This is a genomic window from Paraburkholderia piptadeniae (genome assembly GCF_900007165.1).
In the GTDB taxonomy this organism is placed as follows: domain Bacteria; phylum Pseudomonadota; class Gammaproteobacteria; order Burkholderiales; family Burkholderiaceae; genus Paraburkholderia; species Paraburkholderia piptadeniae.
Genome location: NZ_CYGY02000070.1, coordinates 1 through 57671 on the forward strand (window position 1 = coordinate 1; position 57671 = coordinate 57671).

Sequence of the window (57671 nt, forward strand, 5' to 3'; positions counted from 1 at the left end):
TCTGCTACTGGAACTTCGGTCTAATAGAAAGCGGGGCGCTGCGGCGCCCCGTTTTTATTTGCGGGCGAGGCGCTCTGCATTAATAGATGGTTCAGATGTAAGGCAGGTTTACGATCGCTTTTACTGCATCGGCATGAGCGATTCGGCTGAGGGAAGAGCAAGCCTGCTTTGGCCCGCGAGGACTGTGCCGTCGTATGGCGCTGCGGCTCGCCTGTCGGCATCGGCGGGTCCGACGTTGGAAAAGCGTTCGCGGCGCGCATTGCACGCTTTCACTTCGTAACAACCTGTCGCAGTCCCGCCCACCGACGACGCGTAGATTGAACCTGTACGGCAAACACGCCGCTTTCACAGGAGAAGCAACATGAAGCGCATCGTCACTCACATGCTCGTCGCAGCTGGCCTCGCCGCTGGCGCATGCGGTGTCGCACAGGCGCACACGAATCTGAGCGTCGGTCTGTCGCTCGGCGCCCCTGCTCCGGCTTACGTCGCGCCAGCGCCAGTGTACGCGGCTCCGCAACCCGTCTATTACGGCAACCGGTACTGGGGCGACCATCGCTACGACGGCTATCGACACGACCGCGACTGGAACCGCGGCCGCGGCTGGGATCACGACAACCGTTGGAACGAGAACGGCCGCGGTTGGGGGTATCACGACTAAGGCATCGACGAGGCCGTGATCGAGGGATCGATGCAGTTGAGATAGCCTGCCTTGGGTCGTGTCTCGGCGACAGCCCGGGCGCACTCAAACGCCGGATCCTCGAAGCCTTGCATGGCGCGCGTCCCGTTATGGGTAGCGCGCCGTGTGAATCGGATGCGTTGCGAGCTTACGCAGTCAGTTCGTCATCGAGCGCGAAGAGCTTGCGCAGATGGTGCGCGACGCCCGCTTCGAAATTGTTGCCGATGCGCGGCACGTTCGGCAGACGCGCAATCAGATCGGGATTCGCGTTGTTCATCATGAACGGATGGCCGGCCGTTTCGAGCATGTCGATGTCGTTCATGTTGTCGCCGAACGCGACACACTTCGCCGCCGGCACATTCAAACGATCGAGCACGAACTGCAATGCGCGCCCCTTCGACACATTCGCCGTCATCACTTCGAGACAATCCGGCAGCGAGTAAGTGACATACAGCGCGTCGCCGAACGTACGCTGAAGATTCGCCGACACCACGGCGAGATCGCTGGGGTCGCCGATGTAAAGCGCCTTCGCGATGTCGGCGCCGTCGTGCTGCTGAAGGTCGATCACGTTATACGTGAAGCCCGAGTCCTGGTGATAGCGCAGCAGGTGCGGCGCATCGCGGTCGATCAGCCATTGCCGGTCGGCGAACAGGTTGACGATCACGCGCCCATGCTCCCCCGCGATCTCCGGCTTGACCAGTTGCTGGACGACGTTCGGATGAAGATCGTCGGCGAAGATCATTTCATCGTCGGGCGCATGAACGCGCGCGCCGTTCGATGTGACCAGATACGGCCGGATGCCCAGCACATCACGAATGCCAGCGACGTCGCAATAGTGGCGCCCGGTAGCGATCACGATGGGCACGCCCTGCGACTCGAGCGCGCGCATTGTGCTGATCGTGAAAGGATCGACCTGATGGTTGCTGTTCAGCAGCGTTCCATCGAGATCACTGGCGATGACTTTGTACATGGGAAGGCGGGCAGGCGGCGTCGGAAAGCATCTATTTTATCGCCTCCTGGCGCGCGCCCTTCCGTTCACGGCTCTCGATCGAGGCGCTTGTCTGACTGTGAAGCGCTTACCCCGCGCCGATTCGCGTGGCCTCGCGCTGCGCGAGTTGCAGCGCGCCGTGCGCCGAGTCCGAAATCGGCGCGCGCAGATGCTCGCGAAATGGCGCCGGCACATACTCGCTCAACGGCTTGCCAAGCCCGCCGCACAGCGCGACAGGCAACTCGCCCGACGGGTCCAGCGCGGCAATCATCTTGGCGATCTCCTCGCCCGCTAGCTGGAGCAGATGCGCCGCGAACGGGTGCTCGCGATACGCGACGACTACGGGCGCAAGACTCGCATAGGCCGTCTGATTCGCGTCGCACAACCATACGACGAGTCCGTCGCGATCGGTTGCGCCGACATGCTCGACCAGCGCTTTCGAGAATTCGTCGGCGGGAACGCGGCCGTCGAGCGCCTGCTGCGCGTGCACGATCGCACGCAAGCCGAGCCACGCGCCACTGGCTTCGTCGGCAGACGGATAGCCGTAGCCGCTCACCATCCGGCTCGCACCGCCGCGATCGAGCACGGCTGCCACACTACCCGTCCCCAGCGCGACGATCACGCCCGGCTCGCCGCCGTGCGCGCCGAGCAGCGTCGTGTAGGCATCGCTTTCGATCGCGAGTCCGGCCAGCGCGGGCGCCTTCGCAAAAAACGCGGCCAGCCAGTCCCGGTTGTTGACGCCCGCAAGGCCGCAGCCGAGCACGCAACGCGACCAGTCTGCAACCAGGCCGGCGCGCTCGAACGCCTGCGCGCTCGCGGCGAGGATGGCTTCCCAGGCGCGCTCGACGCCCAAACCGAGCCCCGACGGTCCGGCCGTGCCTTGCGCGAGTTCGTGACCTGCGGCGTTCGCCAGCACGACGCGCGTGCCGGTACCGCCACCGTCCACGCCGATCAGATAGAGGTTTTGATTCATCGATATGCTCAGTGATGTGTTACGGCATAGCGTGGCAGGTCTACTCGTTCGCGACAATTAGCCGAATGGCCAGGTTGCGGCCCCATTCCGTTCCGCTATGCTGGCGTGGCCCTATCGACGGGCGATCAACCAACCATGCAGGAGCCTGAACGTGGCTGAGCAGCGATGCAACTGGGCGACGAGCGAAGCGCTCGCACGCTATCACGACGCCGAGTGGGGCGTCCCTTCGCGGGATGACCAGCATCTGTTTGAGATGCTGGTGCTCGAAGGCGCACAGGCCGGGCTATCGTGGTCGACGATATTGAACAAGCGCGACGGATACCGGCGTGCTTTTTCCAACTTCGAGATCGACAAGGTCGCCCGCTTCTCGCAGCAAAAGCTCGACGCGCTCGTGCTGGATGAAAGCATCGTGCGCCATCGCGGCAAGATCGAGTCGGTGGTGACGAACGCCAAGGCCGTCAAGCAGATCCAGGCGGAGCATGGTTCATTCGCGGACTTCGTGTGGTCGTTCGTCGACAACACGCCGATCCAGAATACGTGGACCAGCTATAAGCACGCGCCCGCGTCGACGGACGTGTCGGATGCGCTCAGCAAGGCGCTCAAACGCTACGGCTGCAAATTTGTCGGCACAACCATCTGCTACGCGTTCATGCAGGCGGTAGGCATGGTTAACGACCATCAGATCGACTGCGCCTGCCATATGCGATGCGCGACACTCGGCAAGAAGGGACGCAAGAAAAATTTGAAGTGATGTGTCCGGCGCCGATCTCGCGAAGGCCAGAGCGCCCTTTCGTGTCGCGTCGTTGCAACACACGAGCACGAGGTGATCGGTGCGCGCCGCGGCAGACCATCCGATCCACGCGCCTTCTCTTCCGATAACCCAAACACTGATACACCATAAAAAAACGGCGGTGCGGCTTCTTTCGAAGCTCGCACCGCCGTTTGGCGTGCTTTCGCGTGCCGGAAGCGTGCTTAGTGCAGCTTCTTCGGCAGCATCTGGCTGCGCAGGCGCTTGTGCAGGCGCTTCACTGCAGCTGCCTTCTTGCGCTTACGTGCCGTCGTCGGCTTTTCGTATGCCTGGCGCTCACGCAGTTCTGCGATCAGGCCATTTTTTTCGATTGCGCGGCGGAAGCGGCGGATTGCCACTTCGAACGGCTCATTTTCTTTCAGAAGAATCGTCGTCATGTAATTCCTAAATACGCTTAATACGGTTAATGGCGTGGCGGTTAGCCCACTCACGCGCCGGCCCTCCGGTCGTTTCAGACTCTGGCGAAGCACAACTGAAACGAGAGGCAAAGCGGCCACGGAGGCCGGAAAAGAGAGGTGGGAGTTCACCGCGAAACGCGGGCAGCGCACGTTGCAGCGCCGCGCCTAGCTAGCGTTTCGCCACCAGCAACCCATGACGAAACGAGCAAAGATCTCAATTCACTCCTGATCATATCAGGAAATGCTCCGGCCGGCCAGCGTTTCTTGATCCTGGTCAGGCACTTGGCGCGCCCGGACTGGAGCGTCCGTGACGTCCGTGATTGATCGCCCTGTAAGAAAAAAGTGGGACAGACCACAGGTCTAACGGCTGTTCCACCGGGTCGAGCGTCGCACAGTGGACCTCAGCCGTCCGATCGTCCATTGCGCATTCGTCCGCGCCGCAAATCGAGCTGGCAATCAGATCCATTATCTCAAAGTTGAGGCCCCACGGCCGTGCAGCACAGACCTACGAAGACGTCGCCTAAAGTTTGCCAGCGCCGCGCCGTCAACCATGGGAAGGCAGTCGACGCGGCGCGAAACCTCGCAACAGCGCGACGCTGAAGGAGTCCAGCCTCCAACCGGAACCGACATGACGATCGAAGCGCTCACCCGTGTCGTGCAGTTGACACACGAAATTCACGACGCAGTTCGCCAGCGCGACTGGCTGCGCGCAGAGATGCTCGTCTCAGAACGCTCACCCCTGCTGATGTCGCTCACGCGGGAACAGTCACCGCACGCGCTCGTGATGATTCGCGAGATCCAGACTCTGGATGAGCAAATCAGCGAAGCTGCCCGCGTCGGCCTCGACACGCTGACGCAGGAAAACGCGAAGGCGCGGCAACGCATTCAGTCGGTCCGCCAATATCACGCCGTCGGCATGCTATAGGTGCATGTTCGCGAGAAGCGATCGCCTTGAGACGCGGTGCGGATGCGCTCGTCTACAGAACGTCGGCCGTCGTCGAAAATTGGCCGGCCGACATCAATATCGCGCGCGACGCATTGCGTAATCGCATCGAATGCGAATAGCACGCGCGTACCGCCCGCCCCTCGGAAGTGCATCGAGCCCGGCGTCTGTCGCCGCAGCCTGCACCATAGCGCGGCAATCTGGTCATTCCGGCCTCAGGCGCTTGCGAAAAGAAAATAGCCAACGCGACGAAACCGTTCTCCGACATCGGCGGCGGACCGATGTTTGGCGCCCCTGCTGCGTGTGAAGCCGAGGCAATTGTCCGACACCCGAAATCACGGTTCGCAAGCCGCTCTGCAAAAGCAACCGAAGCCACGCAACAGTCATCGCGAAACGGCCGGTCACAGGCTCACCGACCGGCAAACTTCGCCTTGCATCTCTTTCCTGGCGGCCCTCAAGGAAGGCGGCACAGCGGCAGATCGCTCATTCTCAGCCCGGCACTTTTCACGGCCCGCGACAGCTCCCGGCAGGGCTTGATCGGCCATTCTCCCAGCGCTTGTTCATGCATACGCGTTGATGGCTCCCTAAAGTTTTTTTCTGCACCGCCGTCAACCAGGACAGGCAGCCAGCGCCATTCGCACAAAGCAGCGCGACGCCGGTAGCCAAAACCAGTCATCTCCTGGCGCTTAGCATACGAGGACGCAAAAAATGCTGAACATCAACACCAACATCATGTCGCTGACCGCGCAGCAGAACCTGTCGGGTTCGCAAAGCGCGCTGTCGCAAGCCATCAACCGCCTGTCGTCGGGCAAGCGCATCAACACGGCAGCTGACGATGCTGCAGGCAACGCAATCGCTACGTCGCAAACGGCATCGATCAACGCGCTGAACCAGGGCGTTGCGAACGCGAACGACGCGATCTCGATGGTCCAGACCGCCAACGGCGCGCTGGGCTCGACGATCGACAACCTGCAACGTATCCGCCAGCTGGCAGTGGAAGCAGGCAACGGCTCGCTCGACTCGGGCGCAATGAGCGACCTGCAGGCGGAAGTCTCGACGCGTCTGCAGGAAATCAACCGCATCGCCGGTCAGACGACGTTCAACGGCCTGCACATCCTGTCGAGCGCAGGCACGGTCAACTTCCAGGTCGGCGCGTTCTCGGGCCAGACGGTTGGCATCAACTTCGGCGCTTCGGTGTTCGACAGCTCGGGCCTGAGCGTCAGCGGCGTCAACATCAGCACGAGCGCCGGCGCGCAATCGGCACTGTCGCAGATCGACGCGGCACTCGGAGCGATCAACACCTATCAGGCAGCACTCGGCGCACAGCAGAACACGCTGGCGGCTACGGTGACGAGCACGCAAACGGTATCGACCAACATGAGCGCCGCACGCTCGCAGATCACCGACGCTGACTTCGCGCAGGAAACGGCGAACCTGAGCAAGGCGCAAGTGCTGCAGCAAGCTGGTATCTCGGTGCTGTCGCAAGCGAACTCGCTGCCGCAGCAGATCCTGAAGCTCCTGCAGTAATCGCGTGAGCTGCGCGCGTGCCGCATCGCACCGCGCAGCCTGATTCAACGCATCGACATCGACAGGAAGGCTCGCCTTCCTGTCGGTGTTTCAGCCGATACCGTCCTGCCCGACACAGCCGAGCGGAGCTACCAACATGACCACCACCACCACGAGCACGACTTCCACGACGACAACCGATCTGTCTTCCCAATTGGCGGCAGCGGCGCAGTCGATCATCAGCGGGGCGACCAACTCGACGATGGACGTCAATTCGCTCGTCCAAACCCTCGTGGCGGCGAAGACGGTCGGTCAAAGCACGATCATCACCAACAAGCAGACCTCGGACAACACCGAGCTGTCGGCAGTTGGTCAGATCAAGTCGGCACTGTCTGCTCTCGACACCGCGCTGGCGGGTTTCCTGAACAGCACTGCGCTCGCGCAGATGCAAGCGGCCGTGACGGGCACTGGCGTGACGGCGACCACCGGCACCGGCGCCGTCGCGGGCACCTATTCGGTCGCCGTCACGAACGTGGCGACGTCCAGCACCGCGCGCCTGAATCCGATCGCAACGGGAACCACCTTCAACGCCGACACGCTCAGCATTCAGGTTGGCTCGGGCGCCGCAACCAGCGTCACGATCAAGGCCGGCGCGTCGCTGACCGATGTGGCCAGCGCGATCAACAAAGCCAACGCCGGTGTGTCCGCAGCCGTCATCACCTCCACCGACGCGGCGGGCAACGTCAATCAGTACCTCACGCTCACCTCGACGCAGACCGGCTCGAACACCGCGATTTCCATTACCGATTCGGGCGGCGCCAATGCCGCACTCGCGTCCGTCCAGTCGAGCACGACCGGCGTGAACGCGAACGTCAGCATCAACGGCATTGCGACGACCAGCGCCAGCAACACCCTGACCAACGTACTGAGCGGCGTCACGCTGGATATTTCGGGCGCATCGGCAAATAGCACGCAAACGCTCACCGTATCGGCCAACACGTCGGCATCGGCCAACGCAATCCAGAGCTTCGTCACAGCGTACAACAACTATGTGACGACCGCGGGGAAGCTTTCGTCGTACGACTCGAGCACTTCGACTGCCGGTCCGCTGCTCGGCGACTCGATGACGAACGGCATCACGAACGGTCTGGCCTCGCTGATCAGCGCGGGTGTCAAGAGCGGCACCACCACCTACAGTCTGGCGTCGATCGGCCTGAACCTGCAGCCGGACGGAACGCTGTCGGTGGACAGCACCGCGCTGCAAACCGCGCTGACGTCGAAGCCCACTGCCGTGAACGCGATCTTCAACAGCGCGACCGGGATCGGTGCGAAGCTGGACACGTTCATGTCGTCGTATATCCAGACGAGCGGCATCATCGATCAGCGCACAAACGCGCTGAACCAGGACCTGAGCAAACTGAAGGACCAGGCGACGCAGCTGACCGATTATTCGAACCAGCTGACCGCGCAATACACCGCGCAGTTCAGCGCGCTGAACACGCTGATGGCGCAGATGCAGAACAACACGAACTATCTGACGCAGTTGTTCGGTGGCAAGAGCAGCGCCGGCGCGCTCGCGACCAACAAGTAATTGGGCGGCCGCACAACAGCGCGGGCATGAAGCTGCAAAAAACTGCGGCCAGCCGGTCAAACCGGCTGGCCGCAGTATCTATCCGGCGTCACGGCTCAGACAGCGGACTGAGCATTCAGATGCAGTTCCCACATCCGATGGAACGCATCAACGAGGTTGTTCGCAAAGCGCGGCGCATCGCACATCGGCGATAGCCTCGTCTGCTCGCGCAGCCCCGCACGCAAGGTTGCCAGCCGGCCCGGGTCGGACGCAAACGCAACCGCCTTCTCGACATACGCGTCCTTGTCCGCCGCCACCCATTCGGCGAGCCCGGCCGCATGAAGCAGGCTTTCGCAGATATGCGTGAGAAAGCGATCGCCCTTCAAGCCTAGCACCGGCGCGCCCATCCATAGCCCCTCGGCCGTCGTCGTGCCGCCCGGGTAAGGGAACGGGCTCAGCGAGATATCGACGCGATTGTATGCATCCAGATATTCGACGCGCGACGACTCGCCTTCGAGAATCAGCCGGCTCGCGTCGATGCCGTGGCGCGCGAAACGCTCGATCGTCTTGATCTGCAGATAGTCGGCCCCCAGGCCGATTGCCTTCAGGAACAGCTTCGAGCCCGGCACCCGATGCAGCACGCGAGCCCACAGCGCCGCGACATCGTCCGTCACTTTGATGAGCTTGCCGAAATACCCGAAGGTGACAAAACCGTTCCGTTCCATTGGCAGCGGCCCGACATCCGGCGCATTGTCGGGCGGGGTGAAGCACAGGTAGCTGTCCGGCAGCCGCCACGCCTTTTCGACGAAGTGATGTTCTTCGCTTGGCGGCAACGTATGCGGATCGCCGACGAAGTAATCGATGAACTCGCAGCCGGTCGTCGCGAAAAAACCCAGCCAGCTGGCCTGCAGTGGCGCCGGACGCCAGGCGAAAACCGGCAGCGCGGTGAACGCCGTATGGCCGGACAGATCGACGAGGATATCGAGGTTGTCGTCGCGAATCTTCTCGGCCGCCTCCTGTGTCGACAGCTTTTCGATCGAATGCCACGCGGAGAAATGCGGCTTCAGGCGCTCCGTGATCGCGTCGTTCTTCTTGTTGAACGTCACATACGCGATCGGATCGATACGCGTGCGGTCCAGATGCCCCATGATGCTTTCGAGGAAGATGCCGACGGGATGGCCGCGCAAGTCGCCGGACACGAAACCGATCCGCAGCGGCCGCTTGCCGTCGTACGAAGAAGGCTCGTGCGCGAACGGTTTGGCCGCGGCGGCTGCCAGCTGGCCGTAACGCACCGCGTGCTCGCGCATGTCGAGCGCGGAATAACGCGGCGAGCCCGGCATCGTAAACAGCAGGCGCGCATACGTCTCGATCGGATCGCATCCGAGTTCCAGCGCCTTCACGTGCATCTCGAGGCCTTCTTCGATCGCCCCGCGAGCCTGCAGGATGTCGCCGAGCGACAGATACTTCGCAGCGCTTTTCTCGCCGATCGACAGCGACTTGTTGACCGCCTCCAGCGCTTCGTCGAGCTGACGGTCCTCGCGCAGCGCATTCGCGAGCATCAGCCACGCATGATCGTCCCGGGGTGTCAGTTCGAGCGCGTGACGAAGACTGAGAATCGCGGCCGGCTGCCTCTCGAGGTGGTAATAGATCAGGCCCAGCCCACGATAGGACGGCTGATGCTCCGGGTCGAGTTCGATCGCCCGCTCACAGGACTTCAGTGCATCCTCGTATCGTCCAAGACCGCACAGCACCCCGGCCAACGTGCAGTGTGCGTCCGCGAAGTCCGGATTGATCAAGAGCACTTCGCGGCACTCGCTCTCCGCCCCCTCCAGATCGCCGGTGTCGCGCAGCACGCAGGCGAGCGTGTTGCGCGCCTCGACATCCTCGGGGCTCAGCGCCTGCCGAAGGCTCGCGAGTGCATCGGCCAGTTCGCCGCGCTCTCGCAGCAGCAAACAGAGGCTGTGATGCGCGGCCCACAGGTTAGGCTGCAACGCCACGGCCTTGCGGAAAAGGTCGATCGCCAGTTCCGGTTGGTCCTGCTCGCGCAAAACGTTGCCGACGTTGTTGTACGCAACCGCATATTCCGGATTCAGCTCGATCGCCTTGCAATAGCTGGCCACCGCTTCGTCCAGTTCACCCATGTCATGCAGCGCGTTGCCGAGGTTGTTGTACGCCTCCGCATACCCGGGTTGCAGTCGAATGGCTTCCGCGCAGGCGCGCATCGAAGCATCCGGCTGCTTCGCCTGACGCAGCGCATTGCCGAGATTGTTGTGCGCTTCCGGATAGTTGAATCTCAGACCCAGCGCATTCTTGTAGCTGACGATCGCCTCGTCGAACCGGCCGAGATCCGCCAGCACGTTGCCGAAATTGTTGTAGTAGATCGCGTCGGGCCGTACCGCGAGCGACTGCTCGATCAGCTTCACGCCGACGTCGGTCTTGTGCAGCTGGCACGCGAGCAATCCGAGAAAATGCAGCGCATCCGGCTGCTGCGAATCCGTCCGCAGCACGTCCTCGTACAGTGAGCGCGCGGCATCGAACCGGCCAGCGCGATGATGGCCGAGCGCCTGCTCGATCGACGCCGGGATGTCCGCAATGCGTTCAGCCTCGCTCATGCTCACGCCTCCTGTTTCGTCTGCAGCCGCTGCGCGAGGTTTTCATCCCACATAGCATGCAGCGCGTCTTCCAGGTGGCGCGCGAAGCGCGGCGCATCGCACAGCGGCGACGCGAGCACCTGCGCACGCAGCCCGGCGCGCAAGCCGCTCAATGCCTGAGCATCGGCGGCGAACGCAACGGCTCGCTCGATGTAGTCGTCGCGGGACCGCGCGATCCACGTGTCGGCGAGCCCCGCCGCATGCACGATGCTCTCGACTATGTGCGAGACGAAACGATCGCCGTGCATGCCGAGCACGGGTACGCCCATCCACAGGCTCTCGGCCGCCGTCGTGCCGGACGGGTACGGGAACGGGCTCAGCGCGATATCGACACGGTTGTACGCATCCAGATAGTCGCCGCGCGCCGAGAACCCTTCGAGCAGCAGTTGCTCCGCGCCGACCCCATGCATCGAGAAGCGCCTGAGCGTCGTCTCGCGGATATCGTCGAAGTCGAGCTGCGCGGCCTTCAGCAGCAGGCGGGAGCCCGGCACGCGACGCAGGATCGCCGCCCACGTCGCAACGACGACATCGGTCATTTTGGTCAGCCGGCCGAAATAGCCGAACGTGACGAAGCCGTTTTTCAGCGCGGGCAGCGGGCCGACAGCCGGCGCGCGCTCCGGCGGCGTGAAGCAGAGGAAGCTGTCCGGCATCCGCCACGGCTTCTCGACGAAGTGATGTTCTTCGCCCTGCGGCAGCACGTGACGGTCACCGAGCAGGTAGTCGATCGCCTTGAGTCCCGTGCTCGCGAAATAACCCGGCCAGCTGACCTGAACGGGCGCGGGCTTCCATCCAAACAACGCCAGACGGTTGTACGTCGTATGCCCGGACGCATCGATTAGTACATCGATCTTGTCGTTGCGGATCTGCTGGGCAGCGGCAAAGTCGCGAATGCCGGCGATCGACTCCCAGCTATGGAAATACGGCTTGAGGCGGACGGTCAATTCGTCTTCCTCCCGGGATGTCTGGTAAGCGACCAGTTCAACGCGGGCCGGATCGAGACTTTTCACCACGCTCTCGAGAAAATACCCAACGGGATGACGCCGCAGATCGCCCGACACGATCCCTACCCGCAACGGCCGTTCGGTGCGCGGCGCCATGCCGACGAGCCAGCTTCGGAACGGCTGGGCCGCCTCTTCCACCACTTGGGCAAACTTGCGCGCCTCGTCCAGATACTGCTCGGGCGTCGTGCCCGTGGCGTAGTTCAGCGCAGTCAGCCGGTTGCTGCGCGGCTCCAGCTCGGACGGAGCCTGCTCCGTCGCGATCTGCCATGCCTCCAGCGCCGCCGGCAGCTCGTCCAGCGAAAGCAGCACATTGGCGAGGTTGTTGTACGCGCGGCCATTGCCGGGCTGCAGCTCCAGCACCTTGCAGAACGACTGCACCGCATCGTGATACTGCTTCAGCCCGCGCTGCGCGATGCCGAGGTTGTTGTAGGCGTCGGCATGCTCCGGCTGCATCTGCGTGACCAGCCGGAAACATTCGGCAGCGGCAGCCACCCGGCGATGCGCCGCCATCACGTTGCCGAGCGCGAAGTAGTAGTCCGGCCTGGCATCCCGGCTGATCGCCTCCATGATCAGGTCCGCCGCCCGCGCGTGCTCGCCCCTGCGATACGCGACCATGCCGCGCAGATGCAGCGCGCCGGCGTGCGCCGGATCGATGGCGAGCACCTCGCGGCATAGTTCGTCCGCTTCGTCGAGCCGGTCGCTACGGCACAGTGCATCGGCGCGCGACAGCAACTCGTCCGTCGTCTCGCCACCCAGGTCGGCAAACTTGAATTCGCTCATGAATAGATGCTTCCGTCGAAAAACAATGCGGGAAACAGCAGGTTTCGCCGGAAAATGACCGAACTGAAAAACCCTGCTGCCAAATCGTGCACACAGCACGCCATACTTAGATTCTGGCAACGGCCGGCCTACGATGATCCGCGGATTAAACCCGGTAAATGACCGCAATTCGCCGGCTTATGACGACGCCCGCGACCAGCGCCCGCTCACTGCGGGTCGGCCATCGCCCGCTGGAACAGCTCGCCCTGGCGTTGACGGAACACGGCAAGATACTCAGGCAAGCCCGTCTGACGAGACGCGAACTTCAGGCCATCGAGCATCAGCAGTTCGGCCCCGAGAAGTCGAATCGGGCTCGCCGAGGTCGGCATGGTCAGTGGGTTATAGCTTCTGACCCGCCACTGCGGTTGGGTGCACAAGAGTAGCGACGCCATCCGCTCGATCAGGAAGACCTTTGCCGGCGCGGAGTCCTGCTCGTAGCTCACGGAGGCATTCAGCCCCTCGGCCAGTTCGCCCACGCCGGATTCCGCAATGGCGAACAGCTGGTCGCACAACCCGATCCATTCGGCCCAGAAAGCCGGCTTGGCGATCAGGTAATTGCAGAACACCGTCTCCTTCGACGTCATCACCAGCGTGTTGATGTCGACCGACGGCATGATCTGCTTCAGCGCCGCCACCAGCGTCGGCGCAATACCCGAGTGCGCGACGCAGGCGTGCTCGAACACATTCAGAAAAAACGCGGCCACGTCGTAGAACATCGGAAACGTAACGACATCGACATCGTCCGGCGTTTCGGCCAGAAACTGGAACACAGTGTCGGAATGCAGCCCGATCTTCTTGCCGAACTTCGGCGAAAGGAACCCATACCCCTCGTTCGGGTTAAGCGGGTTATTCAGCAGGAACCGGCGGATGGGCCAGTATTCGTACCAATCCGGGCGCCCGCCCGTGTTGTCGAGCGGAATGAACCCGGCATCGAGAGACGCGCGCGTCTCGCCGGAATAGAAAATCTGATAGACGTTCGCTTTCATTCGATCACTCATCTACGCGCCGCAACTGGCTGCCCGGCGAGGCCGACTTCCGGCACCTGCGCTCACCGCGCATCACGCCTGCGCCGGCACCGCCTTGATCACGTATTGCAACGGCAGCGCATCGCGCACAGCCGCCTCACCATCGCCGCCCGCCGCGGCGGCCATCGCCTTGATGACGGGCAGGAACGTTTCGCGCTGCGGCTCGTGGAAGATGCGGCGCGCGCCGTCCTCGACCTGGTAGCCGGTCTGCGCGAACATCTCGATCATCGTTTGCAGCGTGAACCAGCGCAGATGCGTGCGATCGAGGAGTCCCATATCCGCGTAGCGCAGATCGCCATAGCTCAGGCGGGCCTGAATGCTCCAGTGCTGCATGTTCGGAATGCAGGCCACCACGTAGCCGCCGTTGTTCGCGGTCAGCGCGGCGTGGATCTTTCGCAGGACATCCCACGGATCGCGCAGATGCTCCAGCACGTCGGCAAATACATAGCAATCCGCTGCCAGATCGGACCTGAAACGCGCCTCGTCGACCGTCTCGATGTCCAGCACGGTCACCTCGTCGCAATGCGCGCGGGCCAGTTCCGCATATTCGGGTACCACCTCGATACCGACGTAATGCACGTCGGGGTTGAGCTTCCGGTATTCCCTCGCCAGCGCCCCCGAGCTGCATCCCACCTCGACAACCCTGCGGACGTGGGTCGGCATCAGTTTCAGCAGTTCGTCGTTGTGAATGTGATGAACCGGAGTCTGTTTCATGGCGAAGAAAGAGAAGATGGAGACGGGTGGCCAGGAGTATAGGCAGCCACCGTCGTGTTCAATCCGCTAATCAACGCGGACTATTGCACCTTTTTCTCCTGACAGACGGCCTGCGCCCGCCCACCCGCGCTCCTCGTTTTTTCGCCCGGTCCTTCGCCGATCCACACCCCTTGCCGTGGCCGGCGAGGTATCGCATCATCGCCGGATTGATATGCGCTAGTCCGACTCAGGCGGAAACAACAACAGTGAAACCCATCAGGCTTGTCTGTGCGACCCGATCGCCACGAGAAACGTTTTTGACGCACACCGCGCTCGGACTTTCGCTCAGTCTGTATCGCTTTCCTCAGGCCCCCGAGTTGCTGCTGTTCGATAACAATACGCGTGGACTACCGCTTATCTATAACGTCGCAATCGATGCGGCGAAGAAAGATCCGGCAATTCTCGTATTCGTCCACGACGATATCTGGCTCAACGATTTCTACTGGCTGGAACGCATTCGCGAAGCCGTGCAGCACTTCGATATTGCGGGGGTCGCGGGCAACCGGCGTCGCGTCGCGCAGCAAGCGGCGTGGGCTTTCGTGAAGGCGAATCCCGATGTGGACGGATCGCAACCCTCGCATTTCAATTGGGATGAGCCGCAATATCTGAGCGGAGCGGTGGGGCACGGCAAGATGTTTCCGTGCGAAGTCTCCCGCTATGGTCCTTCGGGCGTCGAATGCAAATTGCTCGATGGCCTGTTGCTGATTGCCGATAGCGAAAAACTGGCTGCACACGACCTGCGCTTCGACGAGCGCTTCGACTTCCATTTCTACGACCTGGATTTTTGCCGCCAGGCTGAACTGCGCAACATGAAAATGGGCACCTGGCCGATCAGCGTCGTGCATGAAAGCGCGGGCGCATTCGCGACCCCGCGGTGGCATGCCGGCTACAAAAAGTATCTGGAAAAATACGGCGAGTGATGGTCGGCGTTGAAGCGCATGCCTGCGTCAGATTCCTAGCGCACGGGTGGCATGCGCTGATACCGCGCACTCGCATGCACTCGGCGAAAATCCGTCATCGGCTGCCGCCGATCCCACGCCAAGCCACTGTGACGGGCAATCCGCTCTCCGCAATATCGCCGCCACCGAATTCGCGATCGTGGTCGGCGTGGGCAGCAGATGGGATCAAACGCGACCTGAATCAGGCCCGTTTCTCGTGACGACAGGAACGGTGGCTGTGGCCGTGAGCCACCCCTGTCGGTTCGGCGGACGGAAATGGAACACGCTGAGGGGAGAGAAGCCTGAATTCACCGTGAGCGGATGGCCGCGCATCTCCGGAGGGAACCGGAGCGAGAAAATGCATGCTGCGAAACCACGGGAAGGCTATATCGCAGATGGCGCGCCCGGCTGGGATCGAACCAGCAACCCCTGCCTTCGGAGGGCAGTACTCTATCCATTGAGCTACGGGCGCATTCGGCGGAAACGCTCGGCGAAAAAGCGCTGCAAAATCACGAGGTTGATGCGACATGCGGCGCCAGAGCGAGACCGAGAGGATACCCGTTTTCAGGCGGTCCGTCCACTGCGGGCCCGCTGGCGCAACCCGCCAAGCCGTCGAAGGCAATGTCCAATCAATCACAAAACCGCGCCAGAACCCAAAAATGTCCGCGTAAACGCCTACTGAACACGCTTGAGGCCCGCGCACCGGCGCCGAAACCTTCCGTCTATAATCGTCCGTGGCTTATCAAGAACAAAGTCGTTGCCGTCGCGCTGTACCGCTCACAATACCCATGGGAGACGAGACAAGCATGAGCGAAGCACCACACGGAGCCCCGATCAAGACCCCCGGACAGCTGATCGCCGCAGTCATCGCCGGCTTTGCTGTCCCCATCGTCATCATCGTTCTGCTCGCCTACTACGTCGACAACTCGACTCGCACGGGCGCGGGCACCGATGGTCTGTCCGACGCCGTCGTCGACTCGCGCGTCGCCCCCATCGCCAAAGTCGACATTCGCGACGCCAACGCGCCGCGCGTCTACAAGACGGGCGAGGAAGTGTACAAGGCCGTCTGCTCGGCCTGTCACGCGGCGGGCGCGGCGGGCGCGCCGAAATTCACCAACACCGGCGACTGGGCGCCGCGCATCGCCCAAGGCTTCGACACGCTCTGGCACACCGCGCTGACCGGCAAGGGCGCGATGCCCCCGCGCGGCGGCACGAGCCCGGATGACTACAGCGACTACGAAATCGGCCTCGCCGTCGCTTACATGGCGAACAACGCGGGCGCGAAATTCGCCGATCCGCCGAAGCCCGTGCCGGGCCAGCCGGCTGCGGGTCCCGCGGGCGCATCCGGTGCTGCGGCCGCTTCGGGCTCCGAAGCGGCATCAGGCGCAGCAGCAGGCGCGTCCGACACTGCCAGCGCACAGGCCGCCGCCGCGATGGCCGCGATGAAGAACGTGCCGCAAAGTGCCGCGCCGGCATCGGGCGCGACGCAAAGCGCGGACGCATCGCAGGCGGGCAAGGCGCTGTATCAGCAGGTCTGCCAGGCCTGTCACGCGGCGGGCGTGCTGAACGCGCCGAAATTCGGCGACAAGGAAGCCTGGGCGCCGCGCCTGAAAGACCCGATCGATACGATCTACAACTACGCGCTGCACGGCAAGGGCACGATGCCGCCGAAGGGTGGCTCGAACGCATCGGATGCGGATGTGAAAGCCGCCGTCGATTACATGATCAGCGCGGCGAAATAAGCAGCGCGCATCTCAGCCCCAACGAAAAATCCCCGCCTCGTCCGGGGATTTCTTATTTATGCGGCACGCGCTTCACGCCTTCTGCAACAACGCCTTCAAACTTGCAAGCCGGTCTTTCGGTGTCATCGGCGCTTCTTCCGGCGTCGGCGGCGGCGCTTCGTCGAGGCCCATTTCGGGGATGAAGCGCGACGGCTCGCACACCACCGTCTCGCGCGCCCGCTTGCGCTTCTTGCACCAGTTCAGATGCAGGCTGCGCTGCGCGCGCGTGATCGCGACATACATCAGACGGCGCTCTTCCTCGATGCGCGCATCGTCGATCGGGCCATCGTCCTCGGTGCCGCCGCGATGCGGCATGATGCCTTCCTCGACGCCCACCAGAAACACGTGCGGATATTCGAGCCCCTTCGACGCATGCACCGTCGACAGACGCACGGCATCCGGGTCTTCGTCCTTGCCTTCGAGCATCGACATCAGCGCGACCGTCTGAATCAGACCGAGCAGATTCTTGCCGGTATCGGTGAGTCCGTCGGCGGTGTCGTAGCCGGTCTGCTCCACGCCCGCTTCGGGTTCAGGCTTCGTGCCCTTGCGCTTGAGCCACTCGAGAAACTCCAGCACGTTCTGCCATTTCGCCTGGGCCTGGCGTTCGTCGAATGCGTCGTACAGATACGCTTCGTAGTGGATCGCCTCCATCATGTCGTCGAGCACGGACGTCGCCGCATCTTTCTCGGCGCGGTCTCGCAGACGCTGCATGAAATCGCAGAACACGCGCAGCGGCTCGACCTGCCGCGCCGACAGCCGCGCCTCGATGCCGCCCATGTACACCGCTTCGAACAGCGACACCTTCGCCTGGCCCGCGAACGCGCCCAGCGCTTCGAGCGTCGTGTTGCCGACGCCCCGGCGCGGCGTCGTGATCGCGCGGATGAACGCGGGATCGTCGTCGGCGTTCGCGATCAGCCGCAGATACGCGCAAATGTCCTTGATCTCGGCCTTGTCGAAGAACGACTGGCCGCCCGACAGCACATACGGGATGCGCTCGCGGCGCAGCACCTGTTCGAAGATGCGCGCCTGAAAATTGCCTCGATACAGGATCGCGTAATCGCGAAACTGCGCGCGGCGCTCGAACTTGTGCGCCGACAGTCGGAACACGACGGACTCGGCTTCGTGCTCTTCGTCGTTGCACCCCGTAACGGTGATCGTGTCGCCCATGCCGTGCTCGGACCACAGCTTCTTCTCGAACAGCTTTGGATTGTTCGCGATCACGTTGTTCGCCGCCGTCAGGATGCGAACCGTCGAGCGATAGTTCTGCTCGAGCTTGATCACGTGCAGCTTCGGGAAGTCCTTGCCGAGCTGCGCGAGGTTTTCGAGCGTCGCGCCGCGCCAGCCGTAGATGGCCTGATCGTCGTCGCCGACGGCCGTGAACGCGGCGCGCGGGCCCGCCAGCAGCTTCACCAGTTCGTACTGGCACGCGTTGGTGTCCTGATACTCGTCGATCAGCAGATAGCGCAGCTTGTTCTGCCAACGGTCGCGCACCTGCTCGTTCTTCTTGAAGAGCTCGGCGGGCAGCCGGATCAGATCGTCGAAATCGACGGCCTGATAGGCGTGCAGCGTCGCGACGTGGTTGCGATAGACGATCGCGGCCTGATGCTCGTCCTCGTTCGACGCAATCGCCATCGCCTCTTCCGGCATGATGAGGCCGTTCTTCCACAGCGAGATGATCGTCTGGATCTTGCGGATGAAGCCCTTGTCCGTCGAGCCGACCTGTTCCTGGATCATGCCGAAGCAGTCGTCGGAATCCATGATCGAGAACTGCGGCTTCAGGCCGACGTGCTCCGCCTCCTGGCGCAAGATCTGCACGCCGAGCGAGTGGAACGTGCAGACCGTCAGCTGGTTGACGGGCACCTTGCGGCCTTCCTTGCCGGGCGCCGTCAACGTCTTGCCTTCGAGCAGCTTGCCGACGCGCTCGCGCATTTCAGCAGCGGCCTTGTTCGTAAAGGTGACGGCAGCGATATGGCGCGGCTCGAAGCCTTTGTTTTCGATCAGGTGCGCGATCTTCTGCGTGATCACGCGCGTCTTGCCGCTGCCCGCGCCTGCGAGCACGAGACACGGACCGTCGAGATAGCGCACCGCTTCGCTTTGAGCGGCATTCAGGCCTGCGGACATCGTGTGTGGATTAGAAATGAATTGAGGGCGCTGCTTGACGAACGAGCGGCCCGGGAACATGCAGCGAGACGGCTCGAATGGCGCATCGTGCTGGACGGGTGCAGAGACGGATGCATCGCGCTTGCAACGATCCGCCGCGCATCTGTCTCGCATCTATCTCTTGCGCCACGCACTTGATTCCATGCGCTTTTTGCCGTTCGCGTGAGAACCGCGATGTTAACACGAATGCTCCTGCGAATGCCTCGGCACATGCCCTCAGGACAGCAAGCGACGCGGCGCGCGCCGAAGCCGCGCGACGCGAGCGGAAGCGCGTCCGTGCCACAATTGCGCCGTTGTGCGCCGCCCCCGCGGCGCGCCGCTTTTGCAGGGAACACGCATGTCTTCATCGCTGAAAATTGGCTTGATGGGCTACGGCTTTGCCGGCGCCACCTTTCACGCGCCGGTGATCGAACACTGCGGACGCGCGAGCGTCGCCGCAATCGCCACGGGGCAGCCCGACAAGGCGCGCGCCGACTATCCGAACGCGCGCATCGTCGCGGACATCGACGCGCTGCTCGCGCTGGCGGACATCGAATGCGTCGTGATCGCGACGCCGAACGACACGCACTTCGACCTCGCGCGCCGCGCGCTGGAAGCGGGCAAGCACGTCGTCGTCGACAAGCCCGTCACGCTCACGGCCGCCGATGCGCGCACGCTCGCCGATCTCGCGCAGAGCAAGGGCCTGCTGTTCGCCCCGTTCCACAACCGCCGCTGGGACGGCGATTTCCTGACCGTGCGCGAGCTGATCGCAAGCGGAGAGCTGGGCCGCATCACGCATTTCGAATCGCACTTCGACCGCTTCCGTCCGGGCATCCGGCAGCGCTGGCGCGAAGAGGCATCGCGCGGCGGCGGTTTGCTGCTCGACCTCGGGCCACATCTGATCGATCAGGCGCTGACACTCTTCGGCGCGCCTGAAACGGTCTATGCGTCGGTGAAGGCGTATCGCGACAACGCGAGCGCGCCGGATTACGCGCATCTGCTGCTTGGCTACGCAAACCACGAAGTCGTGTTGCATGCGAGCGCGCTGACGGCTATCGTCGCGCCGCGCTTCACGATCCACGGCACGCGCGGCAGCTACGTGAAGCACGGTCTCGACACGCAGGAGGATCAACTGAAGGCAGGCCTGCGCCCCGGCGATGCCGGCTTCGGCAGCGGCAACCAGGCGGGCACGCTGCGCGTGCTCGAAGGCGAGCAGGAGGTGGAGCGCGATCTGCCGACGCGCGACGGCGTCTATGTCGAGTTCTATCGCGCGCTGGCGGCTTCGATTCGCGACGGCGCACCGTTCCCGGTCAGCGCGCAGGATGCCGTCGACGTGATGACGATCATTGAACTCGCGGCTCGCAGCGACACGGAAGGCGTGCGGTTGCCGTTCCGGCGCGGGGCGTGAGAGCCGGATAACGCGCCGCCCGCGTTTTGCCTTAGTCCCGATTTCGCTCAGGCCTTTATTGCGCCTTCAAGGGTTCCGCCTGGTGCGGAACCGCGCAACCCGTCCCGCCGCCGGCCTCGCCGGCAACCGACGGTAACGAAACTACGACGGCGCCGCGTCATCGCGTGTCGTCCGTCGTCCGTTGCTTGCGTTATCGGATCGACACCCATCGCATCGACACCCTTCAACAGGAGAACCTATGCAACGTATCGTTCGCGCGCTTGGCTGCTGCGCACTGGTTGCGGCGCTCACCGCGTGCGTCACCACGCGCCAGCAGACCGCCCAGCCGCATCCCGCGCCGAATCCGCACGAAATGGCCGTGCACCGCTTCGAGCAGGTGAACGGCCGCCTTGACAACATGGGCCGCCACATCGACACCCGCGTCAACGAGGGCCACTATCCGCCACCCGAGGGTGGCGCGCTGCACCGGCGTCTCGACACGATCCGCCAGGAAGCGCACGACATGGCGGCGCAGCACGGCGGCGGCCTCACGGGCGACGAACAGCGCGTGCTGAATCAGGAACTCGATACGGCGGAGGCGGCGATCAACCGCTAAGTCCGCGAAGCGAAAGCGCGGCGTCCTACGAGCGGCCGCGTTTTTTAGCGCGTTTTTCAGGCAAATCGACTACGGGGAACGCGGTTTCTCCAATCGATTTTTGACGCTCGACGCGCCGCCGCGATCCCGCGACGCGCGCCGTACATAGAGTCGAAACCTTTATTTGACAAGCCTTCCACCCTCGCGTACATTCGCCGCACGCGTCGGGAGAGCGCGCCGCCTGCTGTCGTCTTGAGTACACAGCAGCCAGCGCCGCCGAAGGGGCACACCCGCAAACTCTCAGGCAAAAGGACCGAACGCGTCGAAAAATCCGCTCGTCATCCGGTCATAACGACCTCATTCGAATGAGCGCGCGTTTTTCGCACTCTGGAGAGCGGCAGTAGCGCCGATGCACACATGCTGCACGCGCAAGCTGCCCACCGAAGGGGCGCGCGCCACGCCGGCCAGCACTCGCTGACGGCGGCGCAATCTCTCAGGTATCGAGGACAGAGGGGGCATGCAGTAATCGCTCGTTGGCCCAAGGTGGGATCAGGCCGCGAGGGGTTTCGCCGCATGGCCTTTCCTGTTTAGCGACGCCCGAGGCCCCGATGACCGAACTCAAACACACCCCGCTCCACGCCACGCACCGCGCGCTGAATGCCCGCATGGTCGACTTCGGCGGTTGGGACATGCCGGTAAACTATGGCTCGCAGATCGAAGAGCATCGCGCCGTGCGCACCGATGCGGGCATGTTCGACGTGTCCCACATGTGCGTCGTCGATTTCACCGGTCAACGCGTACGCGCTTTTTTCGAGCGCACGCTGGCCAACAACGTCGGCAAGCTGAAGACGCCGGGCAAGGCGCTCTACTCCTGTCTGTTGAATCCGCAAGGCGGCGTGATTGACGATCTGATCGTCTACTACTTCTCCGAAGACCATTTCCGCGTCGTCGTGAATGCCGGCACGGCCGAGAAAGACGTTGCGTGGTTCAACAAGCTCAACGACTCGGAAGGCTTCGGCCTCACGATTCAGCCGCGCCGCGACTACGCGATCGTCGCCGTGCAAGGCCCGAACGCGCGCGAAAAAGTCTGGGCTACGGCGCCCGCCACCCGCGCCGCCAGCGAAGGCCTCAAGCCGTTCAACGCGGCGCGCGTCGCCGATACGCCGTTCGGCGAGCTGACCGTCGCGCGCACCGGCTACACGGGCGAAGACGGCTTCGAAATCATCGTCCCCGCCACTCACGTCGAAGCGCTGTGGAACGCGCTGCAGGCACAAGGCGTGCGTCCCGCGGGCCTCGGCGCGCGCGATACGCTGCGCCTCGAAGCAGGCATGAACCTGTACGGCCAGGACATGGACGACAACGTGTCGCCGCTCGACGCCGGTCTCGCATGGACCGTCGATCTGTCCGCGCCGCGCGATTTCATCGGCCGCGTAAAGCTCGAAGCGGACGGCTCGAAATCGTCGTTCGTCGGCCTGATCCTGCACAAGGACAACGGCAAGGCGGCGGGCGTGCTGCGCGCGCATCAAAAGGTCGTCACGCCGCACGGCGAGGGCGAAATCACGAGCGGCACGTTCTCGCCGACCATGCAGGAATCGATCGCCTTCGCGCGCGTGCCGACAGGCGTGCAGCCGGGCGACGTCGTGCACGTGCAGATACGTGACAAGGCACTTCCCGCCAGCGTGGTTAAACTGCCATTCGTGCGCAACGGCAAAGTGCTCGTGAGCTGATCGTTACCGAGCTCGCGATGAGCGTCACGAGACAGTCACCAGACAGACACTAAAGCGTCGCGTGCGTCCCATCCATCAAGTCAACCGAATCAAACCGTTTTAGGAGCATCCGATGAGCATCCCGGCCGATCTGAAATACACCGAATCGCACGAATGGGTCCGCACCGAAGCGGACGGCACGCTGACGGTCGGCATCACCGACCACGCGCAGGAAGCGCTCGGCGACATCGTCTTCTTCGAAGTGCAGCAACTGGGCCAAACCGTCTCGGCAGGCGATACGGTCGCCGTCATCGAATCGGTGAAGGCGGCTTCCGATATCTACGCGCCCGTCTCGGGCGAGATCATCGAAGCGAACCCGAACGTCGCCGATACGCCCGACGCCGTGAACGGCGCGCCGTACGACAACTGGCTGTTCAAGATCAAGCCGGCTGCGGGCGCATCGCAGGATAACCTGATGGACGCCGCGGCATACGGCAAATCGATCGGCGAATAAGTCATCTACCCACGACAGGCGCGGCGTTCACGACTGGCGAACGCCGCGCCGGCAGGAACAATCAATGAAGCTCGAACACCCGGATCATCTGATGAACCGCACTCCCCTCTCGCTCGCCGCGCTCGAAGTGCACGATGCCTTCGCTGAACGGCATATCGGCCCGGATGCGGCCGATCAGCAGTCGATGCTCGAAGCCCTCGGCTTTGCATCGCGCGCCGCGTTGATGGACGCGGTGATTCCGAAGACGATCCGCCGCCAGGACGCACTGCCGCTCGGCCCCTTCGCCCAGCCGAAGAGCGAAGCCGAAGCGCTCGCCGCGCTGCGCGAACTCGCGGACAAGAACCAGGTGTTCCGCTCGTACATCGGCCAGGGCTATTACAACGCACACACGCCCGCCGTCATCCTGCGCAACGTGCTCGAAAATCCGGCGTGGTACACGGCCTATACGCCGTATCAGCCGGAAATCTCGCAGGGCCGTCTCGAAGCGCTGCTGAACTTCCAGCAGATGATCATCGACCTGACGGGTCTCACGATCTCGAACGCTTCGCTGCTCGACGAAGCGACGGCCGCCGCCGAAGCGATGACGCTGCTGCAACGCGTCGGCAAGCCGAAGTCGAACATTTTCTATGTGGCAGACGACGTGCTGCCGCAAACCATCGAAGTCTTGAAGACGCGCGCGAAGCCGGTCGGCATCGAAGTGAAGGTCGGCCCGGCCGCCGATGCCGCTAACGCCAATGCGTTCGGCGTGCTGCTGCAATACCCGGGCGTCGACGGCGACGTGCGCGACTACCGCACGCTCGCCGACGCGATCCACGCAGCGGGCGGCCACGTGGTCGCCGCCGCCGATCTGCTCGCGTTGACGATGCTCACGCCGCCGGGCGAGTGGGGCGCGGACGTTGCAGTGGGCAACTCGCAGCGCTTCGGCGTGCCCGTCGGCTTCGGCGGTCCGCATGCTGCGTACCTCGCCGTGCGCGACGAGTTCAAGCGTCAGATGCCGGGCCGTCTGGTCGGCGTCACCGTCGACGCGCAGGGTAACCCCGCGCTGCGTCTCGCGCTGCAAACGCGCGAACAGCACATCCGCCGCGAAAAGGCGACGTCGAACGTGTGTACCGCGCAGGCGCTGCTCGCGATCATGGCGAGCATGTACGCCGTTTATCACGGCCCGCGCGGTCTGAAGACGATCGCGCAGCGCGTGAACCGCATCGCCGCGCTGCTCGCCGAAGGCGCGAAGCAACTCGGCTACACGCTCGTCAACGAAACATTCTTCGACACGCTCACGTTCGAAACGGGCGCGCGCACGCAGGCGCTGCACGACGCGGCGACGGCCAAGCGCATCAATCTGCGCCACGTGAGCGATACGCGTGTCGGCATTTCGATCGACGAAACCACGACGCGCGCCGATCTCGCCGATCTGCTCGCTGCATTCGCGCAAGCCGCGTTCGTCAGCGACGTGCCGCAAATCGATGAACTCGATGCGAAACTCGGCCAATCGAATACGTTCCCCGCGACGCTCGAACGCGAAAGCGCGTATCTCACGCATCACGTGTTCAACCGTCATCATTCGGAAACGGAAATGCTGCGCTATCTGCGCAGCCTCGCGGACAAGGACCTCGCGCTCGACCGCTCGATGATTCCGCTCGGCTCGTGCACGATGAAGCTCAACGCCACGTCGGAAATGCTGCCCGTCACGTGGCCCGAGTTCGGTCAGATCCATCCGTTCGCGCCCGCACAGCAAACGGTCGGCTACCGCGAAATGATCGATCAGCTCGAACAGATGCTGGTCGCGGCCACCGGCTACGCGGCCGTGTCGCTGCAACCGAATGCGGGCTCGCAAGGTGAGTACGCGGGCCTGCTCATCATCCACGCGTATCACGAGTCGCGCGGCGAAGGTCATCGCAACGTCTGTCTGATTCCCGCTTCGGCGCACGGCACGAACCCGGCGTCCGCGCATATGGCGGGCATGCAGGTCGTCGTCGTCGCGTGCGATGCTCAGGGCAACGTCGATATCGAAGACCTGAAGAAGAAGGCCGGGCAACACGCCGACAAACTCGCGGCGATCATGATCACGTATCCGTCGACGCATGGCGTGTTCGAGCAGAACGTCCGCGAAATCTGCGAGATCGTGCATGCGCACGGCGGCCAGGTGTACGTCGATGGCGCGAACATGAACGCGATGGTCGGCCTCACCGCGCCGGGCCAGTTCGGCGGCGACGTCTCGCACCTGAACCTGCACAAGACGTTCTGCATTCCGCACGGCGGCGGCGGACCGGGCGTCGGTCCTGTTGCTGTCGGCGCGCATCTGGCGAAGTTCCTGCCGAACCAGACGTCGACGGGCTACGAGCGCGACGCGAACGGCATCGGCGCTGTCTCCGCTGCGCCGTATGGCTCGGCGTCGATCCTGCCGATCTCGTGGATGTACATCGCGATGATGGGCGCGAAGAACCTGACGGCCGCGACGGAAGCCGCGATCCTCAACGCGAACTACGTCGCGAAGAAGCTCGCGCCGCATTACCCGGTGCTGTACTCGGGCCCCGGCGGACTGGTCGCGCACGAGTGCATTCTCGATCTGCGTCCCATCAAGGAAACGAGCGGCATCAGCGTCGACGACGTCGCGAAGCGTCTGATGGACTACGGCTTCCACGCGCCGACGATGAGCTTCCCGGTGCCGGGTACGCTGATGGTCGAGCCGACCGAATCGGAATCGAAAGAAGAGCTGGACCGCTTCATCGAGGCGATGATTGCGATTCGCAATGAAATCCGCGCTGTCGAGGAAGGCCGCAGCGATCGCGAAGACAATCCGCTGAAGCATGCGCCGCACACGGCAGCTGTCGTCGTCGCGAACGAATGGGCACATGGTTATGCACGCGAGACGGCGGCCTATCCGCTGCCTTCGCTGGTCGCGAAGAAGTACTGGCCGCCCGTCGGCCGCGCCGACAACGCGTATGGCGACCGCAATCTGTTCTGCTCGTGCGTGCCGATGGCGGACTACGAATAAGGCCGCATTCAGCGCATCGATATGTTGAAGTAATGTGAACCGCGCGTCACGTCGAAGCGTGTCGCGCGGTTCTGTCCATTGTTCTGTCGCTTGGCGCGTCAAACCGTTACCATCACACACCGACTCAGCCCAACGAAGGAGTTTCGCATGGTGCGACAGGTGCGAATGATGCATTCCCGGACACATCGTACGCGTGCGCCGCAACAACGTTTTTCCCCCTCGCCGCTTGCGGCGCTGTTGATGATGGTCGCCGCGTTCTGCGCGCAAAGCGCACACGCCGCGATGAACCTCTGCGCCGCGCCTGCGCTGCAAACCAGCGAGCGCACCAACGCCGATCCGGGCGTCAAGGCACTGGTAAGCAATGTTCAGGCGCACCTGACCGAGCCTGCGCACGCGGTGCGTCAATTGCATACGGAAGGCACGCTGCCGCACGAAGACATCTACGATCAGAGCAAGGACGCGGAGAAAGACCTCGATCTGCTGCGCGATGCCGCGCTCGCGTGGCGCGCAACCAGCGACGACCGCTATCTGAAGCTCGTCGACCGCCTGCTGTATGCATGGGCGACGACCTACGAGCCGTCGTTCAATCCCATCGACGAAACGCCGTTCGAGGGGCTGATCCTCGCGTACGACATGACGGCGAGCGCGCTGCCCGTCAAGACACGCAATGCGACGATGGCTTTCCTCACGAAACTCGCCAACGGCTACATCGCGCAAATCGATACACAAAAGCGGCCGTTGACGGGCACATTCCGAAACAACTGGCAGAGTCATCGGGTCAAACTGATAGCGATGGCGGCGTTCACGCTCGACAACCGCAAGATGATCGATGCGGCGCAGCGTCTGTACGTCGAGCACGTCAACGACAACATCGCACCCGACGGCACGACCGTCGATTTCGGCGAACGCGATGCGCTGCACTACGTGACCTACGATCTTCAGCCGCTCGTGACGGCCGCGCTCGCAGCGCGCCGCCACAACCGCAACTGGCTCAACGAGCGCGCGCCGAACGGCGCGACGCTCGCCGCCGCGCTGAACTGGCTCACGCCATACGCAAGCGGCTCGAAGACACATGCGGAATTCGTGCATTCGAGCGTGCCGTTCGATGCAAAGCGCCGCGAAGCGGGCATGCCCGGCTACAGCGGACAGTGGGACCCGAAGAATGCGGCCGAGCTGTATCACCTCGCCGCGCGGCTCGACGGACGCTACACGCCCGTCGCGCTGAAACTGGCACCGACGCCGCCCGCGTGGCTCGCCGTGTGTCTGCCTTTGCCGGCGCGTTGATCACGCGTCGCGCATTGGTCGCCGTATTCGGCACATTCTGCTGCCGCGTTACCCACGCAGTGCAGCACAAACGAAATTCTTGTTAGCAGGAGCAGTCATGGCAGTCAGCGTATTCGATCTCTTCAAAATCGGCATCGGTCCGTCGAGTTCGCACACGGTCGGTCCCATGCGTGCAGCGCTGATGTTCGCACAAGGGCTCGAGCGCGATGGGCTGCTCGACAACACGGCATCGGTGAAAGTGGACTTGTACGGCTCGCTCGGCGCAACGGGCAAAGGCCACGGCACCGATCGCGGCGTGATGCTCGGCCTGCTCGGCGATGCACCCGATACCGTCGATCCCGATACGATCGCCGCGCGTCTCGAACAGGTTCGCACGTCGCGCACGCTCGCGCTGCTCGGCAAGCACGACATTCCGTTCGTGCAGAAGGAGCACATTTCGTTCTACCGGCAGGCGCTGCCGGAGCACCCGAACGGCCTCAAGCTGCGCGCCTTCGATGCGAACGGCGAGACGCTGCGCGAATCGACATATCTCTCGGTGGGCGGCGGCTTCGTGGTGACGGCGGGCTCGCCGAATACGAAAGTGCTGTCGGCTGTCGATCAGTTGCCGCATCCGTTCCACACGGGCGCTGAACTGCTTGAGATGTGCAAGGCGACGGGCAAGAGCATTGCGCAGCTGATGTGGGAAAACGAGTGCGCATGGCACACGGAAGAAGAAACGCGCGTGGGCCTGCTGAAGATCTGGGACGTGATGCAATCGTGTGTCGCGCGCGGCTGCGGCATCAACAATCCGGACGCGAATGGCAATCTGCCCGGTCCGTTCCAGGTGAAGCGCCGCGCGCCGCAACTGTATCGCGCGCTAACGGGCAATCCGGAGCGCGCATTGCAGGACCCGCTTTCGATGGTCGACTGGATCAACCTGTACGCGATCGCCGTGAACGAAGAGAACGCAGCGGGCGGACGCGTGGTCACGGCGCCGACCAACGGCGCGGCAGGCATCATCCCCGCCGTGCTGCACTACTACACGCGCTTCATGCCGAACGCGAATCAGCAGGGCGTGCTCGACTTCCTGATGACGGCGGCCGCTATCGGCATTCTGTACAAGCTGAACGCGTCGATCTCCGGCGCGGAAGTGGGCTGCCAGGGCGAAGTGGGCGTCGCGTGCTCGATGGCGGCGGGCGCGCTCGCGGCCGTGATGGGCGGCACGCCGCTGCAAGTCGAGAATGCCGCCGAAATCGGCATGGAGCACAACCTGGGCCTCACGTGCGATCCCGTCGGCGGCATGGTGCAGATTCCGTGCATCGAGCGCAATGCAATGGCTTCCGTGAAGGCGGTGAACGCGGCGCGCATGGCGTTGCGCGGCGACGGCAACCACTACGTGTCGCTCGATTCCGTCATCAAGACGATGCGCGAGACGGGCGCCGACATGAAGACCAAGTACAAGGAAACGTCGCGCGGCGGGCTTGCGGTGAACATCATCGAATGTTGATCGCATGTTGATGCCGCTTTTACGAATGACATCTGCGAGGGTCTCGGCGTAAGCTGTCGAAGCTCTTCTGACTGGAGGTGTCTTCGCAATGTCGCTGTCTTCCGATGCTTCATCTATGACGACCGGTGCACGGCTCATGGTCGACGCGCTGTTGACGCATGGCGTCGAGCGTGTGTTCTGCGTGCCCGGCGAAAGTTTTCTGGCGGTGCTCGATTCGCTGCACGACGAGACCTCGCGAATTCAGACGGTGGTGTGCCGTCACGAGGCGGCTGCGGCCAACATGGCCGAAGCCGTCGGCAAACTGACGGGCCGTCCCGGCGTGGCGATCGTCACGCGCGGCCCGGGCGCGACGCACGCGTCGATCGGCGTGCACACGGCGTTCCAGGACTCCACGCCGATGATTCTGCTGATCGGCCAATGCGCGCGCGAGCATCTCGATCGCGAGGCGTTTCAGGAGATCGACTATCGGCGCATGTTCGGGCAGATGGCGAAGTGGGTCGCGCAAATCGACGACCCGCGTCGCATTCCCGAGTACATGAGCCACGCGTTTCATACGGCTACGTCCGGCCGGCCTGGTCCCGTCGTGTTGTCGCTGCCCGAAGACATGCTCAGCGAAGCATGCGCCGCGATGCCGGGCGCGCCGGCATATCAGCGCGTGGCCGCGGCGCCGGCGCCGCAGCAGATCGAACGTCTGCGCAGCCTGCTCGAAGGCGCGAAGAAGCCGATGGTGATCGCGGGCGGTAGTGGCTGGACCCCGCAAGCGTGCGAGGACTTGCGCACGTTCGTCGAAAACTGGCAGCTGCCCATCGGCCTCGCGTTCCGCTTTCAGGACACGCTCGACAACGAGCACCCGAACTATGCGGGCGATGTGGGCCTCGGCATCAATCCCGCGCTCGCGAAACGCATTCAAGATGCGGACCTGCTGCTCGCACTCGGCCCGCGCCTTGGCGAAGCGACGACAGGTGGCTATACGCTGCTCGACATTCCGAAGACGAAGCAGACGCTGATCCACGTTCATCAAGGCGCGGAAGAACTGGGACGCGTCTATGCGGCCGATCTCCCGATCGTCTCCGGCATGCCGGAAATCGCATCGATGCTCGCGGCACTCAAGCCATCGGCGAAGCTGGCGTGGGAAGGCACGGCCAAAGAGGCGCACGACGCGTACCTCGAATGGCGCAAGCCGCGCGCGATCCCTGGCGACGTGCAGCTTGGCGAGATCATGCAGCAACTGCGCGAGCATCTGCCGAAGGACGCGATCCTGACCAACGGCGCGGGCAACTACGCGACGTGGCTGCACCGGCATTTCGCGTACCGTCATTTCCGTTCGCAACTGGCGCCGACTAGCGGCGCGATGGGCTACGGCGTTCCCGCTGCGATCGCGGCGAAGTCGATGTATCCGGACAGAACGGTCGTCGCGTTTGCAGGCGACGGCTGTTTCATGATGTCGTCGTCCGAGCTTGCGACGGCGATGCAGTACGAGCTGCCCGTGATCTTCATCGTGGTGAACAACAGCCACTACGGCACGATCCGGATGCATCAGGAGCGGCACTACCCGAACCGCGTCCACGGAACGGGCCTGACGAACCCGGACTTCGCAGCATTCGCGAAGTCGTTCGGCGCGCATGGCGAAACGGTGGAGCGAACGGAAGACTTCATGCCTGCGTTCAGGCGCGCGCAAGAATCGAAGAGGCCGGCCGTCATCGAAATCCGCATGCTGCAGGAAGCGAGCACGCCGGGCGCGACGCTCGAACAGATTCGCGCGCAGGGTAGAAAGTTGCGCGGGGAGTGAGACGGGCGCGCACAAGCGCGCGCACTACGGGCGGCATATGCGGCGTAAAACAAAAGCCTCGCAGAGCGAAAACTCTGCGAGGCTTTTGTCAATCGATCAACCGGCAGCGCTCAACCAACAACAACCGGGCGCCGCGCGCGGCTTAACGGCAATTACTTGCCGCCCACGCTTTGCAGCGTCGTCCACTTGCCGTCGACGACCTTGTACAGCGTGATGCCGCCGTTCTTCAGATCGCCCTTCGTATCGTAGGCCAGATCCTTGGTCGTCACAGCAGGCATATTGGTCTTCGCGAGCACGGGCAGGTACTTGGCCGGATCGGTCGAGTTCGCCTTCTTCATCGCGTCGAACATCGCCATTGCGCCGTCGTACGCGTACGGCGAGTACGTCTGAACGTCTTCACCGAAGCGCTTCTTGTACTTCGCGACATAGTCCTTGCCGCCCGGCATTTCTTCCAGCGGCAAACCCGCCAGCGAAGCTACCGTGCCGTTAGCCGCATCGCCTGCGATTTGCAGGAACGTCGGCGTGTGCACCATCTCGCCGCCCATCAGCGGAGCCTTGATGCCGAGCGTCTTCATCTGCTTGACCATCGGTGCAGCCTGCGAATCGGCGCCGCCGTAGTAGATCAGATCCGGCTGGACCGACTTCAGCTTCGTCAGGATCGACTTGAAGTCGACAGCCTTGTCGTTCGTGAACTCACGATCGACGATCGTTCCGCCCGCAGCCTTCGCTGCCTTCTCGAACTGGTCGGCGAGACCCTGGCCGTAAGCCGTGCGGTCGTCGACGATCGCAATCTTCTTCATGCCCAGGTTCTTCACCGCGAACGTGCCCGCGACGGAGCCTTGCTGCGTGTCCGACGTCATCATGCGGAAGGTCGTCTTGAAGCCTTGCTGCGTGTACTCCGGAGCCGTCGCCATCGCGATCTGCGGAATGCCCGCGTTCGCGTAGATGCGCGATGCCGGGATCGTCGTGCCCGAGTTGAAGTGACCGAGCATGCCCTTGATGCCGTCGTCGACCAGCTTCTGCGCGACCGTCGTGCCCGTGCGCGGGTCAGCCTGGTCATCGGCCACGTCCAGCACGAAGCGAACCGGCTTGCCGCCGATCGTCGGCTTCGTCGCGTTCATGTCTTCGACTGCGAGCGTGATGCCGTTCTGGAAGTCCTTGCCGTAGTGCGCCTGTGCGCCCGTCATCGGGCCGGCGAAACCGATTTTCACGTCTTCGGCCTGCTGAGCGTGCGCAGTCCCCGCCAGCGACATGGTCGCGAACAGCGTCGCGCCTGCCAGCTTTTTCATCGTGTTTTGCATATCTTCTCCTTGGTACCAGGTGTGGACGGCGCGGTGATCGGGGTCGCCGTCTCGCGCCATTTTTTTGAATCGATCAAACGAGGTTCGCTCAGCCGATCGTCATCAAATTCGCATTACCGCCTGCTGCTGCCGTATTCACGCTGACCGAACGTTCCGTCAACAGACGTTCGAGCGCGTAATCCTCATCGCCGCTCTCCAGCGCGCGCGCCGCGACGCCCTGCACCGAGACGATCGGCCCCGCGCGCTTAGCGACATCCTTCACGAGCGTCAACAGCTCATCGCTGTCGCCTTCGAAGAGCACGGCATCGAACGATGCTTCCGCGCTCTTCTTCACGCTCGCGTAATGCTTCAGCGTGGCGGGGAGCGCGGCACACAGCTGCTCGCCCGCCGCGCCTTCGAACAGCGCCTTGTTGCCCGTCGCGAGCGCCGCCGCGAACTGCACGCGCGCGCCGCTTGCCGTCGACGCGACGCACAGCACCGTGCCGCGCGCGCCGAGCGTGTACGTGTTGCGCTCGCCCGTCGGACCGGACAGCACTGCCGTCGCGCCCGCCGGGATGTGCGCGAGGTAGCCGTCGCAACGCGCGGCCAGCACCGGCTCGCGTTCCGTGATCAGCCAGTCGCGCAGCGCCGTCAACGCGGCCGCCGGATTATCGCTTGTCGCGCCGCCGGGTGCACCATTCGATGCGCCATTGGATGCACCATTCGGCGTGCCTTGCGAAGCATCGACCATCAGCGTCTGCGCGAGCGACTTCGGCAAGCCGGCCGGACGCGTCGCGAGCAGACGTTGCAGATAGAGCGCGCCGCCCGCCTTCGGACCCGTGCCCGACAGCCCTTCGCCGCCGAACGGCTGCACGCCCACGACTGCGCCGATCACGTTGCGGTTCACGTAGATATTGCCGACGTGCGCGCGGCTGATCACATGCGCGATCGTTTCGTCGATACGCGTGTGGATGCCGAGCGTCAGCCCATAACCCGTCGCGCGGATCTGCTCGAGCAGCTTGTCGAGCGAGCTACGGCGATAACGCACGACATGCAGCACCGGACCGAACACTTCGCGCTTCAGTTCGTCGATGCTGTCGAGTTCGATCAGTGTCGGCGGCACGAACGTACCGGCTGCGCAGCCGTCCGGCGTCGGTAGCTGCGTGACCTTGCGGCCCTTCTCGCGCATCGCGGCGATGTGCGCATCGATACCGCGCTTCGCATCCGCGTCGATCACGGGACCGACGTCGATCGACAGGCGGTCCGGATTGCCGACAGCCAGTTCCTTCATCGCACCCGTCAGCATTTCGAGCGTGCGATCCGCGACATCATCCTGAAGACAGAGAACGCGCAGCGCCGAACAACGTTGACCGGCCGAATCGAACGACGATTGCAGCACGTCCGCGACGACCTGTTCTGCGAGCGCCGACGAATCGACGATCATCGCGTTCTGGCCGCCCGTTTCGGCGATCAGCGGAATTGGCTTGCCTTCGGGGTCGAGTCGGTTCGACAGCGTCTTGTTGATCAGGCGCGCGACTTCCGTCGAGCCGGTGAACATCACGGCGCGCGTACGTGCATCGGCCACCAAGGCAGCGCCGACGGTTTCGCCATCGCCCGGCAGCAGTTGCACCGCGCCCGCGGGCACACCCGCTTCGCGCAAAATGCGCACGGCTTGCGCGGCGATCAGCGGCGTCTGCTCAGCGGGCTTCGCGAGCACCGTGTTGCCTGCTGCGAGCGCAGCGGCCACCTGGCCCATGAAGATCGCCAGCGGGAAGTTCCACGGGCTGATACACACGACGGGACCGAGCGGACGATGCGTATCGTTCGAGAACTCGTCGCGAATCTGCGCCGAGTAATAACGCAGGAAGTCGATCGCTTCGCGGATTTCAGCGACAGCGTTCGGCAGCGACTTGCCCGCTTCGCGCACGACGAGGCCCATCAACGTATGCATCTGCGCTTCGAGGAGATCGGCGGCACGCGTGAGGCAATCGGCGCGCGCTTCGACGGGCGTCGCCTGCCAGATCGGCGCAGCGGCGACTGCGTGCGCGAGCGCGGCGCTCACATGCTCCGGCGTCGCTTCGACGACCGTGCCGACGAGGTCGCGATGATCCGACGGATTGCGCACGTCGCGCGCATTGCCGACGGCGATCTCGTTGTCTTCGAGCATCGGCGCGGCGCGCCACGGATGATTCGCGCTTGCCAGCAGCGCCGACGACAGCGACGCGAGACGATGCTCGTTCGACAGATCGAGGCCCATCGAATTGCTGCGCTCCGCGCCATACAGGTTGCGCGGCAGCGGAATCTTCGCGTGCGGCGCGCCGAGCGGCATGATCTTCGATGCTTCTTCGATCGGATCTCCAACGAGGTCCTTGATGGGCACGCTTTCGTCAGCGATGCGGTTCACGAACGACGTGTTCGCGCCGTTCTCCAGCAGACGGCGCACGAGATACGCGAGCAGCGTTTCGTGCGTGCCGACGGGCGCATACACGCGACACGGACGGTTCAGCTTGTCGCGGCCCGTGACTTCTTCGTACAGCGGCTCGCCCATGCCGTGCAGACACTGGAACTCGTACTGGCCGGGATAGTAGTTGCCGCCCGCGAGGTGATAGATCGCCGAGAGCGTGTGCGCGTTGTGCGTCGCGAACTGCGGATAGACGGCATCGGGCGCGCCGAGCAGCTTCTTTGCGCACGCGAGGTACGACACGTCCGTGTAGATCTTGCGCGTGTACACGGGATAGCCTTCGAGGCCGTCCACTTGAGCACGCTTGATTTCCGTATCCCAGTACGCGCCCTTCACCAGGCGCACCATGATGCGATGACGGCTGCGGCGCGCCAGGTCGACGATGTAGTCGATCACGAACGGGCAGCGCTTCTGATACGCCTGCACGACGAAGCCGATGCCGTTCCAGCCTTGCAGTTCGGGATCGAAGCACAGCGCTTCGAGCAGATCGAGCGACACTTCCAGACGGTCCGCTTCTTCCGCGTCGATGTTGAGGCCGATGTCGTAGCGGCGCGCGAGAATTGCGAGCGCGCGCACGCGCGGCAGCAACTCGCTCATCGTGCGTTCCTGCTGCGAGCGCGAGTAGCGCGCATGCAGCGCCGACAGCTTGATCGAAATGCCCGGGCCTTCGTAGATGCCACGGCCACCCGCAGCCTTGCCGATCGCGTGAATCGCCTGCTCGTATGACGCGTAGTAGCGCTGCGCATCGGCTTCCGTCGTCGCGGCTTCGCCGAGCATGTCGTACGAGTACCGGAAACCGCGCGCCTCGAACTTGCGGCTGTTCGCGAGCGCTTCGGAGATGTTCTCGCCCGTGACGAACTGCTCGCCCATCAGGCGCATCGCCATGTCGACGCCCTTGCGGATCAGCGGCTCGCCGCCCTTGCCGATCATACGCGTCAACGCCGACGACAGACCCGTTTCGCTATTCGTCGTCACCAGCTTGCCGGTGATCATCAGGCCCCAGGTCGCTGCGTTCACGAACAGCGACGGCGCATGGCCGACGTGCGAGCGCCAGTCGCCCTTGCTGATCTTGTCGCGGATCAGCGCGTCGCGGGTCGCGCGGTCGGGAATGCGCAAGAGCGCTTCGGCGAGGCACATCAGCGCGACTCCTTCCTGGCTCGACAGCGAGAATTCGTGGATCAGCCCCTCGACGCCGCCGCCCGACCGCTTGCCGCGCAGCGCTTCGACGAGACGCGTCGCCATCGCCTGCACATCGCTCGCGATGTTCGCGGGCAGACGCGCCTGGCCGATCAGGAACGGCACGCACTCCGGCTCGGGACGACGGTAGGCCGCCGTGATCGCCGCGCGCAACACCGATTGCGGCTGCACGCTCTGCGCGAATTCGAGGAACGGATGCGACGCGTCGCTCTCGTCGGAATCGACGGCGGCACCGTCGGCCAGCTCGGTTGCGCCGTGATGGCCCGACAGTTCGGCGGGCAGCTGACCGTGCTCGATCTTCTCGAGGTAAGCGAAGATCGCCTGCTTGATCAGCCAGTGCGGAGTGCGTTCGAGACGCGTGGCGGCATCTTTCAGCCGGGTACGCAAAAGGTCGTCGACCTTGACGCCAAGGGTGGTGCTCGCCATGTTTCCTTCTTCACGTGCCGGGCGGAAGCCGGCCAAAGACTAAAAAGTTGGGCGAATCGTACCCCTCTCAATAAAAAGGTGCAACCAGTTAGATAAAACGGTTGCACCCTTCGGCGAGCCTTGCCGCACAAGGGTTCGCCGTCGAAGTGCACCGTTCCGATGCACGCGGTTGCGCTCGGTGTTTTCCCTGGATCGGGTTTGTTTCGACGCACCCTTATCGAAAGCAGAATCGCGCCGTTATACCGGTCATGAAATGCGCAGCGACGCACGGTACGGGGTTCGAAGTCTCGCTAAAACAGGGTGGCCGGAATGGAAAAGTGGATCGTGGTAACGGGGATCTGGATGATGTTCGCGTCGTGCATGGTGCTGTTCATCCGTGGCGCCACTGGCCCGTCGCGTAACGAGTTGCGGCCCGTCGAAGTGAAGGACGGCGAGCGCGATGTGAAGCCGCCGGAGTTTCGGGTCTGACGGCCGGTCGCATTTTCAAGCTGACGCGCGGACGATGCGAGCGCGCCTTTGAGTCCGGCACCTGACAGGTCAGCCTTGCCGTGGCAAGAACCGGCTGCAGTGGTCGCGAGGCGCGACGAGCCGGTCATGCACGACGCACAGCCGGCTGTCGGCGACGCTCGCGCCGAATCCCGAACCGAACACAGCGAGGCCCGGAATGCGTTGCTCAAGTGAATGCCGATCGTCGGCGCGGAACCGGCAGTCCGCGCAACAAGGCCGGCGCGGGTCGGGCTGCGCGCCGATGCTGTCGTCGAGAACGGCCGGTGCGCTCACGAGCCCTGTCCCAAGCTATTCCAATACCGTGCGAACACGTGCGCGGACAGCGCGTAGCCGATGGCGATATTGACGGCCACGCCGACGGTGAACGCGATAAACGGCTTCACGCCCGTCGCCGTCAGCGAACGGATGCGGGTCGTCAGCCCGATGCTGAAGAGCAGAAGATGAACGCCCACGTACGCAGCGCGGTGATCGGCGCGACGAACTCGGGCGTGACCACCTTGCGATAGTCGGCGAGCGAGTAATGCCTCGCGATCCACGTGACGAGCGCCAACGCAATCGCAAAGCCGATTACGAACTTCGGGAAGCGCGCCCAGATCTCGCGCGCATCGGCTTTCCTTGCAACGTCGTTTTCGTCGGATTCCCAGCGCGTCGAGTCGAGCGAAAACGCGAAACGAGCTTTTGCTCCGTCGATATGACTTGAAGGGATTGATACGCAGATGCGCACAAGAAGCCGGCGGCAGGCGGCTCGCTAGATGTCGAGAGGATCGACTTCGATGCTCCAGCGCAGCACGCCTTTGATCGTGCGCAGCGCGGGTTGCCATGCACGCAGCGTCGCCTGCAGCGCCGCGCGCGACGCGCTTTCGACCAGTAGCTGCGCGCGGTGCACGTGCATCACCTTGACGATCGTGAGCGGAACGGCGTCGTAGACGGTCACGCGCGCGGCGGCGGGAACATCGGCGAGCGCCTCCGCGGCCTGTTGCAGGAAGGTGAGCGAGGCGTCGAGCGTGCGGCCTTCGGCACGCAGCATCGCCTGATAGACGAACGGCGGCAGATGCGCGTCGCGGCGCTCGGCAAGCGTCGAATTGGCGAAGCCGATGTAATCGTGGCGAGCCAGCGCGTGATACAGCGCATGACGCGCATAGCGCGTCTGCACGAGCACTTCGCCCGGCAATCCGGCGCGGCCCGCGCGGCCGCTCACCTGCATCAGCTGCGCGAAAAGCCGTTCGCTCGCGCGGAAGTCGTGCGAGAAGAGCGCGGTGTCGGCGTTCAGCACGCCGACCAGCGATACGCGCCGGAAATCGTGCCCCTTCGCGATCATCTGCGTGCCGACGAGAATATCGACCTCGCCGGCATGAACGTCGGAGAAAAGCGCTTGGGCGCTGCCTTTGCGGCGCGTGCTGTCGGCGTCGATGCGCAGGACACGCGCGCCCGGCACGGCGCTCGCCAACGTCTCCTCGACGCGCTGCGTGCCGCGCCCGAGCGGCGCGATATCCACGTTCCCGCACTCCGGGCACGAGCGCGGAATACGCGACTCCCAGCCGCAGTGGTGGCAGCGCAGCGCGCGTTCGGGCTTGTGCAGCACGACGTAGGCGCTGCAGCGCGGACAGCCCGCGACCCAGCCGCACGCGTCGCAGGCGAGCTGCGGCGCGTAGCCGCGCCGGTTCAGGAACACGAGGCTTTGCTCGCCGCGTTCGAGGCGCGTTTTCAGCGCCGCGATCAGCGGCCCGGACAGCCCTTCGACGGATGCGCGTCCGCGCCGCCGTTCGTCCTCGAGATCGATGAGCCGGACGGTCGGCAACGCCGCGTCGGCGACGGCGCGACGCGACAGCGTCAGCCGCCTGTAGCGCCCCTGCTCGACCTGCCACCAGCTTTCCAGCGACGGCGTCGCCGATCCGAGCACGACGGGCACGCCGAGCTGCTTCGCGCGCCAGACGGCGAGATCGCGCGCCGAATAGCGCAAACCTTCCTGCTGCTTGTACGCGGGATCGTGCTCCTCATCGACGACGATGATCGACAGATGTGGCAGCGACGCCAGCACGGCGAGCCGCGTGCCGAGCACGATGCGCGCGCGCCCCGTGTGCGCGGCAAACCAGTTGCGAGCGCGCTCGCCTTCGGCCAGGCCGCTGTGCAAGGTGACGATCGCGGTATCGTCCATCGACGCGAAGCGGGCGCGGAACGCAGCCTCGAACTGCGGCGTGAGGTTGATCTCCGGCACGAGGACGAGCGCCTGAGCCTGCGGATTCGCGGCTAGCAGCGCCGCCAGCGCGCGCAGATACACCTCCGTCTTGCCGCTGCCCGTCACGCCGTGCAGCAGAAATGGCGCGAAGCCTTGCGCATCGCGGATGGCTTCGACAGCGGCCGTTTGCTCGTCGGTGAGCGTCGGCAGCGTTGCGTTCTGCGGGGCGTGACGCTGTGAAGGGAGCGGCGCGGCGGGATCGATCACGTCGAGCGCGACCCAGCCTTCGGCTTGCCACGCTTCGAGCGTTGCGGTGGCCTTTGGATGCAGGGCGCGGGCATCGGCGGCGGGCAGCGACTCGACTTCCGCCAACGCGGCCGCAAGACGGCGCAATGCGCTCGCGCGGGCGGGCAGCGCGTCTGGCAATGCAGCCCGGCCGGCGGGCAGCAAACGGTAGTGCTCTTCGGGTGCGAGCAGCCGCGCCCAGCGCGCCGCGTCGCGCAACGCCTGGGGCAGCGCCGGCAACGCGACTTCGCCGATACCGCGCTGGTAGTAATCGGCGGCGAACTGCGCGAGTTGGAGCCAGTGCGCGGAAAGCGGCGGGCAAGCAGCACACACGCCGGCCACCGATTTCAGACGGTCGGGCGGCACTTCACTGTGAGCGGTCACTTCGGCGATAAGCCCCACCACGTGGCGCTTTCCGAACGGCACGCTGACAAGCATTCCCGGCGCCGGCGATAGCGCGGCGTCGCAGCGGTAGTCGAAGAGCGTCGGCAACGGATGATCGAGCGCGACGCGGACATAGGTGCCCGTCAGATCGTCGATCCGCATAGCCGCCGGTCGTCGAGACGGTTATTCACAGGCTGACAGCCTCCGGGGGCACACTTAAAGTAAAACTTCAATTTCGGCGCTAAGTTTTGAATTTGTTTCGACAATTGCGCCCCGCCCGCTCCGCCTGTGGATAACTTTGTTGAGAACTCGACCCGAATGCGCCGAAGACCACGCCACGCGGGCCTCTCTGTGGGATAGCGCACATTTGTCTTAAGATCCGCAAAGCCTTGTCACTCAAGGGATTGACGAAAGATCCACGGATTTTTCGAGCCCGGTGCGACAATCAATCCCTCTACTGCGGCGCAACGTGACAAATGTGCATAAGTCAAGTCTTGACAACGTCGAGAGCGCCATTGGGCGGCCTATGGAACGCTAATTTCCCCTTCGGCCGAGAGCCCGCTTCGCTGCATTGCAACAATACCGTCACAATGCGATGAGCCCGCCTTATGCCGGCTGGTTGCCGCCCGCTGCCCGGATCGCGCGGCTGTGCCGGTGCACCTCGTCGACCAGTTCGGCGACGTGTTCCGGCGGCGTGAACTGCGAAATACCGTGCCCCAGATTGAAGACGTGGCCGGGGTAGTTTCCGAAACTGTCGAGCACCGCGCGCGCCTCGATGCGAATCGTCGACGGCGGCGCGAACAGCACGGAAGGATCGATGTTGCCCTGTAGCGCGACCTTGCCGCCGACGCGCTCTCGCGCCTTGCCCAGATTGACCGTCCAGTCGAGCCCGACGGCATCGACGCCCGTCGCCGCGATCTCTTCGAGCCACAGGCCGCCGCCTTTGGTGAAGGTGATCACGGGCACGCGGTTGCCATCGTGCTCGCGCTTCAACTGGCTCACAGCCTGCTGAATATAGTGCATCGAGAAGCGCTGATAAACGCCATCGGCGAGCGCGCCGCCCCACGTATCGAAGATCATCACGGCTTGCGCGCCCGCTTCGATCTGCGCGTTCAGATAGGCGGCGACCGCCTTCGCGTTGACGTCGAGAATGCGGTGCATCAGGTCAGGGCGGGCGTAGAGCATCGACTTGACGGTTCTGAAATCGTCCGAGCCGCCGCCTTCGACCATATAGCACGCCAGCGTCCACGGACTGCCCGAAAAGCCGATCAGCGGCACGCGCTGACGGCCTTGCGCGTCGGTGAGCGCGGTGCGGATCTGGCGTACGGCATCGGTGACGTAGCGAAGCGTGCTGTCGATATCCGGCACAGCGAGGCGCGCAACGTCGTCCTCGGTGCGCACGGGCCGCGCGAATTTCGGACCCTCGCCCACCTGGAAATCGAGACCGAGACCCATCGCGTCGGGGATGGTGAGGATATCGGAGAAAAGAATCGCCGCGTCCAGCGGATAGCGGTCGAGCGGCTGCAACGTAACTTCCGTCGCGTAGTCGGGATTCTTTGCGAGTCCGAGGAAACTGCCTGCGCGGCTGCGCGTCGCGTTGTATTCCGGCAGATAGCGCCCCGCCTGGCGCATCAGCCAGATTGGCGTGTAGTCGGTCGGCTCACGCAGCAGCGCGCGCAGGAAAGTGTCGTTGAGGAGGTTGTGGGCCACGTCGCTTGCAACTGAAGGCAAAGCGACATTTTAACCGTTGAGCGTCGGCGGCAACCTGCGTAATCCCCGCAATTGCTGTTTGTCCTATGCCTTCCTGCCGATGGTCACAGATAGTTGCGCGGGCTATTATCCGTTCCGTTGGCCCACAATAAACAACGATAGAGGAGATTCAATGAAGAAAGTCACCCTGCTTCTCGCCGCTGCACTGTGCTGCGCCGGCGCGGCCCATGCGCAAAGTGCCGCATCTGCCCCCGCGGCTTCAACCTCGCGGCTCGACGAAATCGCGGCGCGCGGCACGTTGCGGGCCTGCACGACGGGCGACTACAAGCCGTATTCGTTCTACAAGCAGGACGGGCAGTTCGAAGGTATCGACATCGACATGACCGAATCGCTCGCCAAATCGCTCGGCGTCAAGGCGGAATTCGTGAAGACGTCGTGGTCGAATCTGATGAACGACTTCGTCGCGAAATGCGACGTGGCCGTGGGCGGCGTATCGACCACGCTGGACCGGCAGAAGCGCGCGTTCTTTACGGAGGCGTATCAGGTGGACGGCAAGACGCCTATCGTGCGCTGTGACGACGTCAACAAGTACCAGACGGTCGCGCAGATCGATCAACAGTCCGCGCGCGTGATCTTCAATCCGGGCGGCACGAACGAGCGCTTCGCGCGTCAGTTTTTCAAGCACGCGAATCTCACGGTGTATCCGGATAACGTGACCATCTTCAAGCAGATTCTCGCGGGCAAGGCCGACGTGATGGTGACGGATGCATCCGAGACGCTCCTGCAGCAGAAGCTCAACCCCGGGCTGTGCTCCGTGCATCCGGACAAGCCGTTCCAGTATGGGGAAAAGGCGTGGATGGTGCCTCGCGGCGACGTTGTGTTCCAGCAATACGTCGATCAATGGCTGCACCTCGCGCGTGCAAGTGGCGAGTATCAAGCCATTTCGGACAAGTGGCTGAAATAAGCCGAACCGAGCCGAGATTGTGACGGCTAGGGCAGTCGTACTTACCTGTTGAGGCGAGAGGCTGCCTCTGTCCGTCATGAGCAATGATTGCGTTTCGCCCGGCGAGCGACAAGTCCTTGCGGGACGGTCGGCTAATTGCGCGTTGCAGCAGTATGCAACGGCGCAGGCAAACGTGAGTTTCAAACAAGTGCGTTCCGGATCGGTATGAGCATTCGGGTTTGAAGTTTTGCGTTCACACGGGGCTGGTGTGTCGGCGGGATACTTGGCCACGACGCGGCGCAGCATGCGCTTCGAACGATGAGTCGGAATGGGACGAAATGGACTGAAAAGGTATCGGTAATAATTGCGACTAAATCGCTTTGCTATCGCAATAAATCCCGCTACGCCTTATCTGGCGGGCGTTACAACCTGAAACACTTTGTTACCGCGCGAGCGAACTAATTCGCCCACAATGCCTTTCACGGGTTCAGCACGGATGCGGCCGGGTAGTAGTGTCTTCGGACAACTCGACGGCTGGTCGGCGTAAGCGCCGAAGCTCTCTTACCAGGGGCATCTCTGCTGGAGTCGTGATCGGCGTCGATCGCGCCGGTTGTCCGATTCCTCCAATGGTCTCCTCGCGCTAACCCCGTAGCGTGTGGTTTTTAGCGGGCTCCAGGCCCGCTTTTTTTTTATCTCGCCAAACGTTTGCGCACCATCCGGCTGCGCGCGCGAACCGGCAACTCCCGTTCAAAAGCAAATCGCCGTGTGATTTGCACACACGGCGTTGAGTCGTCGTTCCAGATAACGGCGATGCGCTGTCAGGCCGTCTTGTCTTCCTTGAGGTGAAGTTCGCTGATCATCCGTTCGCGCATCACGAACTTCTGGACCTTGCCCGTGACGGTCATCGGCAGCTCATCGACGAAACGGATGTATTTCGGAATCTTGTAGTGCGCGATCTGGCCACGGCAGAATTCCTGCACTTCCTCGGCAGTGAGATGCTCGCCGGCGCGCAGGACGATCCATGCGCACACTTCTTCGCCATACTTCGCATCCGGCACGCCGAACACCTGAGCGCTCTGAATCTTCGGGTGCCTGAAAAGAAATTCCTCGATCTCTCGCGGATAGATGTTCTCGCCGCCACGAATCAGCATGTCCTTCAGACGGCCGACGATGTTGCAGTATCCCTCGGCGTCGAGCGTTGCGAGGTCGCCGGTGTGCATCCAGCCGTCGACAACGCTTTCGCGCGTTTTCGCTTCATCGCCCCAGTAGCCCTTCATCACCGAATAGCCGCGCGTGCACAGTTCGCCCGTTTCGCCGACAGGGACGATGTTCCCAAGTGCATCGACCACTTTCACTTCGAGGTGCGGCTGAATCCGGCCGACCGTCGTCGTCCGTTTGTCCAGCGGATCGGTCGTCGAACTTTGGAATGACACCGGACTCGTCTCAGTCATCCCATAAGCGATCGTGATCTCGGCTAGGTGCATTTGAGAGACGACGCGTTTCATCGTTTCGATCGGGCATGGCGAGCCGGCCATGATGCCGGTGCGCAGGCGTGACAGATCGAAGGTCGCGAAGTCTGGGTGGTCGAGTTCGGCGATGAACATCGTCGGCACGCCATGAAGCGCCGTGCATTTTTCCTCGGCGACGGCCGCCAGCGTCGCGCCGGGCTCGAACGCCTCGCCCGGGAAGACCATCGCGGCCCCCACCGACACACAGGCCAGCACCGCCAGCACCATGCCGAAGCAGTGATAGAGCGGCACCGGAATGCAGAGCGAGTCCTTCTCGGTCAGCCGCATCGCCATTGCGATATAGCGAGCATTGTTCACGACGTTCCGGTGCGTCAACGTCGCGCCCTTCGGATTCCCGGTCGTTCCACTCGTGAACTGGATGTTGATCGGGTCATTGGCGTCGAGCGTTGCGCCAATTGCGTCGAGTTTCGCGGGATCGTACGCGATTCGGCCACGCTCGATGACATCCGAAAACGTCAGCATGCCCGGCGTCTCCGCATCGCACATGCGGATCACGATGCGCAGGTCCGGAAGGCGCGCAGCGTGGAGGTCTCCGGGAGTGGCGGTTGCCAGTTCGGGCGCCAATTCCTGAAGCATCTGCAGGTACATTGACGACTTGAACTTCTCGGCCGAGATAATCGCTTTGCAGCCGACCTTGTTCAGCGCGTATTCGAGCTCGGCAAGACGATAAGCAGGATTGATGTTGACGAGAACGGCGCCTATCCGCGCCGTTGCGAACTGAGTCATCAGCCATTCGATGCGGTTCGGCGACCAGATGCCGACGCGATCGCCTTTCTCGATACCCAGGTCCAGCAATCCCGCCGCCAAGGTATCGACTTCTTGCAGAAACTCCGTCCAATTCCAGCGAATCTGCTGCTCGCGAAACACCACGGCCGGACGTTCGGGGAAGCGCCGCGCGGTATCGACGAGAAACTGACCGACCGTCGATTCGCTAAGCGGAACGTCCGTCGAACCGCGCACGTATGACAGCCCGTCCTTCGGCTCGATGATTGCGCCCTCTCCTGCAGCTTGCGTTGCCATGGTGGTGTCTCCAGAGATGATTCGCTGTATTGAGATGAGTTTGCGACCGATTGTGCCCCGGTCGTGAACCGACCGGCATCAAGTCTTACCCGCAACTTTTCAGCTGCTAGGGCGTTGCCGATATGATTTTGCTGACCTTTCCGTAAACGTCAAGTACAAGACAAAAAAAGCAGCCACGAGGGCTGCTTTTCAAATGATGCTGCTTAGTGCTGTCCGCGCAGCTTGCGCAGACGCTGGATCGCGGCCAACTGCGCCGTCGCATACGCGAGTTCTGCTTGCGCAGTCGCGTATTCGAGGTTCGAGCCGGTGTTCTGCAGCGCTTCTTCTGCGCGCTTGCGAGCCTGCTCGGCCTTTGCTTCGTCGAGATCCTTGCCGCGGATCGCCGTGTCGGCCAGAACCGTCACCGCGCCCGGTTGGACTTCGAGAATACCGCCAGCGACGAACACGAACTCTTCTTCGCCGTTTTCAGCTTCGATACGCACCGCACCCGGACGAATCCGCGTGATGAGCGGCGTGTGACCCGGCAGAATGCCGAGTTCGCCCGCTTCGCCCGGGAGCGCAACGAACTTCGCCTGGCCCGAGAAGATCTGCTCTTCCGCGCTGACGACGTCTACCTTGATGGTTGCCATTTATGTCGACTCCTGTCGACGAGTGTTAGCGCTTTAGCGCTTACTCTCGTCCCATGCAACGCTGGTTGAGCGTAGGACGAGGCGCCTGGCTTGTGCGCCGGCCGTCTTGCGACAGCCACCGCGCGAGCCGGCGCCCGCTTCGATACACCCAAGCCTTTACTGGATCTTCTTGGCCTTTTCAAAGGCTTCGTCGATCGTGCCGACCATGTAGAACGCCTGCTCCGGCAGGTGATCGCACTCGCCGTCGACGATCATCTTGAAGCCGCGGATCGTTTCCTTCAGCGGCACGTACTTGCCCGGCGAACCCGTGAACACTTCAGCAACGTGGAACGGCTGCGACAGGAAACGCTGGATCTTACGAGCGCGCGCGACCGACAGCTTGTCCTCCGGCGACAGTTCGTCCATGCCCAGAATCGCGATAATGTCGCGCAGTTCCTTGTAGCGCTGCAGCGTTTGCTGAACGCCGCGCGTGATCGTGTAGTGCTCTTCGCCGATCACGTGCGGGTCGATCTGACGCGACGTCGAATCGAGCGGGTCCACTGCCGGGTAGATACCCAGCGAAGCGATGTCACGCGACAATACGACGGTTGCGTCCAAGTGGCCGAAGGTCGTAGCCGGCGACGGGTCCGTCAAGTCGTCAGCAGGGACGTACACGGCCTGAACCGACGTAATCGAGCCCGTCTTGGTCGACGTAATACGTTCTTGCAGCTTGCCCATTTCTTCAGCCAGCGTCGGCTGATAGCCCACTGCCGACGGCATACGGCCCAGCAGTGCCGACACTTCCGTACCGGCCAGCGTGAAACGGTAGATGTTGTCGACGAAGAACAGCACGTCGAGGCCTTCGTCACGGAAGTGCTCGGCCATCGTAAGGCCCGTCAGCGCGACGCGCAGACGGTTGCCCGGCGGCTCGTTCATCTGGCCGTACACCAGCGCGACCTTGTCGAGAACGTTTGAGTCCTTCATTTCGTGGTAGAAGTCGTTCCCTTCACGGGTACGTTCGCCCACGCCCGCGAACACGGAGTAACCGCCGTGCTCCTTCGCGATGTTGTTGATGAGCTCCATCATGTTGACGGTCTTGCCCACGCCAGCACCGCCGAACAGGCCCACCTTACCGCCCTTAGCGAACGGGCAGATCAGGTCGATAACCTTGATGCCCGTTTCGAGCAGTTCCGTCGACGGCGACAGTTCGTCGAACGCCGGCGCTTTCTGGTGGATCGAGCGCGTAGTCTCGCTCGAGATCGGGCCCGCTTCGTCGATCGGACGGCCCAGCACGTCCATGATGCGGCCCAGCGTCGGCTTGCCAACGGGCACGCTGATCGGCTTCGCGGTGTTCTTCACCATGACGCCGCGGCGCAGGCCGTCCGACGAACCCAGACAGATGGTACGGACAACGCCGTCGCCCAGCTGTTGCTGGACTTCGAGCGTCAGTTCCGAACCTTCGAGAATGAGCGCGTCGTAAACCTTCGGCATGTGCTCACGCGGGAATTCCACGTCGATCACTGCGCCGATGCACTGTACGATCTTGCCTTCTACCAAAGCAGTAGTACTCATCGCTTTTCCTTTAGATACTCAATTCTTCACTCGCGCAACGGCGCAGTTTCGGTGGACTCGCCAGATGGCGCTCCCGCGTGTCGACGTCACCGTCAGACTGCCGCGGCGCCACCGACGATTTCCGACAGTTCCTTCGTGATCGCTGCCTGACGGCTCTTGTTGTACGAGAGCTGCAATTCGTTGATGACCGTCTTCGCGTTGTCCGAAGCGGCCTTCATTGCGACCATCCGTGCCGACTGTTCCGACGCCATGTTTTCCGCGACGGCCTGATAGACCAGCGCTTCGACATAACGCACCAGCAGTTCGTCGACGACGGTTTGCGCGTCCGGCTCGTAGATGTAGTCCCACGACGTATTCGGCGTCGGGCTACCCTTCTCGTCCTTACGCTCGAACTGTTCCGCCGACAGCGGCAGCAGTTGCTCGATCACCGGCTCCTGCTTCATCGTGTTGACGAAGCGCGTGTACGCGAGATACACGGCCGAGAGCTTGCCTTCCGAGTACATGTCGAGCTGAACCTTCACAGCGCCGATCAGCTTTTCGAGGTGCGGCGTGTCGCCCAGTTGCACGACGTTCGACACGACCTTTGCGCGCAGGCGGTTCAGAAAACCCAGACCCTTGCCGCCGATTGCCGTCGCTTCGAGCGTCTTGCCCTGACCTTCAAGCTCCTTGAACTTCTGGAGCGAAGCGCGCAGCACGTTCGTGTTCATACCGCCGCACAGCCCCTTGTCAGTCGTGACAAGGATGAAGCCTGCCGATTTCGCGCCATCGTTCGTCACCATGAACGGATGACGATACTCCGGGCTCGCACTGCTCATGTGCGCAGCGATATCGCGGACCTTGTCGGCGTACGGGCGAGCAGAGCGCATGCGCTCCTGAGCGCGGCGCATCTTGGATGCGGCCACCATCTCCATCGCTTTCGTGATCTTGCGCGTGTTTTGCACGCTCTTGATCTTGCCGCGAATTTCCTTCATTCCAGCCATTGCTTGCTCCTTGATCGAAGCAGCGCGGACGCATTTGCATGCACCGCGCGCTGCTTCAAGGTCCGTTTATGCCTTGCGGATCACTCGCGGATCAATAAGCGCCCGACTTCTTGAAGTCCTTGAGTGCGGCGTGCAGCGCGCCCTCGTCGTCCTTCGACAAGTCCTTGTTGTCTTCGATGCGCTTGACCAGGTCAGCATGCTTCGACTTCAGGAATTCGCGCAGGCCCTTTTCGAAAGGCAGCACTTGCGCAACTTCCAGATCGTCGAGGTAGCCGTTGTTCGCTGCGAACAGCGACACCGACAGTTCCCACACTTGCAGCGGCTGGTATTGCGGCTGCTTCAGCAATTCCGTCACGCGGCGGCCGCGCTCCAGCTGCTTGCGGGTTGCTTCGTCGAGGTCCGACGCGAACTGAGCGAACGCTGCCAGTTCACGGTACTGCGCGAGGTCGGTACGAATACCGCCCGACAGCTTCTTCACGACCTTCGTCTGAGCTGCGCCACCGACGCGCGACACCGACACGCCAGCGTTAATAGCCGGGCGGATACCTGCGTTGAAGAGGTCGGTTTCCAAGAAGATCTGGCCGTCGGTAATCGAGATCACGTTCGTCGGAACGAATGCCGTCACGTCGCCTGCCTGCGTTTCGATGACGGGCAGTGCCGTCAGCGAGCCGCTCTTGCCCTTCACTTCGCCGTTCGTGAACTTCTCGACGTACTCTTCCGAGACGCGAGCCGCACGTTCCAGCAGACGCGAGTGCAGATAGAACACGTCGCCCGGGTAAGCTTCGCGGCCCGGCGGACGGCGCAGCAGCAGCGAGATCTGACGGTATGCCCAAGCCTGCTTGGTCAAGTCGTCGTAGACGATCAGCGCGTCCTGGCCGCGGTCGCGGAAGTATTCGCCCATCGTGCAGCCGGCGTACGGCGAGAGGTACTGCATCGCGGCCGATTCCGAAGCCGAAGCGGCGACGACGATCGTGTATTCCATCGCGCCCGTTTCTTCGAGCTTGCGAACCACGTTCATGATCGACGAAGCCTTCTGGCCGATCGCGACGTAGATACAGATCAGGTCCTTGCCCTTCTGGTTGATGATCGCGTCGACAGCGACAGCCGTTTTGCCGCACTGGCGGTCGCCAATGATCAGCTCACGCTGGCCACGGCCGATCGGCACCATCGAGTCGATCGACTTCAGACCGGTTTGCACCGGCTGCGACACCGACTTACGCCAGATCACGCCCGGAGCAATCTTTTCGATTGCATCGGTCATCTTCGCGTTGATCGGGCCCTTGCCGTCGATCGGGTTGCCCAGTGCGTCGACCACGCGGCCGATCAGCTCCGGACCCACCGGCACTTCGAGAATGCGGCCCGTCGTCTTGACGATGTCGCCTTCCGAGATGTGTTCGTATTCACCCAGAATCACCGCGCCGACCGAGTCGCGCTCGAGGTTCAGCGCGAGGCCGAACGTGTTGCCAGGGAATTCGAGCATTTCGCCCTGCATCACTTCCGACAGGCCGTGGATACGCACGATACCGTCGGTCACGGAGATCACGGTGCCCTGGTTGCGAACGTCTGCGCTCGCTTCAAGGCCCTGGATCCGGCTCTTGATCAGCTCGCTGATCTCAGAGGGATTGAGTTGCATTATTCGCTCCTGATAGTCAATTCTGTTGCGTGCCAGCCGCCACAACCACGTGAGGGCTTCAGGCCGTCAGAGCCGTCTGCATGCTGGCGAGCCGCGCGCGGACCGAGGTATCGAGCACTTCGTCGCCGACCGTCACGCGAACGCCGCCGATCAGCGACGGGTCCACTTGAACCGTCGGCTTCAGCTTGCGTTTGAATTTGCGTTCGAGGCTTGCGACGACGTCGTCCAGCTGCGCACCTTCGAGGGGGAATGCGCTGACGATCAGCACATCGGCCGCACCTTCGCGGGCGTTCTTCAACTCTTCGAACTGCGTGGCGATTTCCGGCAAGAGCGGCAGACGATTGTTGTCGACCAGCATCTGGACCAGATTCTTCGCCTGCGCATTGTCCTTGAGCGGCGATTTCAGCGCGGCGAGCAGCAAGTCGCTGATCTGTGCACGGCTGACTTTCGGGCTCGAGGCAATCGACAGCACTTCGGGCAGACGCGCAACCTGTGCCAGCTCCTGCACGAGCGTGGACCAGGCGGCGATGTCACCAGCTTCGGCCACGCCAAACAGCGCTTCTGCGTACGGACGGGCGATGGTTGCAAGTTCGGCCATGATCAGAGCTCGGCTTTGAGTTGATTCAGCAGGTCGGCGTGGGCCGCCTGGTTGACTTCGCGCTTCAGGATCTGTTCGGCACCCTTCACGGCGAGCGCGGCGACTTCACCACGCAGCGCTTCACGCGCCTTCACGACCTGCTGCTCCGCGTCGGCTTTCGCCTGAGCGATGATGCGCGCTGCTTCAGCTTGCGCCTGTGCCTTGATTTCGTCGGCGACCGCGACTGCACGCTTTTCGGCGTCAGCGATACGTTGCTGGCCGTCATTGCGTGCCTGAGCGAGTTCCTGGTCGACGCGCTTGTGCGCGGCTTCGAGTTCCAACTTGCCCTTTTCAGCGGCCGACAGGCCGTCGGCGATCTTCTTCGAGCGCTCGTCGAGGGCGTTGATCAGCGGCGGCCACACGAACTTCATCGTGAACCACGCGAGGATCAGGAACACGACCATTTGCGCAAACAGGGTTGCGTTGAGATTCACGGTGTTTCCTTAAACGTTGCTTGATCGGAGGGGGAAACGGCAAGGCGCTCATCGATTCAGTGCTCGATCAGCGCCTTAGTGCCCGTTCCGCTTTGCGCCTTATCAGTTATAGATCAGGCGCACACTTCCGAGGAACCTCAGCCTGCCAGCTTCGACAGCAGCGGGTTCGCGAACGCAAACAGCATTGCCACACCAACGCCAATCAGGAACGCCGCATCGATCAGACCAGCAAGCAGGAACATCTTGGTTTGCAGCGGGTTCATCAGTTCCGGCTGGCGAGCGCATGCCTCGATGTACTTGCCGCCCATCAGGCCGATACCGATACAGGCGCCGATAGCACCCAGGCCGATGATGATGCCGATACCGATGGCGGTCAGACCCTGGATGTTGGCGATGAAAGCTTGCATGATCACTCCTTGTGAAAAGTCTTTTTGGAACTGGGATTTAAAAAACTACGATTCTTAAAGCTAGATTCTTTCTTGACGCGCCGGATTAGTGAGCGTCGTGTGCCTGGCCGATATACACCAGCGTCAGCATCATGAAAATGAACGCCTGCAGCAGAACGATCAGGATGTGGAAGACCGCCCACACGCTGCCCGCGATCACGTGGCCGATGAAGCCAAGCACCGTCGTGTCCGCACCGAAGTTCCAGATGCTGCCCAGCAGGGCAATCAGCAGGAACAACAGCTCGCCCGCGTACATGTTGCCGAACAGCCGCATGCCAAGGGAAACCGTCTTCGCGACGAACTCGATGATGTTCAGTGCAAGGTTCGGGATCCACAGCAGCGGATGCGCGCCGAACGGAGCGGACAGCAGTTCGTGTACGAAGCCGCCAGCGCCCTTGATCTTGAAGTTGTAGTAAATCATCAGCACGAACACGCCCAATGCGATACCGATCGTGCCGTTCAGGTCGGCCGTCGGAACGATGCGGTGGTGCGGAATGATTTCGGACAGACCCAGCCAGCCGATCACGCGGCCCGGCAGGTCGACGGGGAGAAAGTCGAGGGAGTTCATCAGCGCGACCCAGACGAACACGGTCAGCGCGAGCGGTGCGATGAATCTGCGGTTGCCGTGGATCATCGCCTTCGATTGATCCTCGACCATTTCAACCAGCATTTCGACCGCGCACTGGAAGCGGCCCGGAACGCCGGACGTCGCCTTACGCGCGGCCAGACGCAGGACCAGGACGGTGATGACACCGCATACGATCGACCAGAAAAGCGTATCGAGATTCCAGACGTGGATGTCGAAGATCGACGTCTGATGAGCGGTGGAAAAATTCTGCAAGTGGTGCGCAATGTACTCGGACGGATCCAGAGCGCGCGTTCCTTCGCTAGCTGCCATATCGTTAATGCCACCCAAATTGTCGAAAATCTTTCCGGGCCGCTCCCGCCGCAATGCTCTATCGCGGGAACACGCCAGCGCGGGCCTTTGTCGAACCCGCGCGCCTCGTTGCCAACGCCGTGCGTCAGCCAGTGTCTCGCTTGCTTCAGCGCCAGGCGAGCGCGATCCAGTACGTCTTGAGAGCAATGAGGTAAGTCACGAGAAGCGGAATCCACCGTACATCGTGATACCAGAATGCGATGGCAATAAACATCGCAATCGTTGTCCCCATCTTGAGTGCTTCACCGATCATCCAGCTCATCACCGTTTCGGCGCCACTCAACTTCTTAAGACGTGCCGCGAACAAAGCGCTCGGCACCCAGCAAATCGCTCCTCCCAGGAAGGCTGACAGCGCAGCATCGCCCGGCGGCTTGTAGAACAGCCACCACAACAGCGTCGCACCCAGGGACAAAACCATTTGCGCAATCACGACCTTGAACGGTGTAACGCGCGATGGACGACTCACGTTCGGACCGAACAGTTTTTCGGCCTCGGCCCGTGTGAGCGGAACGATATTGTTATCTTGCTGCTCGGCATCCCACGCGTCGTCATGCGCTGCGCCCTGACCGCCGGACGATTGCGAACCGGTGCGATCGTCGCGGTGTTCGTCGTGCCGTTGTTGCGGCGTTTGGTTCGACGCTTTGACCGCCATCGCAGTGTTCCCGCAAAGTCCTGTTCAGCCCGCGAGCTTTCGCACCGCTTACGGGTTACCTAGCAAATAAATCCGGGCGATTGTAAGCGATAGTTGCAGGCAATTCAAGACTTTAGCCCGACCAATAACGGCATGAAATGGCGCTTCATGATGCGGGAAAACGCCCATTTTCATGCGGTCGGACTGCAAATGTAAGGCGGTCGCGACAGATCGCGAAATGCCGCTGGAATTGTGCTACGAGCACAACGTTGCGAGCGCATTTTCGTCGCTCGCACAAGTGTCAAAAATGCAACAGGAGCCATCCGCCGGCGACCCCGCTCACGACCCAGAACGGAACCGAAAACAGGTGGAATTGCAGCCACATTCCGCGCTGTCCTGAAAGCCTCATTGCAATCAGATTCGCCAGTGAACCGATCGCAAATCCGAACCCGCCGACACTGACACCGAACGCCAATGCTCGCCAATCCTTTGAAAACTCAGCCAACATGATCGCTGCTGGGACATTGCTGATGAACTGCGAAAGCACTGCACTTGCGGCATAGGCTCGCAGCGGTGTCGTCAGATGCATTTGCCCGACGGCCGCGTGTACCGAGGGCAATGCTGCAACGCTTCTCAAGACGATGAACATGAACACAAAGATCAGCAGCAGAAGCCAGTCGATCTTCAAGACGATTCGAGGGCGCCAGAAGAGAAATCCGACGCCGACGCCGATCAGTCCGATGCCCGGGCGATGCGCGTCCGCGAGCAGTACAAAAGCGGCGAACAGAAGCACGGCGACGCCAAGCAGCGAACGATCGACGGGATGCGGTTCCGTGTCTTTCGACAGATCCAGTTCGACGCGCTTGAACGCCACTGCCGTCAGCGCATACAACATCACCATTAGCGCGACACACAACGGCGCCAATGTCAGCACAAATCCGGCGAACGAAACGCCGCTCGTCTGCCAAAGGAACAGATTCTGCGGATTGCCCAGCGGCGTAAGAACGGAGCCGGCATTGACGGCAATTGCAATGAAGATCACGAGCCGCTTCAGCGGCAGCGGCGTCAACTCATTCAGCGACAACGCAAGCGGCACGACGACGAACAATGCGACATCGTTCGTGAGCAGCGTCGACAGCGCAGCAGCAAGCGCGACCAGCAGATACGCCAGCCCTCGCTGCGAACGGATGCGATGAACGACGCGATGTGCGAGCCACATCAGGAATCCTGAATATTCGACGGCCTTCGTCAAAACCAGGAGCCCTGCGAGCGTCATCACCGTTTCCCAGTCGACGAGTGCAGGGAGCGACGCCAATGGGCGCGGATGGAGTATCTGCAGCGCGATCAATGCCGCGACGAGCACGGTCAACACCGGCTCTTTCGCCCCATAGCGAATGACCGCGCGCAACAAATTTTGACGAGGCTTTAGCGCTCGTTCGGCCGCAGGCATCGGGTGAATCTTCATGCAGCAGCTGCGCTGCCCCTCAATCGGGCAAGAATGCCTTCGAGTGCATCGAGATCGCCAAAGTCGACGAGCACCTGCCCCCGTCCGCGTCGGCCGAGCTTGATCTTCACTGTCGCGGCGAGCAGATCCGACAACTCCTCTTCGAGCCGGCGCGTATCGCGGCCACCGTCGTTATTCACCTTGGCTTTCACGGCGGGCGCGGCCTTCGTCGTCGTCGTGACCAGTTTTTCGGTTTCGCGCACCGACATTCGCTTGTTGATCACCTGATTCGCGAGCGTGATCTGCGTCGCGGCGTCGACTGCAAGCAATGCGCGCGCGTGACCCATGTCGAGGTCGCCGGCGAGCAGCATCGTCTGAACGGGCGACGCGAGATTCAGCAGGCGCAACAGATTCGACACTGCGCTACGCGAACGCCCCACCGATTCCGCCGCCTGTTCGTGCGTGAAGTTGAATTCGTCGAGCAGACGCTGAATGCCTTGCGCCTCTTCCAGCGGATTCAGGTCTTCGCGCTGGATGTTCTCGATGAGCGCCATCGCTGCCGCAGCCTGATCCGGCACATCGCGGACCAGCACCGGCACCTCGTCCAGCCCGGCCAGGCGCGCGGCGCGAAAACGTCGCTCGCCCGCGATGATTTCGAATTTTTCCGGCGAGATCGGGCGCACCAGAATCGGCTGCATCAAACCCTGCGCGCGAATGCTGGCCGCCAGTTCCTGCAACGCGCCCTCGTCCATTCGTGTGCGCGGCTGGTACTTGCCGGCCTGCATCTTTTCGAGCGGCAGTGTGTGCGGCGCGCCGTTGATCTTGACGGCTTCCGTGAACTCCGCGCTGCCGCCGAGCAACGCCTCCAGGCCTCTGCCCAAACCTTTCTTCCGTGCTACTGCGTTCATCGTGGTTCCTCGATCCGCTTTGGATGGATGGCGCTGCGTCATAGCGCACGCACCCGTTCGATCATTTCCGCGCCGAACTGCACATAAGCCTGCGCGCCGCGCGACGCGCGGTCGAACACGACGCCCGGCAAGCCGTAACTCGGCGCCTCGGCAAGTCGTACGTTCCGCGGAATGACGACGTCGAACACCTTGTCGCCAAAGTGCTCTTTCAGTTGTTCCGATACCTGCTGCTGCAACGTGATGCGCGGATCGAACATCACGCGCAACAAGCCGATCACCTTCAGGTCACGGTTCAGGTTCGCGTGAACCTGCTTGATGGTATTGACGAGATCCGACAGGCCCTCGAGCGCGAAGTATTCGCACTGCATCGGAATCACGACTCCGTGTGCGGCACACAGGCCGTTCAGCGTCAACAGCGACAGCGCGGGAGGGCAATCGATCAGGACAAAGTCGTACTCGGCCACCACATGCGCCAGCGCCTCTCTGAGCTGGCGCTCGCGATTTTCCATACCGACGAGTTCGACTTCGGCGCCCGCCAGTTCGCGATTGGCAGGCAGTACGTCGTACGAAACGGCTTCCGATTTCACGCGTGCATCGGCGACCGACACGCCGTCGACCAGCACTTCGTATACCGTGTTCTCGCAAGCGGCCTTGTCGACGCCGCTACCCATGGTGGCGTTGCCCTGCGGATCGAGATCGATGAGCAGGACCCGCTGTCCCTGCGATGCGAGGCTCGCGGCGAGATTGACCGCAGTCGTTGTTTTGCCGACTCCACCCTTCTGGTTCGCAACGCAGAAGATTTTTGCCATCTTTTTAGTGCCCCTTTGCAGCCTGTTTAGTGAGATTTCGATCTGATCATCAGCCTACTGCGACTTCGACCAGATGCCGTTCGGCATCCAGCGATGGCACTTTGAGACGAATCACCTGCGTGACATGCGCGCCCTCTGGCAAACGCTCGATTTCTCCGTCGGGTCGCACGCCCTTCATCGCCCAGATGGCTCCGTTGTCCGCGACGAGGTGACGGGCCAGTGTAACGAAATCCGCGAGTTCTGCGAATGCGCGCGACACGATGACATCAAATTTTCCCGGAACTTCAACGCCGGGTCTCAGGCTTTCTACCCGCCCCGTGACGACCGACAGATTCGCGAGACCCAACTCGGCCTTTGCCTGCGACTGGAAGGCCGATTTCTTGTGGACGATATCGTTGACGGTGACAGACCAACCGGGAAAGACGATGGCCAGAACGATGCCGGGCAACCCACCACCCGAGCCAACATCCAGTACCGACGACGGCCCAAGGTTGGCGAGATGCGGAACGATCGAGAGCGAATCCAGGATGTGCTGAATCAGCATCTGCCGCGGATCGCGGATTGCCGTCAGGTTGTAGACGGCGTTCCATTTCCCCAGGAGCACGACGTAATCGAGCAGTTTGCTCCGCTGCTCCGAACTAAGGCCGATGCCCAGTTCGCGCGTACCTACTTCCAGGAGGCCGGCGAGCGCCTCGCGGTCGGCCGCCGCATAGGAACGCGCCGTCATTGAACCACCGGCGTGCTGTCGTTGCCAGCGTCGGCGGGCTTTTGCGAACGGCGGCCGAGGCCGCGCTTAAGATGGACCATCAGCAGCGAGATAGCGGCTGGCGTAACCCCCGAAATACGCGATGCCTGACCGATGGTCTCAGGGCGAAACTGGATCAGCTTCTGACGCACTTCAAACGACAGCCCCCGAACTTCGGCGTAATCGAGGTTCTCCGGCAATCGCGTGTTCTCCTGCGCTTCGTTTCGCTCGATCTCACCCGCTTGCCGTTCGATGTAGCCCTGATATTTGACACCAATCTCGATCTGTTCCTTGATCTGCGCGAGCAGCACTTCGTCGTCGGCAAGCGGCTCGACTGGACCGCAGGTGCCTTCACGCAGACCGCAAACGCCGTCGTACGAGACGCCCGGGCGACGCAAAAGGTCGGCGAGACTGTACTCATGGTCGATCGGCTTGCCGAGCAGCGCGGTCGCTTCCTCAGACGAAAGCGTCTTCGGGTTGACCCACGTCGTCCGCAGGCGCTCTGTTTCACGTGAAACAGCGTCGCGCTTGCGGCTGAAAGCGTCCCAGCGGATGCCGTCCACGACGCCCAGTTCACGCCCAATCTCCGTCAAACGCATATCCGCGTTGTCTTCACGCAGGCTCAGGCGGTACTCGGCACGGCTCGTGAACATCCGATACGGCTCGGAAACACCGCGCGTCACAAGATCGTCGACCAGCACGCCCAGATAAGCCTGATCGCGGCGAGGGGTCCACGCTTCCCTGCCTTGGACGTACAAGCCAGCATTGATGCCCGCCAGCAGTCCTTGCGCAGCCGCTTCTTCGTAGCCTGTCGTCCCGTTGATCTGACCGGCGAAGAACAGGCCGTTGATCACCTTCGTCTCCAGCGACGCCTTCAGTCCGCGCGGATCAAAGTAGTCGTATTCGATCGCATAGCCGGGACGAAGGATATGCGCGTGCTCGAGGCCGACCATCGAGCGAACCAATTCGAGCTGGACGTCGAACGGGAGACTCGTCGAGATGCCATTCGGGTAGAACTCGTTGGTAGTCAACCCTTCCGGCTCCAGGAAGATCTGGTGCGATTCCTTCGATGCAAACCGGTGAATCTTGTCCTCAATCGACGGGCAGTAGCGCGGGCCAACGCCTTCGATCACGCCGGTGTACATCGGCGAGCGGTCCAAGCCACCGCGAATGATGTCGTGGGTCTGTGCGTTCGTATGCGTGACCCAGCACGGCACCTGGCGCGGATGCTGCTCGACGCGCCC

General features: G+C 62.7%; 45 protein-coding genes, 1 tRNA gene, 1 pseudogene and 2 riboswitches (1 of these 49 running past the window's edge). Of the genes and pseudogenes, 17 read left to right on the forward strand and 30 right to left on the reverse strand.

Annotation, left to right across the window (positions count from 1 at the left end; genetic code table 11):
- Positions 1-361: 361 nt before the first annotated feature.
- Entirely contained in the window at positions 362-658 is a 297-nt protein-coding gene (locus BN2476_RS33615) for a hypothetical protein (RefSeq protein WP_087738515.1), read from the forward strand.
- 166 nt (positions 659-824) lie between these two features.
- Here BN2476_RS33615 and BN2476_RS33620 read toward each other — a convergent pair whose 3' ends face one another.
- Positions 825-1646, reverse strand: coding sequence for a Cof-type HAD-IIB family hydrolase (locus tag BN2476_RS33620; RefSeq protein WP_087738516.1), 822 nt, complete (start codon positions 1644-1646; stop codon positions 825-827).
- 106 nt (positions 1647-1752) lie between these two features.
- Positions 1753-2637: a glucosamine kinase nucleotide-binding domain-containing protein gene (locus tag BN2476_RS33625; protein WP_087738517.1), complete on the reverse strand. Its 885-nt coding sequence runs from the start codon at positions 2635-2637 to the stop codon at positions 1753-1755.
- A gap of 97 nt (positions 2638-2734) precedes the next feature.
- Between BN2476_RS33625 and BN2476_RS33630 the strand changes: the two genes are divergently transcribed.
- A complete protein-coding gene (locus tag BN2476_RS33630; RefSeq protein WP_162849282.1) occupies positions 2735-3388 on the forward strand; it encodes a DNA-3-methyladenine glycosylase I in 654 nt (217 codons plus the stop codon).
- A 221-nt stretch (positions 3389-3609) separates the two neighbouring features.
- Here BN2476_RS33630 and rpsU read toward each other — a convergent pair whose 3' ends face one another.
- A complete protein-coding gene (gene rpsU / locus BN2476_RS33635) occupies positions 3610-3822 on the reverse strand; it encodes a 30S ribosomal protein S21 (RefSeq protein ID WP_007581560.1) in 213 nt (70 codons plus the stop codon).
- Between the two features lie 415 nt (positions 3823-4237).
- Between rpsU and BN2476_RS48715 the strand changes: the two genes are divergently transcribed.
- The 3 genes from BN2476_RS48715 to fliD all read left to right on the forward strand — a co-directional run bounded on the left by BN2476_RS48715 (position 4238) and on the right by fliD (position 7883).
- Positions 4238-4768: a flagellar protein FliT gene (locus BN2476_RS48715; RefSeq protein ID WP_235851079.1), complete on the forward strand. Its 531-nt coding sequence runs from the start codon at positions 4238-4240 to the stop codon at positions 4766-4768.
- Between the two features lie 726 nt (positions 4769-5494).
- The gene (locus BN2476_RS33645) at positions 5495-6313 is read left to right on the forward strand and encodes a flagellin domain-containing protein (protein WP_087738519.1); all 819 of its coding nucleotides are present in this window, start codon (positions 5495-5497) and stop codon (positions 6311-6313) included.
- Between the two features lie 136 nt (positions 6314-6449).
- Entirely contained in the window at positions 6450-7883 is a 1434-nt protein-coding gene (fliD, locus tag BN2476_RS33650) for a flagellar filament capping protein FliD (RefSeq protein ID WP_087738520.1), read from the forward strand.
- Between the two features lie 95 nt (positions 7884-7978).
- On the opposite strand, the gene BN2476_RS33655 is transcribed toward fliD, so the two are convergent.
- The 4 genes from BN2476_RS33655 to BN2476_RS33670 form a co-directional block, all read right to left on the reverse strand.
- Entirely contained in the window at positions 7979-10474 is a 2496-nt protein-coding gene (locus tag BN2476_RS33655; protein ID WP_235851080.1) for a tetratricopeptide repeat protein, read from the reverse strand.
- 2 nt (positions 10475-10476) lie between these two features.
- Positions 10477-12294: an O-linked N-acetylglucosamine transferase, SPINDLY family protein gene (locus tag BN2476_RS33660; RefSeq protein WP_087738521.1), complete on the reverse strand. Its 1818-nt coding sequence runs from the start codon at positions 12292-12294 to the stop codon at positions 10477-10479.
- A 206-nt stretch (positions 12295-12500) separates the two neighbouring features.
- Positions 12501-13319: a hypothetical protein gene (locus BN2476_RS33665; protein WP_087738522.1), complete on the reverse strand. Its 819-nt coding sequence runs from the start codon at positions 13317-13319 to the stop codon at positions 12501-12503.
- A gap of 72 nt (positions 13320-13391) precedes the next feature.
- Positions 13392-14072, reverse strand: a complete 681-nt coding sequence (locus tag BN2476_RS33670; RefSeq protein ID WP_087738523.1) for a class I SAM-dependent methyltransferase — start codon at positions 14070-14072, stop codon at positions 13392-13394.
- An 83-nt stretch (positions 14073-14155) separates the two neighbouring features.
- Here BN2476_RS33670 and BN2476_RS33675 point away from each other — a divergent pair, with 83 nt between their 5' ends.
- Positions 14156-15031, forward strand: a complete 876-nt coding sequence (locus tag BN2476_RS33675) for a glycosyltransferase family protein (protein ID WP_235851081.1) — start codon at positions 14156-14158, stop codon at positions 15029-15031.
- A 414-nt stretch (positions 15032-15445) separates the two neighbouring features.
- On the opposite strand, the gene BN2476_RS33680 is transcribed toward BN2476_RS33675, so the two are convergent.
- Positions 15446-15521 (reverse strand) — tRNA-Arg (locus tag BN2476_RS33680).
- A 334-nt stretch (positions 15522-15855) separates the two neighbouring features.
- On the opposite strand from BN2476_RS33680, the gene BN2476_RS33685 reads away from it, so the two are divergent.
- Positions 15856-16791, forward strand: a complete 936-nt coding sequence (locus BN2476_RS33685; protein ID WP_087738581.1) for a c-type cytochrome — start codon at positions 15856-15858, stop codon at positions 16789-16791.
- Positions 16792-16863: 72 nt separating this feature from the next.
- Here the strand turns inward: BN2476_RS33685 and BN2476_RS33690 are convergent, their stop codons facing one another.
- Positions 16864-18951 carry a UvrD-helicase domain-containing protein gene (locus tag BN2476_RS33690; RefSeq protein WP_087738582.1) on the reverse strand — a complete coding sequence of 696 codons (2088 nt, stop codon included), beginning with the start codon at positions 18949-18951 and terminating at the stop codon, positions 16864-16866.
- 376 nt (positions 18952-19327) lie between these two features.
- On the opposite strand from BN2476_RS33690, the gene BN2476_RS33695 reads away from it, so the two are divergent.
- The 8 genes from BN2476_RS33695 (at position 19328) to BN2476_RS33730 (ending at position 30725) form a co-directional block, all read left to right on the forward strand.
- Entirely contained in the window at positions 19328-20377 is a 1050-nt protein-coding gene (locus tag BN2476_RS33695) for an oxidoreductase (protein ID WP_087738525.1), read from the forward strand.
- Positions 20378-20615: 238 nt separating this feature from the next.
- Positions 20616-20972: a hypothetical protein gene (locus tag BN2476_RS33700; RefSeq protein ID WP_087738526.1), complete on the forward strand. Its 357-nt coding sequence runs from the start codon at positions 20616-20618 to the stop codon at positions 20970-20972.
- Between the two features lie 195 nt (positions 20973-21167).
- A riboswitch (glycine riboswitch) is annotated at positions 21168-21277 on the forward strand.
- 51 nt (positions 21278-21328) lie between these two features.
- A riboswitch (glycine riboswitch) is annotated at positions 21329-21471 on the forward strand.
- Between the two features lie 88 nt (positions 21472-21559).
- Entirely contained in the window at positions 21560-22678 is a 1119-nt protein-coding gene (gcvT, locus tag BN2476_RS33705; RefSeq protein WP_087738527.1) for a glycine cleavage system aminomethyltransferase GcvT, read from the forward strand.
- A gap of 112 nt (positions 22679-22790) precedes the next feature.
- The gene (gene gcvH, locus BN2476_RS33710) at positions 22791-23171 is read left to right on the forward strand and encodes a glycine cleavage system protein GcvH (RefSeq protein WP_087738528.1); all 381 of its coding nucleotides are present in this window, start codon (positions 22791-22793) and stop codon (positions 23169-23171) included.
- Positions 23172-23235: 64 nt separating this feature from the next.
- Positions 23236-26166 carry an aminomethyl-transferring glycine dehydrogenase gene (gene gcvP / locus BN2476_RS33715; RefSeq protein ID WP_087738529.1) on the forward strand — a complete coding sequence of 977 codons (2931 nt, stop codon included), beginning with the start codon at positions 23236-23238 and terminating at the stop codon, positions 26164-26166.
- 147 nt (positions 26167-26313) lie between these two features.
- Complete coding sequence (locus BN2476_RS33720) at positions 26314-27450, forward strand: alginate lyase family protein (RefSeq protein WP_087738530.1); 1137 nt, start codon at positions 26314-26316, stop codon at positions 27448-27450.
- 97 nt (positions 27451-27547) lie between these two features.
- Positions 27548-28936 carry an L-serine ammonia-lyase gene (locus BN2476_RS33725; RefSeq protein ID WP_087738531.1) on the forward strand — a complete coding sequence of 463 codons (1389 nt, stop codon included), beginning with the start codon at positions 27548-27550 and terminating at the stop codon, positions 28934-28936.
- Positions 28937-29024: 88 nt separating this feature from the next.
- Positions 29025-30725: a thiamine pyrophosphate-binding protein gene (locus BN2476_RS33730; RefSeq protein ID WP_087738532.1), complete on the forward strand. Its 1701-nt coding sequence runs from the start codon at positions 29025-29027 to the stop codon at positions 30723-30725.
- A gap of 152 nt (positions 30726-30877) precedes the next feature.
- Here BN2476_RS33730 and BN2476_RS33735 read toward each other — a convergent pair whose 3' ends face one another.
- Together BN2476_RS33735 and putA are read right to left on the reverse strand one after the other, a co-directional pair.
- A complete protein-coding gene (locus BN2476_RS33735) occupies positions 30878-32026 on the reverse strand; it encodes a branched-chain amino acid ABC transporter substrate-binding protein (RefSeq protein WP_087738583.1) in 1149 nt (382 codons plus the stop codon).
- Positions 32027-32114: 88 nt separating this feature from the next.
- Positions 32115-36089, reverse strand: a complete 3975-nt coding sequence (gene putA, locus BN2476_RS33740) for a trifunctional transcriptional regulator/proline dehydrogenase/L-glutamate gamma-semialdehyde dehydrogenase (RefSeq protein ID WP_087738584.1) — start codon at positions 36087-36089, stop codon at positions 32115-32117.
- Between the two features lie 309 nt (positions 36090-36398).
- On the opposite strand from putA, the gene BN2476_RS47060 reads away from it, so the two are divergent.
- Complete coding sequence (locus BN2476_RS47060) at positions 36399-36557, forward strand: hypothetical protein (RefSeq protein ID WP_162497900.1); 159 nt, start codon at positions 36399-36401, stop codon at positions 36555-36557.
- A gap of 69 nt (positions 36558-36626) precedes the next feature.
- On the opposite strand, the gene BN2476_RS33745 is transcribed toward BN2476_RS47060, so the two are convergent.
- The 4 genes and pseudogenes from BN2476_RS33745 to hemE all read right to left on the reverse strand — a co-directional run bounded on the left by BN2476_RS33745 (position 36627) and on the right by hemE (position 41151).
- Positions 36627-36869, reverse strand: a complete 243-nt coding sequence (locus BN2476_RS33745; RefSeq protein ID WP_087738533.1) for a hypothetical protein — start codon at positions 36867-36869, stop codon at positions 36627-36629.
- A pseudogene (locus BN2476_RS33750) lies at positions 36866-37248 on the reverse strand (putative sulfate exporter family transporter); the annotation flags it as partial. The gene BN2476_RS33745 and the pseudogene BN2476_RS33750, both read right to left, overlap by 4 nt.
- A 96-nt stretch (positions 37249-37344) precedes the next feature.
- The gene (locus BN2476_RS33755; protein ID WP_087738534.1) at positions 37345-39603 is read right to left on the reverse strand and encodes a primosomal protein N'; all 2259 of its coding nucleotides are present in this window, start codon (positions 39601-39603) and stop codon (positions 37345-37347) included.
- 444 nt (positions 39604-40047) lie between these two features.
- On the reverse strand, positions 40048-41151 hold the full coding sequence (gene hemE / locus BN2476_RS33760; protein ID WP_087738535.1) for a uroporphyrinogen decarboxylase: 1104 nt from the start codon (positions 41149-41151) through the stop codon (positions 40048-40050).
- Between the two features lie 172 nt (positions 41152-41323).
- Between hemE and BN2476_RS33765 the strand changes: the two genes are divergently transcribed.
- Positions 41324-42115, forward strand: a complete 792-nt coding sequence (locus BN2476_RS33765) for a transporter substrate-binding domain-containing protein (protein WP_087738536.1) — start codon at positions 41324-41326, stop codon at positions 42113-42115.
- 797 nt (positions 42116-42912) lie between these two features.
- On the opposite strand, the gene BN2476_RS33770 is transcribed toward BN2476_RS33765, so the two are convergent.
- The 15 genes from BN2476_RS33770 to mnmG all read right to left on the reverse strand — a co-directional run.
- Positions 42913-44643, reverse strand: coding sequence for an AMP-binding protein (locus BN2476_RS33770; RefSeq protein WP_087738537.1), 1731 nt, complete (start codon positions 44641-44643; stop codon positions 42913-42915).
- A gap of 203 nt (positions 44644-44846) precedes the next feature.
- Positions 44847-45272, reverse strand: coding sequence for a F0F1 ATP synthase subunit epsilon (locus BN2476_RS33775; RefSeq protein WP_087738538.1), 426 nt, complete (start codon positions 45270-45272; stop codon positions 44847-44849).
- A gap of 156 nt (positions 45273-45428) precedes the next feature.
- Positions 45429-46823, reverse strand: coding sequence for a F0F1 ATP synthase subunit beta (gene atpD, locus BN2476_RS33780; RefSeq protein ID WP_087738539.1), 1395 nt, complete (start codon positions 46821-46823; stop codon positions 45429-45431).
- Between the two features lie 92 nt (positions 46824-46915).
- Positions 46916-47803: a F0F1 ATP synthase subunit gamma gene (gene atpG / locus BN2476_RS33785; RefSeq protein WP_087738540.1), complete on the reverse strand. Its 888-nt coding sequence runs from the start codon at positions 47801-47803 to the stop codon at positions 46916-46918.
- A 91-nt stretch (positions 47804-47894) separates the two neighbouring features.
- The gene (gene atpA / locus BN2476_RS33790; RefSeq protein ID WP_087738541.1) at positions 47895-49436 is read right to left on the reverse strand and encodes a F0F1 ATP synthase subunit alpha; all 1542 of its coding nucleotides are present in this window, start codon (positions 49434-49436) and stop codon (positions 47895-47897) included.
- Positions 49437-49494: 58 nt separating this feature from the next.
- A complete protein-coding gene (locus BN2476_RS33795) occupies positions 49495-50034 on the reverse strand; it encodes a F0F1 ATP synthase subunit delta (RefSeq protein WP_087738542.1) in 540 nt (179 codons plus the stop codon).
- 2 nt (positions 50035-50036) lie between these two features.
- The gene (locus BN2476_RS33800) at positions 50037-50507 is read right to left on the reverse strand and encodes a F0F1 ATP synthase subunit B (RefSeq protein ID WP_087738543.1); all 471 of its coding nucleotides are present in this window, start codon (positions 50505-50507) and stop codon (positions 50037-50039) included.
- Positions 50508-50644: 137 nt separating this feature from the next.
- Complete coding sequence (gene atpE / locus BN2476_RS33805) at positions 50645-50914, reverse strand: F0F1 ATP synthase subunit C (protein ID WP_007180033.1); 270 nt, start codon at positions 50912-50914, stop codon at positions 50645-50647.
- Positions 50915-50999: 85 nt separating this feature from the next.
- Positions 51000-51851 carry a F0F1 ATP synthase subunit A gene (gene atpB, locus BN2476_RS33810; protein WP_087738544.1) on the reverse strand — a complete coding sequence of 284 codons (852 nt, stop codon included), beginning with the start codon at positions 51849-51851 and terminating at the stop codon, positions 51000-51002.
- A gap of 145 nt (positions 51852-51996) precedes the next feature.
- Complete coding sequence (locus BN2476_RS33815; RefSeq protein WP_087738545.1) at positions 51997-52542, reverse strand: ATP synthase subunit I; 546 nt, start codon at positions 52540-52542, stop codon at positions 51997-51999.
- A 280-nt stretch (positions 52543-52822) separates the two neighbouring features.
- Positions 52823-53971, reverse strand: coding sequence for an SLC13 family permease (locus tag BN2476_RS33820; RefSeq protein ID WP_087738585.1), 1149 nt, complete (start codon positions 53969-53971; stop codon positions 52823-52825).
- An 11-nt stretch (positions 53972-53982) separates the two neighbouring features.
- Positions 53983-54873 carry a ParB/RepB/Spo0J family partition protein gene (locus BN2476_RS33825; RefSeq protein WP_087738546.1) on the reverse strand — a complete coding sequence of 297 codons (891 nt, stop codon included), beginning with the start codon at positions 54871-54873 and terminating at the stop codon, positions 53983-53985.
- Positions 54874-54911: 38 nt separating this feature from the next.
- Positions 54912-55682: a ParA family protein gene (locus tag BN2476_RS33830; RefSeq protein WP_087738547.1), complete on the reverse strand. Its 771-nt coding sequence runs from the start codon at positions 55680-55682 to the stop codon at positions 54912-54914.
- A 49-nt stretch (positions 55683-55731) separates the two neighbouring features.
- Complete coding sequence (rsmG, locus tag BN2476_RS33835) at positions 55732-56409, reverse strand: 16S rRNA (guanine(527)-N(7))-methyltransferase RsmG (protein WP_087738548.1); 678 nt, start codon at positions 56407-56409, stop codon at positions 55732-55734.
- Positions 56406-57671, reverse strand: partial view of a tRNA uridine-5-carboxymethylaminomethyl(34) synthesis enzyme MnmG gene (gene mnmG / locus BN2476_RS33840; protein WP_087738586.1) — the 3' portion only. The gene runs 693 nt beyond the window's last position; only the last 1266 of its 1959 coding nucleotides appear in the window; its start codon lies beyond the right edge, outside the window; the stop codon is at positions 56406-56408. Before mnmG ends, rsmG begins: the two co-directional genes overlap by 4 nt.

Coding starts and splice junctions, on each gene's coding strand:
- BN2476_RS33615 (WP_087738515.1), top strand. CDS start 362: ATGAAGCGCATCGTCACTCACATGCTCGTCGCAGCTGGCCTCGCCGCT.
- BN2476_RS33620 (WP_087738516.1), bottom strand. CDS start 1,646: ATGTACAAAGTCATCGCCAGTGATCTCGATGGAACGCTGCTGAACAGC.
- BN2476_RS33625 (WP_087738517.1), bottom strand. CDS start 2,637: ATGAATCAAAACCTCTATCTGATCGGCGTGGACGGTGGCGGTACCGGC.
- BN2476_RS33630 (WP_162849282.1), top strand. CDS start 2,735: ATGCTGGCGTGGCCCTATCGACGGGCGATCAACCAACCATGCAGGAGC.
- rpsU (WP_007581560.1), bottom strand. CDS start 3,822: ATGACGACGATTCTTCTGAAAGAAAATGAGCCGTTCGAAGTGGCAATC.
- BN2476_RS33645 (WP_087738519.1), top strand. CDS start 5,495: ATGCTGAACATCAACACCAACATCATGTCGCTGACCGCGCAGCAGAAC.
- fliD (WP_087738520.1), top strand. CDS start 6,450: ATGACCACCACCACCACGAGCACGACTTCCACGACGACAACCGATCTG.
- BN2476_RS33655 (WP_235851080.1), bottom strand. CDS start 10,474: ATGAGCGAGGCTGAACGCATTGCGGACATCCCGGCGTCGATCGAGCAG.
- BN2476_RS33660 (WP_087738521.1), bottom strand. CDS start 12,294: ATGAGCGAATTCAAGTTTGCCGACCTGGGTGGCGAGACGACGGACGAG.
- BN2476_RS33665 (WP_087738522.1), bottom strand. CDS start 13,319: ATGAAAGCGAACGTCTATCAGATTTTCTATTCCGGCGAGACGCGCGCG.
- BN2476_RS33670 (WP_087738523.1), bottom strand. CDS start 14,072: ATGAAACAGACTCCGGTTCATCACATTCACAACGACGAACTGCTGAAA.
- BN2476_RS33685 (WP_087738581.1), top strand. CDS start 15,856: ATGAGCGAAGCACCACACGGAGCCCCGATCAAGACCCCCGGACAGCTG.
- BN2476_RS33690 (WP_087738582.1), bottom strand. CDS start 18,951: ATGTCCGCAGGCCTGAATGCCGCTCAAAGCGAAGCGGTGCGCTATCTC.
- BN2476_RS33695 (WP_087738525.1), top strand. CDS start 19,328: ATGTCTTCATCGCTGAAAATTGGCTTGATGGGCTACGGCTTTGCCGGC.
- BN2476_RS33700 (WP_087738526.1), top strand. CDS start 20,616: ATGCAACGTATCGTTCGCGCGCTTGGCTGCTGCGCACTGGTTGCGGCG.
- gcvT (WP_087738527.1), top strand. CDS start 21,560: ATGACCGAACTCAAACACACCCCGCTCCACGCCACGCACCGCGCGCTG.
- gcvH (WP_087738528.1), top strand. CDS start 22,791: ATGAGCATCCCGGCCGATCTGAAATACACCGAATCGCACGAATGGGTC.
- gcvP (WP_087738529.1), top strand. CDS start 23,236: ATGAAGCTCGAACACCCGGATCATCTGATGAACCGCACTCCCCTCTCG.
- BN2476_RS33720 (WP_087738530.1), top strand. CDS start 26,314: ATGGTGCGACAGGTGCGAATGATGCATTCCCGGACACATCGTACGCGT.
- BN2476_RS33725 (WP_087738531.1), top strand. CDS start 27,548: ATGGCAGTCAGCGTATTCGATCTCTTCAAAATCGGCATCGGTCCGTCG.
- BN2476_RS33730 (WP_087738532.1), top strand. CDS start 29,025: ATGTCGCTGTCTTCCGATGCTTCATCTATGACGACCGGTGCACGGCTC.
- BN2476_RS33735 (WP_087738583.1), bottom strand. CDS start 32,026: ATGCAAAACACGATGAAAAAGCTGGCAGGCGCGACGCTGTTCGCGACC.
- putA (WP_087738584.1), bottom strand. CDS start 36,089: ATGGCGAGCACCACCCTTGGCGTCAAGGTCGACGACCTTTTGCGTACC.
- BN2476_RS47060 (WP_162497900.1), top strand. CDS start 36,399: ATGGAAAAGTGGATCGTGGTAACGGGGATCTGGATGATGTTCGCGTCG.
- BN2476_RS33755 (WP_087738534.1), bottom strand. CDS start 39,603: ATGCGGATCGACGATCTGACGGGCACCTATGTCCGCGTCGCGCTCGAT.
- BN2476_RS33765 (WP_087738536.1), top strand. CDS start 41,324: ATGAAGAAAGTCACCCTGCTTCTCGCCGCTGCACTGTGCTGCGCCGGC.
- BN2476_RS33770 (WP_087738537.1), bottom strand. CDS start 44,643: ATGGCAACGCAAGCTGCAGGAGAGGGCGCAATCATCGAGCCGAAGGAC.
- BN2476_RS33775 (WP_087738538.1), bottom strand. CDS start 45,272: ATGGCAACCATCAAGGTAGACGTCGTCAGCGCGGAAGAGCAGATCTTC.
- atpD (WP_087738539.1), bottom strand. CDS start 46,823: ATGAGTACTACTGCTTTGGTAGAAGGCAAGATCGTACAGTGCATCGGC.
- atpG (WP_087738540.1), bottom strand. CDS start 47,803: ATGGCTGGAATGAAGGAAATTCGCGGCAAGATCAAGAGCGTGCAAAAC.
- atpA (WP_087738541.1), bottom strand. CDS start 49,436: ATGCAACTCAATCCCTCTGAGATCAGCGAGCTGATCAAGAGCCGGATC.
- BN2476_RS33795 (WP_087738542.1), bottom strand. CDS start 50,034: ATGGCCGAACTTGCAACCATCGCCCGTCCGTACGCAGAAGCGCTGTTT.
- atpE (WP_007180033.1), bottom strand. CDS start 50,914: ATGCAAGCTTTCATCGCCAACATCCAGGGTCTGACCGCCATCGGTATC.
- atpB (WP_087738544.1), bottom strand. CDS start 51,851: ATGGCAGCTAGCGAAGGAACGCGCGCTCTGGATCCGTCCGAGTACATT.
- BN2476_RS33815 (WP_087738545.1), bottom strand. CDS start 52,542: ATGGCGGTCAAAGCGTCGAACCAAACGCCGCAACAACGGCACGACGAA.
- BN2476_RS33820 (WP_087738585.1), bottom strand. CDS start 53,971: ATGCCTGCGGCCGAACGAGCGCTAAAGCCTCGTCAAAATTTGTTGCGC.
- BN2476_RS33825 (WP_087738546.1), bottom strand. CDS start 54,873: ATGAACGCAGTAGCACGGAAGAAAGGTTTGGGCAGAGGCCTGGAGGCG.
- BN2476_RS33830 (WP_087738547.1), bottom strand. CDS start 55,682: ATGGCAAAAATCTTCTGCGTTGCGAACCAGAAGGGTGGAGTCGGCAAA.
- rsmG (WP_087738548.1), bottom strand. CDS start 56,409: ATGACGGCGCGTTCCTATGCGGCGGCCGACCGCGAGGCGCTCGCCGGC.